A 54,793-nucleotide genomic window follows, 5' to 3' on the forward strand; every position below is an offset into this window, starting at 1 on the left:
ACTTCGCCCGCCGCCTCAAGACGCTACGCGGCCTCACGCCCTACGAAGCTATCTGCAAAGCCTGGGTGGACGAGCCCTCTAGATTCACTCAGAACCCGCACCACCAAATCCTGGGACCAAACATCTAGCACCGGTCGCGCCAGCTCCCTGGAACCCGGCAGGGCTCGCCGCAGCGGGCCCTTTCTCGTGCGCGCCGCCCCCAATCCCGGGGCGAGACAAATTCCCGGCACGAGATGGATTATCGCGTGTCGGCGCACGTCAACATCTCGACATGTCAAACTTGGAAGAATTCTCAGGTTCTTCGCCTCCGCCTACTCTGCACCTCTTCGCGGGCACGACGGGCCGTGCGCGGGCGTCGGTCCGCCACCAAGCGACGGCCGGGCCTCGAAGGTCTGTCATCACGGCTGGTACGGGCTTTGAGATGATGTGAGTCAGCGGACAATATAATCTGGGCTCGGCCGAAGATTTTTTCGCTTGCATCGCGCGTTTTTTCTGCCAGAAACGCGAAGCTTATCTTTGGATTGGGGTTAATACATGCGTATGCTCGCAATCGGCGCAGTTCTCGCCGTTGTCATGCCTCTCGCCGCGCAGGCCCAGGACGCCGGCGACGCCGCGGCCGGCGAGAAGGCGTTCGCCCCCTGCAAGGCGTGCCACAACTTCCAGAAGAACGGCGTGGGTCCCGACCTGAAGGGCGTCGTCGGCCGCAAGGCGGGCACTTACGAGGGCTACAACTACTCCGCCGCCCTGAAAAACTCCGGCATCACCTGGGACGAGGCCAACCTGCACGAGTGGCTAAAGAACCCGAAGGCGAAGGTGCCGGGCAACAAGATGATCTTCCAGGGCATCGCGGACGACAAGAAGATCAACGACCTCATCGCCTATCTGAAGACCCAGTCGTAAGTCGGATAGACCTTGGGCCCAGGAGACACGCGGTCTCTCGCCGCGCGCCCGCCGCGATGAACCCCGCTTGGCTCGGCCGAGCGGGGACATTTGCGTTTACCCGAAGGCGCTCTACAAAAATAATCTTGGTTTTTCTTCGCGATAGCTTCCCATCGTACAGGATGGTGCTAGTCTTGGCGCAGTCGCTCGGCGTAACGCACCGGGCGTCCTCAACCTTCAGCCCCGCCGGCACCCGCCGCGCGGGGCTTTTTCGCGGCTCAGCGCCCGCTGCCGGAGAGCGAGCTTGATCCGCCCTCTCCAGAAGATAAGCTCGACCCGACGCTGCCGGAGAGCTGGCTCGGTGTTCCGAGCACGGTGCCATTCGGGTTGGTGTCTAGGCTGAGATCGGGCGACGCGATGCCGCCGGGCGCCGGATTTGTGGATTCGGCCGGCTCGAAGGCCTGCCGGCCGCCGGCCAGCGGGATGACGACTCGGTCTTGCCGGATCGTGGTCTCACAGAGTCCCTGGCAGATCGGGACCGTGAGGTCGGTCTCCTGGCAGATCGCCTTCATCTCGCCCCGGATGCACGTGCAGCGGCACAGCGCCGAGGCGGGAGCGGGCAGCGCCAGCAGGGCGGCGGCGAGCATGAACAGGCGCATGATGATCGACCTCATTGCCCGCGACTGGGCGATCGGGGCTCGGCGGAACTCATAGCACGGCGCGCCCCGGAGCCCGAACGCGCCGGCGCTCCGGAAACCACTCCGCGGACCGGAAAGGCTCGTCGCTCAGCCGGCCGTGACGCGACGGTAGCTCGCCGCGAAGGCCTCGGCGGCCTCGCGCGTCAGATCGGTCACCACCAGTCCGGCGGTGTAGACGGTCCACCGTCCGTTCTGATCTTCCGTGATGCAGATTTCGGCCATCGGGCGCCTCCACTCCACGCCACAACAAAGCCGAGCGAACCTGACGAGTTCCTGAACCGCATCGGGCGATCAGGCCTCCGGCGCGCCGTCCTCCCGAGCAACGTCCTCCCGGAGGATGCGGACGGGCCGGAAGGCGCGCGCGGACACCGCGGCCTCGACCCAGGCGCGGGCCGCCGCGGCCGCGGGGTGATCGGCGAAGGCGGCCGGGCGCGGCGGCCATTCCGACCCGGACTGGACGACGTAGCCGCGGGTGCCCGCGGCGCAGGGACCGACGTAGCCGAAGACCTTCCCGGTCCTGTCGACGAGGTCGGTGCAGTGGACCGGCCCCTCGGTCCAGCGGAGATCGGGCATCCTCACCCCCGACGGTCTCGCCCCGTGCTCACCCTGTCAGCGGTCCGGGGACGCGCTCCGCGCGGGCCGAGGCGAGTCGACGCCGGCGCGGAGCGCCCGTATACGCGCCCGGCGGCCGGATCGTCATCGGCGCCTTCCGAGCCCGCAGAGGGATCCGGCGTGGCTGACGGGGCGGCAGACGGCTCAGTGGACGACCCGGCAGACCGCTCGGCGGACCGCGTGGCGATCGTCGGCCTGGGCTATGTCGGGCTCCCGCTCGCCCTGGCGTTCGGCCGGGGGCGGCCCACGATCGGCTACGAGCGCGCCGCCGACAAGGTGGCGGCCTACCGGGCCGGGCACGACCCGGCTGGGGAGATCGACGCGGAGGCGTTCCGGGCCGCCGCCCAGCTCGCGATCACCGACGACCCGAACGCGCTGGGCGCGGCGGACGTGATCGTCGTCACGGTCCCGACCCCGGTCGACGCGGCCCAGTGCCCCGATTTCGACCTGCTGGTCCGGGCCTCGGAGCTCGTCGGCCGGCACATGCGGCCGGGCGCGACCGTGGTGTTCGAGTCCACCGTCTATCCCGGCGCCACCGAGGAGATCTGCATCCCGGTCCTGGAGCGGGCCTCGGGCCTGCGCTGGAAGACGGGTTTCTTCGTCGGCTACTCGCCGGAGCGGATCAACCCGGGCGACCGGGAGCACAGCCTCGCCCGGGTGGTGAAGATCGTCGCCGGCGACACGCCCGAGACCCTGGAGCGGCTCAAGGCTCTCTACGGGTCGATCATCGAGGCGGGGCTCCACGCCGCCTCGTCCATCCGGGTGGCCGAGGCCGCCAAGGTCATCGAGAACACCCAGCGCGACCTGAACATCGCGCTCATGAACGAGCTGTCGCTGATCTTCGACAAGCTTGATCTCGACACCCAGGAGGTCCTCGCGGCGGCGGGGACCAAGTGGAACTTCCTGCCGTTCCGCCCCGGGCTGGTCGGCGGCCACTGCATCGGCGTCGACCCATATTACCTGACCCACAAGGCCGCGATGATCGGCTACCACCCGCAGGTGATCCTGGCCGGCCGGCGGATCAACGACAGCATGGCGGCTCACGTCGCCCGCGGCACGGTGAAGCGGATCGTTCGGCGCGGCGGGACCGGGCGGGCGCGGGTCATCGTCCTCGGCCTGACCTTCAAGGAGAACTGCGCGGACCTGCGCAACTCGAAGGTCGCCGACCTCGTGCGGGAACTCGAGGAATTCGGCTGCGCCGTGTCGGTCCACGATCCCCGAGCCTCCGAGGCGGAGGCCCGGGCCGAGTACGGCATCGCCCTCGTCGACTGGGCCGACCTGCCCGCCGGCGCGGACGCCGCGGTGATCGCGGTCCCGCACCGCGACTACGCCCGACTCGGCCCGGAGGCGATCGCCGCCCGGGTGAAGCCGGGCGGCCTGATCGTGGACGTGAAGGCACTTTTCGAGAAGGCGCCGTTCGCGCGGCTGGGCTACGAGGTCTGGCGGTTGTGACGGCGACCGCGTCGACGCCGGGACAGCGGCGAGACGCCGGGCCATAAACGCGGCAAGAGACGCGTCGAGAGGCTCGGCGAGAAACGCCACACGACCCGCGATCATCGGGACGACGAGGGAACAGGCCATGGACGAGAAGGGGGCCGAGACGGGCCACGAGAACCGGCCACCCGCGCCCAGCGACGCGGCAGCGCTCGCGGAGCGGCACGCCCGCTACCCCGACGCGCAGATCCGCACGATCCTGAACGGCACGCGCACGATCGCGCTGGTGGGCGCCTCGGCGAATCCGGCGCGCCCGAGCTGGATCGTCCTGAAATACCTGCTCGACCGGGGCTACGCGGTGACGCCGGTTAATCCCGGCCTCGCCGGCCAGGACCTGCTCGGGCGCCGGGTGGCCGCCTCCCTCGCCGAAGTCCAGGCCGGGCTGGGCGACCAGCCGATCGATATGGTCGAGATCTTCCGCAACTCCGCCGCCGCCGGGCCGCTGGTCGACGAGGCGCTGGCGCTGATGCCGCTGCCGAAGATGATCTGGATGCAGCTCGGCGTGCGCGACGACGCGGCCGCCGCCCGGGCCGAGGCGCGCGGCCTGACGGTGATCATGAACCGCTGCCCCAAGATCGAGTACGGCCGGCTCTCCGGCGAGATCGGTTGGACCGGCGTGAATTCCCGGATCCTCAGCGCCCGGAAACCGGTGCTGGCGGCCAAGGGCGTCCAGAAGCTGACCATCGCGGAGCGTGGCCGGCGCTCCGATGGCTAGCGGTATTCTGATACCTCAACCATCAAACCACTGATCGGAATTGATTTTTCGGGATCGCGCACTTCTCTGTTGACCCGGCATCCGGGGCGGTCTATGCACCCGGCACCGCCGCCGCGTGTGCTCCACGCGGCGGCTCGTTTTTCGGCACCCCGATGTCCGCGGATCCCGACGCGTCGGGGTCCGGTCCGTCGGAACCCCTGGGATTTGGCTATGAAGACCACCTCGCTGAAGCCCGCCGAGGTCGACAAGAAGTGGATCGTGATCGACGCGGAGGGCCTCGTCGTCGGCCGCCTCGCGTCGATCGTGGCGATGCGCCTGCGCGGCAAGCACAAGGCCGCCTACACGCCCCACGTCGATTGCGGCGACAACGTCATCGTCATCAACGCCGAGAAGGTGAAGTTCACCGGGCGTAAGTACAATCAGAAGAGCTATTTCTACCACACCGGCTATCCGGGCGGCATCAAGGAGCGGACTGCCAAGTTCATCCTCGAGGGCCGGTTCCCCGAGCGCGTGGTGGAGAAGGCCGTGGAGCGCATGCTGCCGCGCGGCCCGCTCTTCCGCCAGATCCTCGGCAATCTCCGCGTCTACAAGGGCACCGAGCACCCGCATGAGGCCCAGCAGCCGCAGGCGCTCGACGTCGGCGCCCTCAACCGCAAGAACGTGAGCGCTTGATCATGGCGACCCTGCAGTCCCTCGCCGACCTCAACCGGTCGAACACCGGCGCGGTCGACCCCGCCAACGAGGCCCCCGTCCACGTCCAGAAGCTGGACGCGCAGGGCCGCGCCTACGCCACCGGCAAGCGCAAGGACGCGGTCGCCCGCGTCTGGATCAAGCCCGGCAACGGCACGGTCACGATCAACAAGCGCCCGGTGGAGACCTACTTCGCCCGCCCGGTGCTGCGCATGATCCTGCGCCAGCCGCTGGAGATCGCCGGCCGCGTCGACCAGTACGACATCACCGTCACGGTGGCGGGCGGCGGCCTCTCCGGCCAGGCCGGCGCGGTGCGCCACGGCCTGTCGAAGGCCCTGACCTACTACGAGCCGGAGCTGCGCGCCCCGCTGAAGCGTGAGGGTTTCCTCACCCGCGACGCCCGCGTGGTCGAGCGCAAGAAGTACGGCCGCAAGAAGGCCCGCCGCAGCTTCCAGTTCTCGAAGCGCTGATATCCGGTCACACCGGTGTCACGGAGAGGGCGGTTCCTGCGGGAGCCGCCCTTTCGCGTTTTCAGGCCGCTGCACGGTCGTTGACAGCCTGTCGCACCGCGCGCACCTGATTCCCGGCCGCGGTGCCCGACTCGGGCGGCGAGGCATTTTTCTAGAGAGCGAGACGAGCGATGTCTGGCGCAAGCGCGACGAAGCCCACCGTGTTCATCGACGGCGAGGCCGGCACGACCGGTCTCGGCATCCGCGAGCGCTTGGAGCGCGACGGGCGGGTCGCCCTGCGCAGCATCGCCCCGGAGCACCGCAAGGATCCGGCGGCGAAGCGCGCGCTGCTCGCCGAGGTCGACCTCGTCGTGCTCTGCCTGCCGGACGAGGCCGCCAAGGAGACTGTGGCGCTGGCCGACAGCCTGCCCGGCGGCGGCCCGCGCGTCCTCGATGCCAGCACCGCCCACCGGGTCGCAGAGGGCTGGACCTACGGCTTCCCGGAGCTGACCCGGGAGCAGGGCGCAGCGGTGGCCCGCGCCCGGCGTGTCGCCAATCCGGGCTGCTACCCGACCGGCGGCGTCGCGCTCCTGCGCCCGCTGGTGGAGGGCGGCCTGATCCCGGCCGACCACCCGATCAGCGTGAACGCGGTCAGCGGCTACAGCGGCGGCGGCAAGAGCATGATCGAGGCCTACGAGCAGGGCACGGCGCCGCCGTTCCAGCTCTACGGCCTCGGCTTCGCCCACAAGCACCTGCCGGAATTGCAGCGCTACAGCGGGCTCACCCGGCGGCCGATCTTTGTGCCGTCGGTGGGCAACTTCCGGCAGGGCATGCTGGTGAGCGTGCCGCTCCACCTTGATACGCTGCCGGGCCGGCCCACGGCCTCCGACCTCGAGGCGGCCTTGCGCGACTGGTATGCCGGGCAGAGGCTGGTGGAGGTGGTACCGGGCGCCGGAACCGGCGCGCACCGCGAGAAGATCGAGCCGGAGGATCTCAACGACACCGACCGGCTGGAGCTGCGCGTGTTCGGCTCGGCCGAGCACGGGCAGGCGGTGCTGGTGGCGCGCCTCGACAATCTCGGCAAGGGCGCCTCCGGGGCGGCCGTGCAGAATCTCGGGCTGATGCTCGGACTCGACGGCTAGCCGACGGGCACGCCCCGTCGCCCTGCGACGGGGTCACGGGACACGCGTCCGCCTCGACAGAGTGGGCTCGGCCGGCAAAGAGAGGGGCTCGGGGCGCGGGCCCCGGACCGCTCCCTGCGCAGCGCGAGACGCGATGAACGGCGACCTGATCGATGCGGCGTTCGGCCGGCCCTGGCTCGGCGCGGCACCCGCGGCCGGCGAGACCGACCGCCCGGCGGGTTCCCCGAGCTTCCAGGTCGATCTCGGCTTCCGCTGCCCGGTCCGCCGGGTCGAGCTCGCGGCGGCCTGCGCGGCGCCGCCGCGCCTCGCCCTCTCCGACGACGGGCAGGTCTGGCGCGAGCCCGATCTCGACGCGGCCCGGAGCGGGCCCGCAGCCCTGGTGCTCGCCACTGGGGAGGGCGCCTGGGCGCGCCATATCCGCGTTGCCCCGGACGGCGCCGCCGCAGGCGAGCCGCCGGCGGTGCAGGTGCTGTGCGACCGGGCGGATTTCGACCTCATCGCCCTGCGGCGCGTGCTCGACGTGCCCTTCGACATGGCCGACGAGCGGCCCGGCGCGAACGTTTACGTCTCCTACCGCCTCGTCAGCGCCGAGCGGCCGCGCTCCCGCGCCCTGGTCGGGCTCGCGCTCTACGAGTGCGGCGCCTTCGGCAACTGCCTGATCCAGCTGCTGCTCGCCGTCGGCATCGCCCGCAACCTGAACCTGAAATACATCAAACTCCCGGCCGCCGACCGGAGCGAGGTGATCGGCCTGACAGGCCCGCTGACCTGCGGCGGCCTCACCTTCATCCCCGGCTCGGAGCCGCTGCCGGAGGCGGGCGCCTTCCTGTCGGGGATGTACTTCGACCTCGGGATCCAGCAGCTCGCCGGCACCCTCGGCCCCGACGAGACCCGGGACATCGTGCGGACCTGCATCCGGCCGCTGTTCAACCGGCTGCCGGTCGAGATCCCCGCCAAGCCCGACGACGAGTTGCTGATCCACATCCGCTCGGGGGACATCTTCAGCACCTGGGTGGCGCCGACCTACCCGCAGCCGCCGCTCGCCTTCTACCAGATGGTGATCCGGCGGCTCCTGGCGGAGGGCCGCATCGCCCGGATCAAGATGGTGTTCGAGAACCGGCTGAACCCGGTGATCCCGGTGCTGGAAGCGTGGATCGCCGAGATCGGCGTGCCGCTGACGACCCAGAGCGGCTCCCTCATCGACGACGTCGCGGCGCTGATGAACGGGCGCTACCTGGTCTTCGGGCTCGGTACGTTTGGGCCGGGGGTCTGCCAGCTCTCCGAGCACGTCGAGCAGGTCTTCTACTTCGCCTCCGGCTGGCCGCAGCATTTCAAGAGCATCCCGACCATCGGGCGGGTCGTCGAGGTGCTGGACGTCGCCGGCGGCTACACGAAGGTCGGCGAGTGGGACAACTCGCCCGAGCGCCGCGCGCTGATGCTCGCGTATCCGGCCGAGAAGCTTACGTTCGACGACGCCTGAGCCCGCCCCCCCCGCCGCGGCCGCCTTGCCGAAGCCGGCAAAACCGGTGACAAGCCCTCGAGCCACCGCCGGAGGACAGACTTGGCCAGCGCTGACCCATCCCCGGAAGCCCTGCGCGTCAACGCCTTCGACATACACCGGGCCGAGGTTCTGATGCGGCTGCGGCGCCGGCTCCGGCCGCGCCACACCACCCTGGTCAGCTTCGCCGCCAAGTACCACTACGTCGAGAGCCAGCGCCGGCTGGTGGCCTCGGCCGCCGCCACGGGCGATTTCGACACGATCGAGAGCTGGTCCCCCGACCGGCTGCGCGAGACGCCGTTCTACCGGGAGCACCGCGAGATCCTCGACCGGTCCCGGGGCGCCGGCAACTGGGCCTGGAAGCCCTACGTCATCGCCGAGGCGCTGGAGAAGCGCCGCGACGGCGACTTCATCGTCTTCAGCGATACCGGCATGCAGGCGGTCGGCGACGACCCGCTGCCGCCGGTGGCGCCGCTGCTCACCTGGCTCGACGGCTCAGACCGCCGGGTCGCGGTCGGCGTGCTGCACGGGAAGCCGCAGCGGGCCTGGACCAAGCGCGACTGCTTCGTGCTGATGGAGTGTGACTCGGCGCGCTACTGGGACGCCGACCAGATCCAGGCCTCCTGGATCGCCTTCATGGTGAGCCCCGCCACCCGCCGGCTCGTGGCCGAGTGGCTGCGCTACGCGGGCGATCCGCGGGTCGTCACCGACATCCCGAACCAGATGGGCCTGCCGGATCTCGAGGGCTTCAACGACCACCGCTTCGACCAGAGCATCCTGTCGAACCTGATTTACAAGCTCGACCTGGAGATCCCGCCGCTGCGCCAGCCGTCCAAGCAGATCCGGACACTGATCGACGAGCTGGAGATGGACACGCTGGTGGCGATGCGGCCCTCCGAGAACATCGCGCTGGGCAAGACTTGGACGGCAAGCTCCGCCTCGCCCTGGTCGGGCACCACCGGCACCTACGGCGAGCGCACCACGGGCGACCCGTCCTTCTTCTTCCACACCGGGCTCGACCGGAACCCCTGGTTCGTCCTCGATCTCGGGGCGGTCGAGCGGGTCTCGGAGATCCGGATCTACAACCGCTGGGGGCAGCTCAGCGAGCGGGCGCAGCTGATGCGGGTCTGGCTGGGCGAGACCGAGGGCGACTACCGCCTCGTCTTCGACGCCGTGGACGCCCATTGCCATCCCGGCCTGCCCCTCCACCTGCGGTTCGACAACGCGCGGTTCCGCTACCTCAAGATCGATCTCGACGAGGAGCAGCACCTGCATCTCGACGGGATCGAGGTCTTCGCGGCGCGCTGACGCCGCCCCGGATCGCGACGGCATGAGCACGCCGATGCAGGACAAGCCGCTGTTCCCGTTCGGGCCGATCCTGTTCTTCGGCGATTCGGTCACGGCGGAGCTGGTGGCCGGGACACCACCGCTCTTCTCCGGACCCCAGACGGTCGCGCGCGGAATTGCCGGGCAGTCGACCAGGGACATGGGACGCCGGCTCCGCTCTGAGATTGCCCTCTACGGAGCCCGCGGCCTGCACCTCATCGGCGCCCGCGACGACATCCTCAGCGGCAAGACCGCGCCGTCGCTGGACAGCATCGTGGCCGACTTCACCGCGATGCTGCAGGACGCGCGCGACCTCTACGTGCGGACCTGGGTCGGCTCGATCCCGCCGGTGGATCCGGCCGCGCCGGCCGCGGCCGGCTTGCCCATCCCGCTCATCGGTCAGGTCAACGCGTGGCTGCGCGACCACGTGCAGGCGTACGGGGCGCAGTTCATCGATTACGATGCCGTCCTGGCCACCGAAGCGGGTACGCTCAGGCCCGGTCTCAGCGAAGACGGCGTCCGGCTGAACGCCGTCGGCTACGCGGCGCTCAGGGACCTGATGATGGCGGCACTGACCGCCCCGGGCGTCGAGCAGATCTGGGCCCCGCCGGAGAGCGAGGATGCGGCGCGCCGGCGCAAGTTCCTGCACCATTTCGGCTATCTCGACTCGAACACACGCTATCCGAGCCCGTTCATCCAGTTCGCCGGCAAGCCGGGGGCGAGCCATTACGGCGTCCCGTTCGACGCGGACGGCTTCCTGAACGCCGCCCCGATCGTCAAGCGCAAGCCGGAGGGCGAGACCCGAATCCTGGTCGTCGGCGACTCGACCACGATCGACGGCGGCGACATCGCCAACACCCTGCCGGGCCGCATCGAGCGGATCCTGCGGGCGGGCGGCCTGGAGAGCGCGAAGATCTACAATTTCGGAGTGATGTCGAGCTGCCTCACGCAGATGACGCACCTGATCTGGTCGCGCTTGGTGACCTACAGCCCCGACGCGATCCTTGTGCTGAGCGGCAGCACCGACCTGTTCCAGCCCTGGACCTACGATCCCCGGCCGGGCTACCCCTACAACGCCTTCATCACCCAGCGGCTCTACGACCACTTCTTCGACACGCACGATCCCCGCGCCCGCGAGGACGGCCTATCCTACGAGGCGCTGATCACGCTGATCTACGAGGAGCTGAAGCGGCTACGGGTCGAGGTGGGCTGGCAGAGCCCCGGCTGGGAGGACGCGATCGTCCACCATTACGAACTGGCGGCGCACCGGCTGACCAAGCTGTCGCACGATCACGGGGTGCCGATCGTCAGCGTCCTGCAGCCGACGATCCTGCGCAAGCGCCACCTCACCGAGGTGGAAAGCGGCGTCGCCTCGGGGGCGTTCCTGGCCTATCTCGACCGGCAATACGCCAAGCTGGAGGCGTTCACCGCGCAGCTCGCGGCGCGGCGCCCGTACCGGCGCACCTTCACGGCCCTCGACCTCAGCGGGATCTTCCGCGACCGGGAGGAGGGGACCTTCTACGACATCGTCCACTACGACGATCCCGCCCGCGAGATCGTCGCGACGCGGCTCGCCGCCGAGATCCGCGGGGCCCTGGACCGGGCCCGCGCCCGCACGCCGCTGGCCCGGGTGCGACACCTCCTCGCCGGTCGGCGGCGATAGGGCCGGCTCGAAGGGCGCGGCCCCGCGTGTCGCGACGCCCCACCCGCGATCAGCCCTGCTCGACCGCCCGCTTCACCCGGTGGGTAAAGATCACCGAGAGCCAGGGCACGACCTCGTGCTCGACCTCGATAGAGAGCAGCACCTCGAGGTGGAGCGCGTAAGGCAGGGTGAAGCGGAAGCCGCAGCGGGCCTCTTCCATCGTGGTCGGCATGTCGCCCAGCACCGCCGCGATCACGTCCGGCCGATGGACGTCCACGGGTATGCGCTGGACCTCGCCGTCGGCCTCGACGATCAGCGTCGCCTTGGCGCGGCTCGCCGAGACGACCCAGCCAGCCAGAACCACCTGCCCGTCCTGGATCTCGGCCCAGACCCGGTCCTGGGGGGCCTCCAGGTTCGCGCGGGCGAAGGAATCCGGCAACTCGCCGTCGAGCTCGGCCACCGTGCAGCCGACCTCGTACTTCTCGAAGCCGCGCCCCTCGCCGAAGATGGCGGCGAACTCCTTCTGGTACTGGGCGATCCGGGCGTTCTTGATGTCCTCCGGCAGGCCCGACCACTGGCCCTTCTCCTGGACCGTGTAGACGGAGAGCAGCTCCCGCAGGAACGCGATCCGGCCCTTATCGGCGACGTAGAGGTTCATCAGCCAGTCGGCCGCCGAGGCGTTCGCGTAGTAGGCCTCTGGAACCCGGCGCAGAGCCTCGGCGCGGTAGAAACAGCAAGAGAAGTTGGCGGTGAGCGGCGCGTTCGCCAGGACCGGGAAGCTGATCGTGCCCGTGGGATAGCGGCCCTGCTCGTCATGCGGGACGTAGGAGCCGGTCGCCGGGTAGTGGAGCAGCACCCAGTTGAAGCACATGTCCAGCTTGCGGTCGTTGCGCAGCATCCGCATCTGCATCGCGATCTTGCGGTCGGACAGCCAGTAATCGTCCGCCTCGCAGAAGGCGATGTACCGGCCCGTGCAGGCGGCGAGGCAATCCTGCATGTTGCGCAGCATGCCGAGATTGTGCGGCCGGGGCCGCACCGCGATCCGCTCCGGGTCGCGCGCCCGGTAGCGCTCGACGATCTCCGCGGTGCCGTCGGTGGACTTGTCGTCGCCGATCACGACCTGTAGCCGGAACAGCCCGCGCTGGCCCAGCACAGCGTCGAGGCAGCGGCCGATATCGGCGGCGTGGTTGTAGGCCGTGACGATGACGCTGACCGTGAGCTGCTCCATGAGCCACGCGCGCAGGGCGTCGGGGTCGCCGGTGAGCACCTCGGAGGCGTCGAGGCCCATATCGTGCAGGGCCGTCTGGGCGATGTCGGGGTTGGCGTCGATCAGGCGCGCGAGGCTCGGCACGTCCTCCTCGTCGAGATAGGCCTCGGCCAGCCGCCGGAATATCGACTTCTGCGCGGCCTCGTAGCCCGCCGCGTAGCGGCCGCCGAAATGGCCGCGCAGCTTGCGGAAGAACGCGATCTCGGAGTTGCCGAGCTTCTTGTGGCGGGCGAGCTCGGTGGCGTAGGTCGCCCACATCCCGGCGGCGTGCTTGCGGTAGACCGCCATCACCTCCGGCAGGAAGCCGACGCGCCCGACCTCAGCGTGCATCAGGTGGACGTACCAGTCGCCGGGGGCGATGCCCTCGTCGAACACGAACGCCTCCTCGCCGTGGTAGCGCCAGCGGTAGAGCACGCTGTTGGTCTGGACGAAGTTGTGCGCCACGAGGTCGGACAGCGACGGCTGCGGGCTGCACTGCTTCGGGTACAGCTCGTCGACCCCCGGCATGTCCTCGTAGACGACGCGCACCCGGTGGAAGCAGAGGGTGAATTCCGGGCGCGCCCGCAGGAAATCAACCTGCCGCTGGAGCTTGCGCGCGTCGGTCCAGTAATCGTCGCCCTCGCAGATCGCCACGAACTCGCCGCGGGCACGGGCCGTGAGGTCGGCGAAGTTCCGGTTCGGCCCGAGATTCTCGCTGCGCAGGACCGCCACGAGGTTGGGGTGGCGCGCGGCGTACTCGGCGATGATCTCGGCGGTCCCGTCCGTGGAGCGGTCGTCGCCCACCAGCAGCTCGAAGGGGAAGTCCGTGGCCTGGCCGAGGATGCTCTCCAGCGTCTGCCGGATGAAGGCCGCCTGGTTGTAGGTGATGCACAGGACCGAGACGACCGGCCGGTTCCAGGCCGGCGCCGGCTCGGTCTCGGCTCGCGCCCGGATCCAGGCCGCGAAGGGATTGACGAAGCTGCTGTCGAAGGTCTCGTCCGGCGGCGCGCTGAAGTCGGCACGGGGCCGGCGCCCAAGCCGGGCGCCGTACTTCACGTAGTGCTCGAGGGGCGACAAATCGGTCAGGCCAACATCGGGATAGCGCGTTGCGTACCCAATATGGTCGAACAGTCCGCTGGCGTAGATGGTGGCGAAGTCGTCCTGCCACGACTCGAGCGCGGGTGCGATCTCTCCTGCACCGTCCTGCATCGATCAGATCCCTTGAACGCGCGCCAGCGAGCAGCTTCCCCAGACTACCCTCAGAGGGTGCTGGGGAGGCGCCCTTCCTCGGAGCCGTGATTGTAGTAGTGGTGCGTCGGATCGGCCCCGGCATTCGCGACGTCGTCGTTACACGCGAGGTAGAACTGGCGGTCGAACAGACCGGACGTTTCCAGCCAGCCGAGCATCGTCGCCTCGGGCACGACGGGGGCGCGGTCGGGAGCCGCTGAAGCGGCCTCTCGGTAGAGGTGCGCGAACCGGGCAATTCGAGCTGCAACCTCCTTGGCGGCAGGCCTGCGCACCGAGGAGGCGACGACGCTCGACTGCTCGCCGGGACGTCGTCGCTGCAGATCAGCCTCGGCCAATCGCACCAAGCGGGCGAGTTCGCCCTGCGCCTCTTTGAGCCGTGCCTGAGTCTCGGCGAGCTCGGCCCGCAGCGCTTCCACGTCCTCGCTCAAGGTCGGCTCCGTCTCAGTCGCGGGGCCCAACTGGTCACGGGCAAGTAGCCGTCAGCGGGATCGGCATGAGGCCGGCGCGACGGGGCACCCCAGTCGGGTCGGGCCGGCTGTACGATCGGCTCCAGGGCCGGTCAACCCTACATCCGGGGCGCCACACTCACCAAGCGGGCGGTCAAGCCGCCAGCCCAGCAGCCTCCTCGGACTTTGCGTCGAGGTCGTCTTCCGGGCGCGGGAGTCGCCGGCCGACCACCAGAAGGAGGAGTGCGGGGACGACGAGGAACAAGGCGATGCCGAGGATCCCGATATGCCCGATGAGCCGTCCGTAGAGGCCGCCGGTGACGCCGTCATGCCAGGAGAGTACCGCCATGCCGGCGCCGGCGGCGACGAGGAGCACGGGGATCTTGAACCACAGGGGCCAGGGCGCGCACCGGGTGCGGGCGGCCGCCGGCGCGGCAGCCTGTGGCGCCGCGCGCTCCCGCTTGGCCAGAAGAGCCTCGATCTGATTCTGAAAATCCGCCTGGACCGGGCTGTTCGGGTCAATGCCGCCGTGCTCCGGGACAGGCCCCGGGACAGGCTCGGCCCGCGCCTCGCCGAGCCCCCCCCCGAGCGGTCCCGGGATCTCGGCCTCGGCGGCGACCATCAGGCGCGCCTCGTGCCGGCGCATGAACAGCCACAGCGCGACGGCACCCAGCAGGACGAAGGCCAGAAGCCCGAGTCCGACCGGCCCCATCACGTTCTCGATCGAGCGGCCGCACAGGTAGGCGCCGAATCCCATGATTGAGGCCCAGGCCGCGCCGCCGAGGGCGTTGAAGGCGAAGAAGCGGCGCGCATCGAGCTTGTTCACGCCGGCCAGGACCGCCGCGTAGGCCCGGAGCATCGCGGTGAAGCGGCCGAAGAACACGATCTTACCGCCGTGCCGGCGGAACAGGTACTGGCCGAGCTTGAGACGGCCATGGTCGAGCCCGATCAGGTGCCCCTTGCGCAGGAGCAGCGGCAGCCCCCAGCGGCGGCCGACCCAGTAGCCGGCATTGTCGCCCAGGATGGCGGCGGTCGCGGCGATCGCTACGACGATGGCGATGTTGATGTTGCCGGTGCTGCCGGCATAGGCCGCCGAGGTCAGCAGCACCGTCTCGCCGGGCAGCGGCAGACCGGCGCTCTCCAGGGTGATGATCACGAAGATCGCGATGTATCCGTAATTCGCGATCAGGTCGGCGATCGGCAGATCGTGCAGGAAGGACATGCGGTCTCCTCGCGGATCGGACCGCCGCGCTGTCGCCGACAAACGTGGCTACTCCGGGGCAGGGCGATCCCCACCCGGATCCGCGGTCAGGGCCGCCTCATCGCCCCCGCGCACCTGCCGGGCCTGCCCGCATCTCCGCCAGATGCGCGCGCATCCAGGCGATCGTGCTGACGAGCCCCTCGCGCAGGGCGACGCGCGGCTGCCAGCCGAGCTCCGACCGGATCAGCGCGGTGTCGAGGACATTGGCCGGCACGTCGGCGGCGCGGCTCGGCTTGTACAGGCAAGGCAGGCGGTCCAGGCCGAAGGCCGCCCCCAGCTCGGCGATGATCTGATTGACGCTCAGGCCCAGGCCGCTGCCGACGTTGAGAACCTTGTGCGGCCCGTCATAAGCCACGGCGGCGAGGAAGGCGTCGCTGACGTCGTCGACATGCAGGAAGTCGCGCACGACCTCGCCGGTCCCCCAGACCTCGAGCGGCTGATCGGAGAGGACGCGATGGATGTAGCTCCCGATCAGGCCCTGGTGCTTGGTGCCGAGCTGGAACCGGCCGTACGGATTGGCGATCCGGAGGATCTGGTAATCGATCCCGTGGAGATGCCTGTAGAGGTGGAGCGACTTCTCGATCATCAGCTTGCTGATGCCGTAGGCCGAGATCGGATCGGTCGGCGCCTGCTCGGGGATCGGGATGGCGCGGGGGATCCCGTAGATTGTGCCGCCGGAGGACGCGTAAACGAGCTTCTTGATCCGGGCTGAGCGGCAGATCTCGAGCAGGTGCAGCGTCGCGATCGGCGCGGCCGCGAGTTCGGCGGCTGGGTCTCGGTTCGAACTCTGCGGGACCGACCCAGCGACCAGATGGAAGACTACATCCTGTCCATCGACGGTGTTGGAAAGAGCCAAGCGATCGGCAAATTCGCCGGCCACGATTATCACACGCGGGTCGAGCAGCTCTGCTCGGATGGAATTGCGACTGAAGCAGGTGACCTCGGCTCCCGCTTCCGCGAGGCGATTGCAGAGATTTAAACCGAGAAACCCGCCCCCGCCGAGCACAAGGCAACGGGCGCCCCCGAGCGATGATGCACTCCGTCCTGGGCCGGCCTCCACCGCCGACATCTGGTCCTGCTCATGTCCGATGCGCATTGTCAAAACACCACACGGGTCTCGATCTGAGATGGCTGCGGAGCCGCTTCGGATTGACGCGGCTCGCTTTGCTCGTCCCCGGAAGAGGTGCAAGCTGATGCACTGGGGTCGCGTATCGCGATCATGCCATCGACCAGCGCCCGGGCGGTATCCTGGAGCGCGCACCGCGTTGGCTCCAGGGGCGCCTTCCCGTAGGCACGGGCCGCCGCGTAGGCCGCCGCGTAGGCCGCGTCCCAGCCGGCCGCGAGGATCTTCGGGCCAGCAGCCTCGAGATCGTCCCGGATGGCGGCCCACGCGGCCTGGTGCGCGCCGTCCCAGGCCGCGGCCCGGACGGCGGCCCCGCTCTGCCGCAGGGTGAGGTTCGCCACCGCCGCCCGCTTGCGAGCGCGCGCCAGGTCATCGCACCAGGCAGCGAGATCGGCGATGTCAGCGAGTGCCGGACGATCGGCCAGCGCGTCCGCCTCGACATTCAGCTTGGCGAGACGGAACCACGCCGGCAGATGGGTCCGGACGAGCCAGTCGGCAACCAGGGCGACACGCAGGCGCTCCAGTGCCTCCGGGCCGCGCGTGCCGACCAGGCGCGGAACGAGCGGGAGAATGAGGGCATCGCGCGCTTCCTGGGACAGCCGATCGCTCCAGATCCGGATGAAGGCGGAGAGGCTCGGCGACGCGCAGGTGGGCTGATCCGAATGGGCCTCGCCGGCCACGTATGCCACCGCCTCCAGGGCGCAGAGGCCGGAAGCCGCGTCCGCGTGCGGCCCGGCCGCGAGCGTCCTGACGTGCGCGAGCCGGTCGGGATCGACGCGTGCGGGCGCACCCGTCCGAGGGTGAGACCGGACCGCTCGGCGATCCGGTAGACGGATCGGCCTGTCGTCCACCGCAGGCACCGGGAACCCGGCCGGCACGCCGGTGGCGGCCTCGTTCTCAAGGGCGGCCACGGCCGCGACGACCTTGGCCGGGTCGACGGTATAGCTCACGTGGAAGGCGTGCACGCCCGGCCGGTGGAGGGTGCGACCGCGCAGGAACAGGATCCGCGCGCCGCCCACCTCGATGTAGCTGGCATAACCCCGGAAGTTGAACGCCAGCTCCTCGTGAATCAGGCCTAGGATCCGGCACCCAGGCCGGCAGAACAGGGCGTTGCTCAGGGCCGAACTCGACGAGCCCACCACCAGGGCAGCGGAGTGGAACGCCTCGACCTGTTCGAAGAACGACATGGTCTCCGGGTAGATCACCTCGAAGCCCAGGGAGCTGAGTTGCTCGGCGATCTCCGCCTCGTTGACGAGGGCGCGCTGGCTGAAGGCCTTGCGCGAGATGAACAAGCGCCGGTCTGTCCGGCCCGAGAGGACGCCCTGTTCCCGGGCGCGTTCGAGGATCTGTTCACGCACCGGCGCGAAAATATCGGCCGGCCAGATCGCGTCGTAGACCGGCCGCCCCGGCTTCATCTCGAACGGAAAGAACGCCGGCGGCGGCGCGATCCCGAGACGGCCGAACGCGACTGGCCGGGGCGGGAGCTTGATCACGGGCCGGTCGCGCGTGTCGAGCAGGCGCAGAATCTGCTCGTGCGAGGCGGGCATGTGGTCGTCGATGCAGAGCGGGATCCCGTCCGGGCAGCGCGCGTCGTTGTAGCAGAGCATCCGCGGCACGAACTCGCAGAACCAGTGCCCATAATTCCGGCTCTGGAGGCCGAACATCATCAGCCCGGCCTCGACCCGGTGTGGGTCCTCGGGCACTTCCACGAGGGCGCGCGTCTCACCGAACGCGGCCATCATGATCTGGTCGGGATTGATTCCATCCTGCAGCAGGATGTCGGGCCGGCGCGGGTGCGCGGCGAGGTCGTAGACGAGCTTGTCACCGGCGATGACGACGTTGCTGCGCGGGAAGGCCTGGGCTCCGTCCAGAAAGGCGAGGTACTGGGCCGGCATGTCGAGCTCGCCCGGCTCGGATAGCAGGGCAGGGGGCGGCTCGAAGAAGCGCAGGTCGGGCGGCGCGATCCGCCGCCTCGGCCACAATTCTGTGTAAGCGCCGTCCCCGCCTGCGGCGAGCGACTCGGCCGTGACGATGTCGTAGGCGCGCAGCGGTCCCGAGCGGTAGACGTGGCGCGTCGTCTCGTGCAGCGCGATCGCGTCCGCGTAGCGCCCATCCGGGAGCAACTCGTCGATCTGTAATCGGCGGAGATTCCTGACCTTGGTGCTCAGGGCGAAGCCATCCTCGGTCGTGACGCCTTCGTCACCGCCGTTCAGCTCGTAGGCCAGCCGATAGCACTGCACGCAGGATTCCGGCTCCTGCCCGCACTCGGCGACCCAGCCGAGCCGCAGCAAGGTGGCGAGGCCTTCGCGGATGGCGGCTGGGCTGCCCCCCGCGCGCAGGTCGAGGATGACGGCGGTGGCCTCCGCGTAGCGTCCGTGTTCGCAGAGATCGCGCAGTCGCGCGCTGACGGCGGCCACCGCCCAGCGTTCGCGATCCTCGGGGACGATCGAAGCGATCAGATCGTAGGTAGCGGCGACGGCGCCGAGCTGGCCATCGCCCTCAAACCGGAACGCGAGCGTCTCGAGGTGCCGCCGCATCCGGGTGACGCGCGCGTCGACGTGACCTTCGAGGGGGCGATCCTCGGCGGCGACGCACGCGCAGAGCTGATCGAGAACGTCCGACGCGTTGTCGCGATTGATCGTCCGGATCAGGTCGATGAACGTCTCCGCCGGCCTCATGTCGGTCTCACGCTCCGCGCGTCCTCGCCCGCGCGCCCGGGTGCGACGCGCCGATCTCGGCGGTGTACTGGAACGATGGCACCGTGACGAGGCATCGGCCCTGGAGAGCCCGCAGGGACTCGTGTAGGGCAGGACTCTGGACAGGCAGGACACCCCGAGGCAGGGAACCCCGCGCATGGACGTTCGCCCGAGCGGCAGGCAGTCGCCAGCGCCGAGCCAGAACCGGTCGCGGCACACGGCGCGATGACCCTTCGCCTCGTCCTGTACGGTGCGGGTGCCCTCGCCCGCGAGATCGTCGACGCCCTTGAGCGCCTGAACGCCCACGGCGCGCCGATGGAGCTAAGGGCGAGCATCGTCGATCCCGGCATCCACGCGCCGGAGACGTTCCGCGGCCGGCCGGTGGTCCGCGATGTCCGCACCTTCGCGGGTGACGAAAGTCTGCGCTTCGTTGTCGCTCTCGGCGAGCCGGAGCCCCGGGCCCGGGCCGCCGCGCGTCTGCGGGACGCGATCGGAGCGCGTTTCGCCTCGATCATCGATCCCGGCGTGCTGATCGGCGCGAGCAGCCGGATCGGCGCAGGTGCGGTGATCCTCGGGCATTCCTCCGTCACGGCGGATGCCCGGCTTGGCGAGCACGTGCTGATCAATCCGGGCTGCACGGTGGCCCACGACGACGTGCTGGAGGATTTCGCCACACTGAGCCCTGGGGTCAACCTGGCCGGCCATGTCAGAGTGGAGGAGGGGGCCTTCCTCGGCACGGGGGCCTGCGTGATCCCGAAGATCCGGATCGGCGCGCGCGCCGTGGTCGGAGCCGGCGCCGTGGTGATCCGCAACGTGGCGCCGGGCCAGACGGTGTTCGGGAATCCAGCTCGGCCCTTGCCAACGCGGCTCAAGCCGCAGAGCCTGCCGCGCGCCTGAGGGGTCCGGTCGGCAAGGGCGGACGACGGCGCCTTCCGCGGCGATGCCTGGGCATGTATAGCGGCCGCGTCACCGGGCATTCGGACGAGGATGGTGGCGGCCGACAGTCAGGACGTGTCTCGACGATGATCCCCGTGCTCATTCCAAGCCTGCCGGAGACGGACGCCATCGTCCCGTACCTGCGCCGGATCGATCAAGCGCACATCTACAGCAACTACGGTCCGCTCTCCCGCGAATTCACGGCCAAGCTCTGCGGCTTCGTCTCGGAGCGCGCCGGCGGGGCGCCGGTGGCCGCGACGATCACCGGTAACGGCACGAGCGCGATCGAACTCGCCCTGCGCTACCGGATTGGCGGCCGGCGCGGCGGGCTTTGCCTGATGCCCGGCTACACCTTCATCGCCACCGCGCACGCGGCGGTGAATGTCGGCCTCGAGCCGTTCTTCGCCGACGTCGATCCAGAGACCCTGTCGCTGACGCCCGCCATCGCCGAGCGGGCGCTGTCGCTGGCCGAAGGCGATGTCGCCGCCGTGGTGGTGGTCAGTCCGTACGGGGCACCGATCGACGTCCCGGCCTGGGAGGCGTTCGAGGCGGCGCACGGGATTCCGGTCGTGTTCGACGCCGCCGCCGCAACGCTGAACCTTACCCGGGCCGGCGCGCAGCCGCTCTGCGTTAGCCTGCACGCCACCAAGGCGCTCGGGATCGGGGAGGGGGGCGCGATCCTCACGACCGATGCCGACTTGGTGGCGCAGACCACCGCGATGACCGGTTTCGGATTCTCGGCGAGCAGCCGGGTCTCGGAGGTGCGCGGCGGCAATTTCCGGATCTCCGAATACGCCGCAGCGGTCGGCCTGGCGGCCTTCGACGGCCTCGATGCGCGCATCCGGCAGTTGCGGGAGGCCTCGCTCGCCTATGTCGAGGGCTTCGACCGGATCGGCGTACGCATGCAGCCTGGCTTCGGCACGGAATGGCTGACCATGACAGTCAACGCGCTGTTCGAGCCCGCAGCCGCCAATGCGGTGACGGCGGCGTTCGATGCGGCCGGCATCCAGTGGCGGCGCTGGTACGGGACCGGCTGCCAAGCGCACCCCGCCTTCGCGACCTGCCGGCATGACGGCCTTGCGCGGACCGCCTCCGTCTCCGCCGGCGCGATCGGGGTGCCGTTCTTCCCGGCGATCACCCGGGATCAGATCGGCGAGGTCTGCGCCTGCGTGGAGCGGGCCCTGGCGACGCGCTGAGGCGCTCGGGACGGCGCGGCGGATCGCGTGAAGGAACGGTCGGTATCGATGCGGGACGACTTTCGGCGAATCCTTACGCAGGCCAACCGGACAACCGGCGCCGCCACCCTCGACGCGATCGAAGGCGCCCTCGCAGCGCTGACGGAGGAGCGCACCGAGACCGCCGCGCAGCACCTCGCGACCCTCGCGTTCCGGTATCAGGGCGAGGACAGCTTCGATCTGGCGGCTCGTGCCTACAGGCTGGCGGCCCAGGCCTCGCGCGCGCAGACCGCGCAGTACCATCTCGCCGCCATCCGGACGGACATCGTCGACCGGTGCCGGCGGCAGGAATTCGACAGCGTCGAGGACCTCCTGGAGGCGCTGCGCCAAGCCAAGGCGGCGGTCCAGGATCGCGGGCAGGACGACCCGTCGCTGGTCCAGATCGCATGGGACTACGAGCTCGCCGGTGAAGCCGAGAGCGCGGTGCGCAGCTACCTGCTGGCGCGGATCGCGCGGGACACTCTGGGTGGGCAGGCCCTCACGGTCGACGGTGACACGCTCGAGCGGAAGATCCGGAACCTGCGCAGCCTGCAGATGACCGCGCTCGCCGAGGCAGGCCGTCATGAGGAGGCGCAGGCGCTGCACGAGCGGACGCGCGCGACGCTCGGGCTCGGGCAGGTGCGGATCTACGACATCGTCTCCGCGCGTCGGGCGGCCACCGAAGGGGAGGGCACCTATCGCGAGCTCATCGGCCCGCGCCGGATCGCGGAGCCGGAGATCCGCTTCCTCGAAGGCCCGGTGGCGCTGACCTCCGTGTGCGGGACCCTGGATGCCCCGCCGCAATACGTCGCCCGGTTCAAGGACTGCCTCACCTTCCCGCGCAGCAACATCGTGCTGCAGGGCGGCCGCCTGATCTATGACCTCGCGGCGCACCCCGACAGCGGCATTGCCGACATCAAGGACGGCAAGAACACCGACCAGATCATGACTGCGGTCTATGGGGGCGGCCGCGCCCTGGTGGAGGAGCCGGCCGAGGTGCGGAGCCTGGAATCCGGCCTGATGATGTTCGGGCTCCAGAGCAAGAACTACGGCCACTGGCTGCTCGAGTTCGTGCCGCGGATGCTGTGGTTCAACGATCCCGTCTGCCCCGCGGGCTTCCCGATCTGCATCGACGATCACATGCCGGCGACACATCGGCAGATCGTGGAGCTGCTCGATACGCGCGGGCGAGAGATCCTCCCGCTCCCGGCGCAGGCGGTCCGCTTCCGCGAACTCGGGGTCGCCCCGGTCCCGACTTTCTTCCCGTTCGACGCGCGGCCGGACGTGCCGGTCTACGACTCGGTCTGGCCGAAGGACATCCTCGGCGCCATGCGGCGCGCCGTGCTCGACAGGCTAACAGCGCGCGGGGTGGACCTGCGCTCCACGGGGCGGCGGATCGTCCTGTCGCGGAAGAATTTCACGCAGCGTCAGCTCGTTAACGAGGCCGAGATCATCAACGCCCTGGCGCGCTACGGCTTCGAGGTCGTGTATCCGGAGAAGCTGTCCTTCATCGAGCAGATCGCGCTCTATCACTCGGCCGACGTGATCGTGGGCTCCGCGAGTTCCGCGATGACGAACACCATCTTCTGCAACGACAAGGCCCGCGTCGTCGCGCTGATCCACGAGAACCGGTCGTTCAATTTCCGCGGCTACACCAGCATGATCGAGTCGAGCGGCGCCCAGGTCCTCTACATCCGGGGCTCGACGGTGCCGGGTGAGAAGACGCATCCGTTCCACGCCAATTACACGGTTCCGGCCGCACAGGTGCTGCGCGGCCTCGAGCGCGTCGGCGTCGGCCCGTAGCGGTCGGAGACGGAGCGACATGCGGCCGACGGCGACCTTTCTCGACCTTGTCCGGTCGATCGACAGCGGCAACGCCTCGACCCGGCTGGAGACTCTGGCCTCCCTGCTCACCGCTGAACCTCCGTCGGGACCACGTGCGGCCGCGACCCTGCGGCACCTCGAAGCCCTGGGCTTCCGGCTCGAGGGCGGCGCCCAATTCGGGGATGCGGCGCGCGCCTACGCCCTCGCCGCCGCGATCGACCCGCACGATCCTCAGCGCTGGCACCAGAACGCCGCCGTGGCACGCCTGCGCGGCTTCATTGAGCAGGAGCTCTGGCACGACGCGTCGGCGTATATTGCGGAACTCCGAAGCCGGGACGGGGCGGGGGCTATCCCGCAGGAGACCGCGCGGACGCTGCTGCAACTCGGCTGGACCCACGAGTGCCGCGGCCGAGCGGAGCCCGCCGTACAATGCTACCGCCTCGCCTCCGACCTCAACGGCGGCGATACCGGCCTTGCGACCGTGGACGGGGACAGCCTCAGCCGGAAAATCCGGAACCTGCGCATCCTGCAGATGAATGCCCTGGCGAAGGCCGGCCGGCACGAGGAGGCCGTGGTGCTGCACGATTGCACCCGCTCGATCGTCGGTATCGGGCCCATCGGCATCCACCGCATCGTCTCGGCCCGGCAGGAAGCCGCGGAGGGGTACGGGCGCTATCACGAGATGCGGCCCACCCGCAGGATCGCTGAGCCCGCCGTGACATTCCTCGACGGCCCGATACCGCTGACCTCCCAGCCGGGAACCCTCGACGCGCCGCCGCAATACGTGGCGTTCTTCCAGGACTGCCTGACCTTCCCCCGCAGCAACGTCGTGCTCCGCGGGGAGCACCTGATCTACGACCTCGCGGCCCATCCCCTGAGCGGGGTCGCCGACATCAAGGACGGGGTCAATCCGGATCAGATCATGACGGCCGTCTGGGGAACGGGACGCGCCCTGGTCGAGGTGCCATCGGAAATTCGCGAGATCGAGGCTGGGCTGATGATGTTCGGTTTCCAGAGCCGTCAGTACGGCCACTGGCTGCTGGAATTCGTCCCCCGCATGCTGTGCTTCAACGATCCGGCCTGCCCCTCGGGATTGCCGCTCTGCGTCGACGAGGGGATGCCGGAGACGCACCGGCAGATCGTCGCGCTGATGGACACGCGCGACCGCCCGATCGTGACGCTGCCCCCAGTCGCGACGCGATTCCGCGAACTCGGCCTCGCACCCGTGCCGGCCTTCTTCCCGTTCGACACCCGGCCGGGGCTACCGATCTACGACGCGATCTGGCCGCAGGACATCCTCGCCGCCGTGCGCGACAAGATCCTCGAACGGCTCGCCGCGGATGGAGTCGATCTCCAACAGTCCGGACGGCGCATCATCCTGTCCCGGCGGGGATTCACGCAGCGCCAGCTCGTCAACGAGGCCGAGATCGTCGAGACTTTACGGCCCCACGGGTTCGAGGTTGTCCAGCCCGAACAGCTCACCTTCGCCGAGCAGGTGCAGATGTACCACGCCGCAGACATCATCGTCGGATCGGCGAGTTCCGCCCTGATCAACTGCATCTTCTGCCGGCCGGGAGCCCGAGTCGTGGCGCTCGCCCATGAGAGCCCAGGATTCTACTTTCGCGGCTTCACCAGCTTCGTCGAGTCCAGCGGGGCGCGTCTCCTGTTCGTCCGCGGAACCACTCTGCAGGCGGAGGGCGTCCACCCGATGCACGCGAACTACATGGTCCCGCCAGCAACGATGCGGCGGGCTCTGGAGAGGGTCACAGTCGCTCCTTGATGCGCATCCGCTGATGGCGCCTCAGCCGGACACCGGACTTACCGTTCGCGCATACACCTTGTGAGTCGGCATACCGCAGAAATCGTCCTCCATGCCGAGCGTCCGCATCGGTTTGAACGGGGCGGCGATCAGCCCCTGCATCAGCAGGCGCAGGAATTCCTGTAGCCCTCGCAATGGGATGTCGGCTTGGTTAGGGCTCAGTCGGTAGAGATGGAGCGTATCAATGATGTAATGCCCGGCGCCAGCGTGCAGCTCGACAAGGACTCAGTGCTCGGCTGGGGTCGGGAGCTCCGCCTTAGATAGCGGCGTGATCTGGCAGCCCGACGCATCCCGCCCTGCATCCGCGCCGCAAGTTCGTCTGCCTTGCTTTGGAGCGGTCACTGAGACACCGTAAGCCCGTCAAGAAGGGCTGCGACATTTCCATAAGCGTGCGACGGATGTATGCAGCAGCCGACCAAGGAACGGGCCTGAATGAACATAAAGCGAGAACAGACCATGTTCGTTGTGGGCTACTGGGGCACGGTCGGATCCGCGATCGTATGTCAGCTGCCGGAGCTGTGCCTCACACCGATTTCAACTACCCATCGACCAGGGCTGAATTTGCTCGATCAGGCGGCGGCTCGCCGTTTCTGTGCGCGGTACCAAATGTACACTGCCAATTTCTAAGTCGCCATAATGTACAGCAACAACTCGGGGAAATTCTTACTAGTTGCGTCCACCGACGGCAACCTACTTCTCCAAATCAATCCCATCACCGCCACCAGCACAAGTGACGCAGACCGGCCGCTGCCGTTCGGATCTGATATATAAAGCGACTTCTCTATCAAGAATGTGCGCGCAAACTGCAAGGTGCTAAGCAATGCAACCGACAGCAATCGATCAGGCGACAAATATGTTCCAAATACCTTCGATCCGCGTCGGCGAGAATTTAAAATTTATGGAAGCAGCAATAGAGATTACTTTAGGAAGGCAGATTTTTGTAAAGCCGCCGGTCGCCGAATCACGTTACTTTTTGGTAGTCGCAGTTTGTGATTATGTACGCCTTGGCGAAAATAATCCATCGAAGCAAATCTTGACGGCACTGAACGAGGCTCAGAAGACAGATGTAAGGCAGGGAGTCGCTCGCCTTGTTCTGGACTTAAGCAACGAAGGCCCGCGCTTTGATATTAATTTGTTCAATTCTCTTCGAGTGCAGCTTGATTATTTAGAAATCCCGCATAATAATGTATTCTTTGTGTGTCAAAACCGCCGACTTGAGTCGGATTACCGTCAAGCTTTCGGTAATGAAGGTCTTCGATTTTGGACTCTGGACTATTTTCCTATCACGATTGCTAATCTGTTTGATATAAATCGAGCAAACCTAACATTAGGGGACTATAGCCCTCTCTCTGGCCCAAAAGATAAATTTTTCAACTGCTTCAATTCAGCCCCTCGGTGGCACCGAGTGGTCCTGTACCGGTGGCTGCAAGAACAGGGGCACCTCCCAAAAGGCCTAGTCTCGTTCCATGGAACAAATGCACTCAACCCCAAGGGGAATGAAATCGATATAAAAAGCCCACCTAGTTATTTGAAAGAACATTTTCCGAGTTTATTACATAATTTAGACCAGCTCTTGCCCGCCACGCCCCTTCGCCTCGACAGTTTATCTTCCTTCGGCAACGACCTATCGACGAGTATTCCAGCCAATATTTACGCAAGGACAAATCTTTCTATTGTACCTGAATCCGATTTCTTTGATGCGGGAACAGTCAGGATAACCGAAAAATCAATTAAAGCGGCCTCAATGGGTGTTCCATTTGTACTGGTTGGGCCAAAGAAATCCATCTCTCTTCTTCGAGATCTAGGTTTTAAAACTTTCGATCGCCTCATTGACCACAGCTATGACGATATGGAAGACATTGAAAGAATGAATACACTGATGCGCACAATTGAAGACTGTTTTTCTCGAATGAATCGCGACCTCGCAGAATGGCAAGAGGCCGCAAAAGAGGATGCCCTCTTTAATTACAATCACGCGAGAAACGGTCTGATTGAACATTTCTATCAGATGATAGTTGCGCCAATTACTGATGAGATGCTGAATTTTGTTCGTCGAGTATAGCGTTATCCTGACCGAACGAAATGTTTGTTTACGGACGAGGGGGGCATGCCCCAAATGACCTAACCGGCTGGCTTTGGACCTGGCTGATTGAAAGGATCAGCCAGGACCGAAGGAGTCGGACATGCAGCGAGGTCAGAAGACGAGCGCGGCGTGAGGCCGATGTGGGGCGCTCGCGGTGCATCTTGCCGGGAGCCGAGTTTGCGGATTCTCTCGTGCGGTGGGCCGCAGCGAACTGGAACGGCTGAGCCGCGAGGAGCTGATGGAGCTGGTGCTGCTGCTTCAGCGGCCAGAGAAGACCTCGCGGACCTCGTCCAAGCCGTCCGCGACCGATCGCAAGGAGCAGCGGGAGTACTCAAAGCCCGGCGACGCCAAGCCCGGTCAAGAGGGCCATTGCCGCGTCGTCAGCGATGATCCCGACGCAGTCGTCGACTGGGCTTGCTCCGCAAAAGTGGAGCAAGTCCAAAGGCAATCTGTTAGTTCGTAAAACGTTTGCGAGGCATGGCATCCACCCTCCTTCCAGGATCAGGATGCCAAATAAAATTGCGCTCGACGCAGACCAGTTTGCTGGATCAGGGTGACCTGTTGCCGCATCGCCAGCAGAGCCTTTCATCGAGCGGCACTCATGGCTATGGCAGACGGGTAATCGAGAGTATGTATTGTAACATCTTTGAATCCGGCCCTAATAACATGTGTCCACATATCGGCGCCATATTCTGTGGCAACAGCATAATCAGGTGAAGCGGTCGACGGATTTCCATGATAGGAAAAAGGTAGCCCGCTTCTATCTCGGCTCAAACGTCCAACAATAGTCGGCACAGTAAAAGCAAGAGTGCCGCCCGGCTTGAGAACGCGTCGACATTCGCTGAGCGCATGGAGCGGATTCTTGACGTGCTCAAGTGTATCGGAGTGAACAACGAAATCAAAATAAGAGTCTGCGTAGGGCAGAGCGTGCATGTCTACATCTGGGTAATTTCCTGAAACATGTCCTGGCAATAGCGAGAGAATGGGAGAAAGTGTGCCAGCCCCGTTCAACTCGAGAAACCTTACGTACAATGATCTTGGACCTTTGACCCACTCGCGGAGCGATCCGACCGCCCTGTTAGATTGCAGTATTGCGCGCGCTAATACTATTGATCGTAGATTTGCTCCGCATGCTGTGCAGCACGTTCCTTGCTGGCGATCTACGTAAAGCCTCTCCTCTTCACTAATTTGCCACTCCTGGCATAACTCATCCCATAGTACTTTTGTGTCGCGGAATTCGTTTCCGAAGCATACACTGCACATCATTGTCGAAGGCCCCTATTTGAACGGGCAAAACGCCAATTGTAAGCTGGCTTGAAGGTTCAGCATTGAGCTGTGCTGCCGGAAATACAAGGCCCGGTGATTTAGAAAAAGGAGGGCCTAATGGCTCAAGCAGAATTATCCCGACCATTTGGCATCCGATATCGGACGCACGAACTTACCTCCTACTCCCTGGAACATGTGTGGTGGCAAACTTGTAGTGCATGGTCTGGGACACGAAAGGCAGCAGCCGTTCCAATGCATGTAAGATTGTTCCATCCTCTTTCGCGGGTTCGGCCGGATAGTCAGTCCAATCGAGTTTGAGTTCGAGGAGCGGTCGCAGGGCGTCGGCACGCGCCCAAAACATCGTTCCGACTGGGAATTCGAAATGCGTCGGAAGCGTCACATTCAAACCCATGCGCGTGGTTAATGCCTCGGCAAGATTCCTATTCTCGGTCCAATCGATTAAGTGCGGATCGAGGGGGAAGACGAGGCCGGTCTGTGCGCTGTCTTCGAACATGCGGAACACGTAATCCATCATCGGATGATCCGCACCAATGAGATGCTGCCACAGGAACTCTCGCCAACGCTCGCCAAACTCCGCTCCAAGCCGCAGACTGCGTTTTCCATGGATATGTCCGATGATGTCATAACGGCGGATTAGATCAGGCAGCAGATGTGTGAGAAATGGGCCAAGATCACGTCCTCGATTAGGAACGATCTCGACGCCGGCTTCGATCTGACGCTCTTCTAGGATAGCGCGCAGTACATCCGCCCGTTCTTGATCCGTCGTCGTTAGGAAGAGATCGCAATCGGACGCGTTCGCCTTCAACTTATCAAGTAGATTATTCAGCAGCTCTGGATAATGGAAATGCGCATGTAGGGCGGCCTTGAGCGTCGTACGCAAGGGGGCGTCGCCTGTTGGCTGGAGCACTTGGTGAAGCCATCGACCTTCGGGCCGACCAGTTCTGAGGAAATGGGCCAGCGGATCTTCGTCGCCGCATTCGTCGAAGCCGGCGCGTTCCGCGGCATAGATCAACGGGTGGAAGCCTACCAGTGGTCGTCGTAGCCAATCGCCCGTTCCAGGGCGAGACCAGGGCGCAAACGTCTTGGACGTGACGAGGTGCTGTCGAACTGCCGCATCCAGCGGAAGAGTCCGGTCGGCATGGTTGAGCATCAAGTCGCGACTGATCATGCCGGAATCGAGGATGTCCCGCAGCGGGGCGAGGACGCGATCCATACGGCATGCGGCTCGCCGGCCCAGGACGTCCAGAGCCTCAACGTATTCGTGCATGTTGAACGTCTTTTGAGCAAAGCGCTCGCTCGCTTTTCCCAGCTGTGCGAGGCGGTCATGATCGTCCACAAGGTTGATGATGCGTTCAGCTGCACCGCAGACGCTCATATGAGGAACCACGAGCTCTGATGTCTCAACATCTGAACTAAGCAGATCCGCGATACCGCTTGCGCTGTCGAAGCTGATGAGCGGTAGTCCGCTCAGCATTGCGTCAATTGCGACGTTAGGAAGCGGGTCCAGCCGTGAACTTAAGAAAAATAACTGTGCCCGTGAAAGATAAGGCTGTAGATCATCGACCTCATCGACAAACATGGACTCATCAAGCCCAGATCGATATAGTTGCTCTCGCAGGTAAACGCTGTAGTGGAGGTCCTCGTCTGGTCTGTAGCCGCCTCCTATCCAAAGAAAGCGAATGTTTTTATTCGGCACACGACGATGAACTTCTGCTGCGGTGGCGATAAACAGATCGACCCCCTTCCTGATCTGCACCATGCCCATGCCGATGATGAGGAATGTTTCCTCCGCGACCAAACATGCCGCCGTATCGCTGTACGCGGCGGTGTCTTTAGACACCGATGGCAACTCGCTGGGACCCTGCGGAATGATATGATAGGGACGCTTCTGGAGCGGCAGGTAATCCTTCAATGATGAGTCTAGGGTGATCTGGCTAGAAAAAACGACTTCAGACGCGATGCTGTATGTTTTCCACAATACGCCGTTGGGCTTCGTGTAGGCGGAGAATTCATGAACTAGGGCAACCACTGGAACGCCGCGGCGCTCTAAAGCTGGAATGTATTCTCGGCTTTCTACGCTATTGGCAATAGCGTATTTGAGATCAACCGCTCGACATAGCTTATCAACAACAGCGCTTGCTTCTATCTCATCAATCAAGGGGTTGTCAGAATCGAAACAGCGCAACAAATGTATGTGGGGATCTGAGAAGTGCTCCTCAAGAGGTCCGCTTCGTCTTAAAAGAACGATAACATTGTACTGCGCAGCGAGTGCTCGCACGATGTTCCACGCAAGAATGGGCGCGCCAGTTCGCGATGCATCATGCACTATTACGGCGATGGAGTCGCAGGCCGGATCAAGGCAAAGATTGTCAAGGTCAAGGGCATGTGCGAATGGCAAAGGGCGTCTGCCCTCTGCGCGACCGTAGCGCGCGTAATGTAGTAATCGTCCTATAGGAAGCTGGCCGATATCGGGATATCGCGCCGCATAGTAATTTGGATTGAATTTTTCAGATGGCATAAGACCTGCGGTCTCGCCGATCTTCAGATAATGCTCGGCGGGGGACATGTCCATTGTAGCTGCGGCATCACGTCCCTCGTAGGTAGCCGCTTCGAAAAGTCCGCTGTTTTCAATAATTTGTACTGCGGCAGTGTAATTGTCCTCATCAACAGGGTCGAATATCTGCAGCGGCCGGCTAGCTCGATTCTCAGCGCGACCGTATTGCACAAAGTGCAGGAGCAGGGGGGAGCCTGAAGCTGCAACGTCCGGATTGCACTCGGCATAATAGGCAGGATCGAAATGCCTGGACGGCGCGAGGCCGGCAGCCTCGCCGACCCGTATGTAGTGCTCGGCGGGTGTCATGCCCATCGCCGTGGCCTCATCGAGACCTGCGTAGCTTGCAATGTCGAACAGTCCGCTTTCCTGGATTGCCTGGACCGCCTTGGAGATTGCTTCCGGGTCATCGGAACTCATCTCCTGGAGCGGTCGGCTGGCCCGGTTTTCTGTACGACCATGACGGACGTAGTGAAGGAGAAGCGGCGAACCCGAGGCCGCAACGTCAGGATTAGAGTCAGCATAGTAAGCAGGATCGAACAACTGCGAGGGAGACAAGCCTACTGCTTCGCCAATCCGCAGGTAGTGCTCGGCAGGCGTCATGCCCATCGCCGTGGCCTCATCGAGCCCTTCATAGCTATTCAGATCGAAGAGCCCACTCCTCTCAATTTCGATCACTTCCTCTTGTAGATGTCCGTGATCGGATACTTCTCCGTTGAGTAATTTGATTGTGTGCAACGCGAAAGCTCTGTAAGCTTCTGCGCTCGATTTCAGACGCTTCGCCGTTTGCTCAGCTTGGCTGCGCAGACGATCCGCTATCGCGAGCGATTGCCGCTGCGCCTCCAGCGCCAAATTTAATTTATGGCGTTCAACCTCTAGACTTGACGACCGGTCGCGGGCGGCATCAGTCTCGCTCGAGAGATGCTGATGCTCGGTCTGGAGTTGCGCCGTGAGTTGGAGCAGGCGTTCGCGTTCCGACTCCAGATTCGATGCATGCTGACGGAGTTCCTCGCTATTTCCCGAAATACGCGCTAATTCTTTCTCAAGATTTTCCGCATGCTGACGGGAGTTGGTGTACGCCTCCGCCAGCGACGGGTAGGCTCGCGACTTATCAAGAATAGAACCGATCTCGCTTGTCTCGACGTAGATCGAGCTGGCAGGCACCTCAATACTGTCATTGCTTGCGATGGCGACAACGTACGGGGAGCGTGGCAGGCCGCGCGACATCTCGAAATGCTCTTGGCCGCGCTTCTCGAAGGTTAGCCATTGCGAGCCCGGCTGTGCTATAAGTGCTGATCCAAGGACGGCTCTTTGTTCCAAAATGTGAATATTTGAAAAATATTTTCCAACCAAACTAGAGAACTCTTGCGCTGACAGCTCTAGAGCGTGGTACGGATTTGCGGCCGTTTCAGGCTGCGAGTACACGTCACGATTGGGAGACGAGATGATGAGCTTGCCGCCTGGACGAAGAACGCGCCGGATCTCTTCGAGAAACCTGTCTTGCTCGTAAAAGTGCTCGATCGTTTCAAATGAGACGACCACGTCGACGCATTTGTCACGCAAAGGAATGCTGCGAGCGTCACCCGTTAGATATGTAAGGTTCGGACGAACATAGCTTTGTCGTGCGTGCCGTACCGCATCCAGCGATAACTCGACCCCGATCGCCGACCGCGCGGTCTGTGCAAGGAACGCTGTACCGTAGCCTTCGCCTGCAGCTAAATCTAGCACATCTAGGTTGCGACAAAGATGGCGGGCGATGAAATAGCGGTGAAAATGTTCAACCTCGATCTGCCCGGAGGTCCCCGAAGTTAGTCGCTCACCGGTCCACTCCAGATTATGTCTAGAAAACTGTCTCTGAAAAATCTCGCCCATTGAGCTCGTTCCTAAAAAATCGATGCTGATGATCTTGCATTCATATGCCGACGGCATCTACTGAAGCATTTCTCTTCGCAAATTTATTGCGAATTTTCTGATATGATTCGTGACTCTTTAAAGAGGTCTGTCACGCTAAGCCTTTTGATTTGACACTTAGCAGGTGTAACCATTGTAGTATTATTTGGAATCATCTCGCGCCAAGCCCCCTTAGGTCCAGACGCGCGGAGCGGAATGAGCGACTCTGGAGCGCCGGGCAATCCAATTTACGCTCTTTGAGCTCGATCTGACAGCAGCGATGTACGATTTGTCGTGAGGAATCAGGTGATAGCTTTCGCGGATGACTATTTGTCATCTTGTGAACCTCCTCGACTACGTTAAACTCGTATCATCCCACAGGATCCGCTTCATCGCCGGATGCTGCCTTGACCGTTTACAAACCACTGGTAGGTCTGGCGCAGTCCGTCCTCGAGGGCGATCTCCGGCCGCCAGCCCATCGCCCGCAGCCGCGACACGTCCATCAGCTTGCGCGGCGTGCCGTCAGGCTTGGTCGCGTCGAACGCGAGTTCGCCCCCGTAGCCGATCACCCGCGCGAGCGCCTCGGCGAGCTGACGGATGGTGCAGTCCTCACCCGTCCCGACGTTGATGTGCGACAGGTCGGGGCGCGTGTTCGCGGCGTAGACCGCGTCGTCCATCTCCATCACGTAGACGCTGGCCCGCGCCATGTCGTCGACGTGCAGGAACTCGCGCATCGCCCGGCCGGTGCCCCAGACCGTGACCTTCGCCAGACCCTCCCGCTTCGCCTCGTGGAAGCGGCGCATCAGCGCCGGCAGCACGTGGGCGTTCTCGGGATGGAAGTTGTCGTTCGGGCCGTAGAGGTTGGTCGGCATCACGCTGCGATAGCGGCGCCCGTACTGCCGGTTGTAGCTCTCGCACATCTTGATCCCCGCGATCTTGGCGATCGCGTAGGGCTCGTTGGTCGGCTCGAGCAGCCCGGTCAGCAGGGCGTCCTCGCGCATCGGCTGGGGCGCGAGCTTCGGGTAGATGCAGGACGAGCCCAGGAACAGCAGCCGGTCGACGCCGTGCGTGTGCGCGGCGTCGATCAGGTTCGACTGGATCAGCAGGTTCTCGTGGATGAACTCGGCCGGGTAGGTGTTGTTGGCGTGGATGCCGCCGACGCGGGCAGCGGCGAGGTAGACCTGGTCGATGCGGTTCTCGGCGAAGAAGCGCCGGACCGCCGCCTGATCCAGCAGGTCGAGGGTCCGGCGGTCGGCCGTGAGGATCCGCTCGTGACCGAGCTCACGCAGGCGACGCACGATCGCCGAGCCCACCATGCCGCGATGGCCCGCCACGAAAATGGCCTGTTGTCGTTCTGCCTTCATTCAGCCTCGTCCCCTAACTGGGCCGGTGCATACATCCGCAGCAAGCGGAAGGAAATGTCATCTGCTCACATCGCGCTCTTCGCTCGACTTTGGCCATTTGCGGCGTGTGGAATGGGCAGAGGTGACGAAGCGGGCGTGATGGATTGGCTGGTGGCGTCCCCTGTCAACGCCGGGTATCGTGGTTCTTCCGCATTTCGTGTGGCGCGGAATTCCAGGTCAGGTCGCGGTGAGGGCGCGCTGGCGCAGTAGCGCGAAGCCCGCGCGGCCGAACATCGTGCGCTTGAGCATCTTCAGCCTGCCAATCTGCCCCTCCACCGGACTCGTCGACCACGGCGTCGTGATCGCGCCGCGTAACGCGTCCCTGTCGCGCTCGAGCCCGGCGGCGAACTTCGCCAGCGGCGTCGCCGCCGCCGCCGCCGCGAACCAAGCCTCCAGGCTCTCGCCCGAGCGCCGTCGCACGAGGTCCGCAAAGCGCGTCGCGACTGCCACGCTCTTCGCCAGATCGGGTGCCTCCACCCGCAGGTGATCGAGGAAGCGGCGATCGTCCGCAACGAGTGCGCTCGGGTCCGCCTGCAGAAGCCACGCCGTCCGGTTGATCGACGGGGGCCGCCATCGCGGCGCGCTCATCGAGCCCGGCGTGGCGTCCATAACGTCCGCGCTCGCGCGACGCCGTCTCATCGCCCAATCCCGCACCACCCGCGGACGGATGTCGGCCCCCGCGCGGATCAGCCCGCGGGCGAGCTCGGCGGCGTTGCGGCAGCCGGCCTGCCAGCGCGCCTCGAGATGATCGCGGTTGGGGGTCGAGGATCGTCGGCACGGTGCGGCGTCGCCGCCAGGAGGGCGGCGCGTCCTGGCGCAGCCAGGCCCGCACCGTCTTGCGATCGAGATCCAGAGCCCGAGCCATGCCGGCGACCGAGGCGCCGGCCTCGGACAGCCGTTTGAGCTCGGAGTACCGAGCCCACGCCGCGCGTGCGTCGCCCGCTTCCGAACCTCGATTGCCGTCGGCGCCCGCGCGGCTTCCGTCGCGGCCTGTGCTGCGTCGACATCGTGGTCGACGCGCGCACGACCGACGGCGCGGATCACGCCATGATGATAGGCGACGATCGCACGCAGGGCGACGCTGAGGTTACGCAGCAGGTGAAAACGATCGAGGACGTGCTGGGCTTGCGGTGCATCCGCGCGGGCGCCCTCGGCGAAGACGTCGGCGCGATCGCGAGCGATGACCTCGATGCCCGGATGAGCGCGCAGCCACGTGGCGACGCTCCCGGCGTCCCGGTCGGGCAGGAGATCGAGGACGGTGTGACGTTCGAGGTCGACGACCATGATGCCGTAGCTGCGCCCGCGCCGCCAGGCCCACTCGTCGATGCCGACGACGCGCGGCTCCGGCTGTGTCGGCAGAGGCGCCGCACGCACGAGGCGCACGAGGGTATCGCCACTCACCGGCATCGCGAGACGATGCGCCATACGGGCGGCGGGTGCACCACCGAGGGCGAGACCGAGATGGCACTGGAGCACGCGCAGCCGCTCGGATCGGCGGGCGTGAGCGACAGCGACGTCACCGACGCTCTCGCTGAAGGTCCGCCGCGGACAGGCTGGGTTCGCACAGCGGAAGCGTCGCAGCCGGAGGCGCAGGCGGACGGACCGGCCCTGCCAGGGCAAATCGGCGAGGGTGCGCTCGCAGTGACCGTGCTTGCGGCCCGCGGACGATCGACAGGTGGGACAGCAAGTTGGAACCGGACGGGGTACGACGCGCACGATGAGCGGGTCGGTCGCTGGCTCGACGCCGACGACGGTCAGGCCATCGGGCACGAGGGGCAGGATACGGCGGGGCATGGCGTCCTCCGGAAAGCCGATCTCTGGAGATGGGGCACGTCACGCCGGCCGGCACACTTCGCCACACGAAGTGCGGAAGAACCATCATTCATCCGGCGTCGACATAGTGCACCGATGCGACCCATGTCCTCGGAGCGGTCCGCAGCCTCAACCGCCTCGGCTGCGCCATCGAGACCTTGCGGGCCGCGCTAAACGCCCTGGCGATCGTCGCACCAGACTGGCTGCGCGCCTATACGGATCCGAGTGGATCGAGCGCTACGGCCGTCCCATCGACGACTTCCACATCCCGCAGGGCGAGGCGGCGCGCCGCGCCGGCGCGGAGGCGATCAGTGACGACGGACACCGGCTGCTTGCAGCCGTCGACACCAAGGCTGCACCGGGCTGGCTGCGCAACGTCCCCGCCATGGTGGTCCTTCGCCGCGTCTGGCTGCAGAATTTCCACGTCGCCGAACCACCCGCTGAAGGATCGGAGTGAGACGGGCGGATCCGCTGGCGGACGGAGGCCGAGGGCATCCCGCTCGCCCTGGCGATGGTCGCCTCGCCCTACGATCCGGACGTGCACTACGCCAAGAAGCGCGCGACCACATGGATCGGTGACACCGTCCATCTGACCGAGACCTGCGACGACGCCCTGCCACCGCTGATCGTCCACGTCGCGACGACACCGGCCCCGGTTGTGGACCGGGCGGTGCTCGACCCGCTGCACGCGGCGCTGGCGACGCAGGATCTGCTGCCGGCACGCCATCTCTTCGATGCTGCCTATATCGACGCCGACGGCCTCGTTGACGCCGCGCGAGAACACGACGTCGCCCTGACCGGACCGGTGCCGAAGGACAACCAGTGGCAGGCGCGCACCGAGGGCGCCTTCACCATCGAAGACTTCCATCTCGACTGGGATCGACAAATCGCGACCTGTCCGGCGGGACATGACAGCCGGAGCTGGCATCCAAATTACAACCTCGGTCGCACGGTCATACAAATTCGCTTCGCGGCACAGCACTGCCAAGCCTGCAGCCTCGCTGCATCCGCTCGCAGCGCCGTCTGCTGACCCCGCGCTCACGTGAGGAACACGATGCGCTCGTCGCGGCGCGGGCGCGAGAGACCTCGTCGGCCTTCGCAGTTGACTGGCGACGGCGCGCTGGCATCGAAGGCACGCTCTCACGCGGAGTACGGACGATGGGCCTGCGTCGCAGTCGTTATCTCGGCCTGGCCAAGACGCATCTGCAGCACCTGCGGACGTCGACGGCGATTAACCTCAGCCGCCTCGCCGCCTGGATCGACGACACCCCCGCTGCCCGAACCCGACGCTCCGCTTTCGCTCGCCTGATGGCTCGGCCAACGGCCGCGTAGGAATTTGCCAGCAGTATCCAAACGGGTCAACTCCAACCCAAACTTGACGCGGATAAAGCCGGGGTCGTAGCAGCCGGGCATCTTCGGGACGGGACGGGTTCATGACGGCCAAGCGAGCGCTGATCACGGGTGTGACGGGCCAGGACGGCGCGTATCTGGCGCAGCTGCTCCTGCAGAAGGGCTACGCCGTCATCGGCATCGTGCGGCGCTCCAGCCACGCCGGCGTTTTCGACCACCGGTTGAAGTGGCTCGGCATCACCGACGATGTCGAGCTGGTCGACGGCAACCTGCTCGACCAGTCCGCCCTGCTGCGCATCGTCCAGGCCACGAAGCCCGACGAGATCTACAACCTCGCCGCCCAGTCGTTCGTGACCTCGTCCTGGCAGCAGCCGCTGCTCACCGGGCAGGTCACCGGCCTCGGCGCCGTGCACATGCTGGAATGCCTGCGCTCGGCGGCGCCCCAGGCGCGCTACTACCAGGCCTCGACCTCGGAGATGTTCGGCCTGATCCAGGAGGCCAAGCAGAGCGAGTCGACGCCGTTCTACCCGCGCTCGCCCTACGGCGTGGCCAAGCTGTACGCGCACTGGATGACCATCAACTACCGCGAGAGCTTCGGGCTGCACGCGTCGAACGGCATCCTGTTCAACCACGAGAGCCCGCTGCGCGGCGTCGAGTTCGTCACCCGCAAGGTCACCGACGCGGTGGCGCGGATCAAGCTCGGGAAGCAGAAGGAGCTGCGGCTCGGCAACATCGACGCCAAGCGCGACTGGGGCCACGCCCGGGACTACGTGAAGGCGATGTGGCTGATGCTTCAGCAGGACCGCCCGGACGATTACGTGATCGCGACCGGCCGGACCACGACGGTGCGGGACATGTGCGAGATCGCGTTCAAGCATGTCGGCCTGAAGGTGGACGACCACCTGATCGTCGACCCGGCGCTGTTCCGGCCGGCGGAGGTCGAGGTGCTGCTGGGCAACCCGGCCAAGGCCAAGGCGACCTTCGGCTGGGAGGCCGAGACCAGCCTCGAGGCGCTGATCACCGAGATGGTCGACGCCGACATCAAGCGCCTCAGCGACGAGGCTTGAATTAATAAATTTAGTGTTCCGCAACTACATGTGAAGAATCATGTCAATAATTTGCACCACGTAAATCGAAAGTTGATTTCATCCCGTCGGAATGACGAGATGCTTTCTGCCCTTCATTACTGCGGACCTCATCTGAGCTCAGATACAATTTAGACCTGATCTCCGAATTTTCTTTCTCATTTCACCCAACGACAATCTAAATCTGTTTCTATGTCATCAAGATCTTTCTCTGCGTTTCAAAAATGAGTAAGTTCGTCCGCCGCGGCGCATAATACTTTGAGCCCTCGACACACTACTGGCGACGCGCAAATATCTGTGAAGCCATCACAAGCCCGGCTGCCGACCCCATCATTCTCAACCAGGTAATATAGCTATGTTGAGGGTCGTCACTCCGCTACGCTCACATGAACGCGGCAGGCTTTCTTGATCCTGACGACCTGCTACAAGCGGCGTTCGATAGCTCAAACAGCCTGGGCCGATCACGCCAGCAAGCGCACTAACGCAATTCACACGGAACATCGGACCTCTGAGGCGGAGAGCGATAGAGGCGACCGGAGGAACCGACCGCCATAGCCTGATATTACTCTGTTTATAAAACCAAGATCTCATGAGCGATGCTCTCCGCCGCAAGTAAAATCTAGCAATCGGGCTGTGATGAATTAAAACAGCGTGGACCAGACAGATAATAACAACGAGGCGAACATGAAAGATTAGCTCGCAATCATTCATTTCATTAAGCGTCACAACAATCGGCTTGGCAACAAGTACTGGTCCTGAAGCTGATAATTATCTAAATCATGGCGGAGATTTGAACTTGTATTGCTCAGTAACAGATTATTCGAGCATCTATAATGATGCATACCGCCGGCGCCGCGGAGATCACACGAGCTTCAATCGAGCGGTACTCCCACCAATCGTGGCTGAGTTTTGTCGAAGTGTTGATGCAAAATGCCTCCTTGACGTAAGTGGTGGGCAAGGGGGGCTTGGAAAAGAGCTCAAAGCGTTCGACATCGAGACGACGACGACAGATTATGGCGCTCTGCCAGGCTCGCCTGTCCTAAAATTTAGCTTGGCAGAATACGATATAACGCAAATCAAATCTATTTTGCAGAAAGTTTCAGAAGGGGGCGATACGTTTGTAACTACCTGTTTCGACGTGCTGGAGCATATCGATAAAGAGCACGTCTCCGCCGCAGTATATAATCTATACAGTTTAACTCATAAATTTCTCGTCGTATCAATCTCCACACGGCCAAGTGCCTTCGACAATCTTCTTCACGCCACTATTATGCCGATACAAGCTTGGATTGGAGCATTTAGCGCTTGTGGCTTTCGTTTGGTCAAGAACGATATGTTTAAGAGCGCAACATCAGTGCCGATTTTTTCAGAAACAGACGACCTGTTGCTTATAAGCAGATGGCAAGCAGCCGACATGTTCGATGATGTCAATTCGGGCGAGCCAATATATTTAGTCTTTGAAAAGGTAGATCGAGGCATATCGCACAGCACGGTCGAAGCGGCAATCGAAGAAATTGTCGATGTGTCATATCGCAAGGAAAAAAGGAAACAATTTAAATTTTCAGATGACAAAGTTATAAACTTCAATTTGCATTACCAACAGGAATGGTCACTATTTCGCCCGCTCCTTGATGTAATTCCAAGGTCGCAAGCGCGCTTTCTAATAAGGCCAGGGGCGATCCAATCTGATATGTTAAGAGCGATACATGGCTATCTAAATCGGAATGGCGTCGAGGCTATCATTTTCAATAACACCTCGGATCTCCCGTGGGAGAAAATCAAGGGGCAGATATTAGTAACCGGCGCCGAATCCACTGCCACTCCCCATCTAATGTCGCAGGAGGTCGTTGCTTTGGCGCGCCTACATGGGTGCCAAACTTATTTGTTTCAGCACGGTATCTGGCCCCGACCATTTGAGCAGGCTATACTTACCTTTGCCTCCGAAAATGTCGTGCTCTATAGCAGCGAAGAAAGACGTAGATTGAATGAGCGAACTCATTCGATTTTGAAAGCTAAAGTGCCCTGGGGCATGCTACCCGCGGACCAGGTAATGGAAATTGGTTCGGCCAAATTTGCCGATCATCTGATTTGCAGCCCGCGGAATCTAAGTCTAAAATTCGGCTACGAGGCCGATAAATACACCAGAACTGTTCTAATTGGTACCAAAAATTTACGTGGTCGCTGGGGCATAAACAACATCGATGATGGTTTCTTAGATCAAATTTGCAGCGTTGTCGAAAAAAATAAAGACGTGCTGTTCATTATTCGCCCTCATCCACTGGATAGAGCCAATACGTTTCAGCCTATAAATCAGTCAAACGTCAGGCTGTACGATGAAGTCGTCGGCCTTCTCGCCGATCTTTCGTTATCACGAGTTTTGCCCTTCGTTGATTTAGTCGCAACTTCACCTTCAAGTCTAATTGTTGACGCATCTATAACGTCTAGGCCGACTTTAGTTTACGAAACTGGCCAGCCAGTCGAATTTGATGGAATTACAACAAGACCGTTTGAATGGCTTCAACAGGCACTGAATAATGAATCTGACCTTGCGTCACTAAAGTCTTTTTCGACTAAGTTCAAAGATAAATATGCAGAAAAAGTGGATGAAAAATTTTACGAGAAATTTTCGAATCACCTCAAGTCATCGGATACTTGCAGGCTTAGTGAGCAGACTGCTGTTATGTCGACGCTGCTCAGCCAAATCGTCGAAAGTATGCGTGCGACACAATTGGCAAATCAGGCGGCAGCTTCTCTCAAGGCACAAATTGATGCCGATATGCTAAAAATCTCGGATCTACGCGAGGAAAATGATAGAGTTATATCGGAGCATGAATTACTCACTAAACAAGTCTGCGAGCTCAATGCAAAAAACCGTGAAATAATCAATAGCGTATACTGGCGGTCAACTGCTCCGCTTCGATTGCTAGCCCGTGCCTTGCGGTCGATCCGCAAAGTTGGTAATTGAACTCCTTGCAGACAATGGAGGCACATGTGGCTTTGCCTATTTATATTGGATGGGACGCAAGGGAGACAGAGGCTTACGAAGTATGTGAGCATTCGTTGCGATCGCGCTCAAGCATAGATCTTTCGATTAGGCCCATAAAGCTCGACCATTTGCGTGATGCTGGTTTGTACACCAGGGTTACGGAACGTCGCGATGGTCGGTTATGGGACACAATATCGGAAGCCCCAATGAGCACCGAGTTCGCGATATCTCGTTTTTTTGTTCCGCTTTTAGCTTCTGCTGATGGAGAGAACAATGATTGGGCTCTTTTCTGCGATTGTGATTTTCTTTGGTTGGGAGATGTGAAAGAGCTCATCGCAGAAGCCGACGCAAGCAAGGCTTTATGCTGTGTTCAACATCAGTATGCGCCGAAAGAAGAACTTAAGATGGACGGGCAGGCTCAGCTGCTATATTTGAGAAAGAATTGGTCAAGCCTGATGCTTTTCAATCTTAAGAATGAGAAAAACTTTAATCTCAATATAGACATGCTCAATGCACTGCCTGGCCGAGATCTTCATCGCTTTTGTTGGCTTGCTGACGAAGATCTTCATCCCCTCTCAAAGGATTGGAATTGGCTTGAAGGATCCTATCCCGTAGTATCTCCGCCTCCACGGGCAGTGCATTTCACACGAGGTGGGCCGTGGATGCGTGGGTGGGAAGGCGTCGATTACGGCAATCTGTGGCGGGATGAGAGACGTGCGTTGGAGCAAATTAATGGGTGTGATGAATGAGCTGATATTCAGTTACATGGCAAGCCGTGAGAAAACCAAATTTCGCATTGTTATAGCGGTCCTCTGAAGTGGGCCTCTGGCGGTGGATGGATCGGGCAGGGCGAATTGAACGGATGGCCGGGTCTTCCAAGGATGAAGTCCATGGCACAAGACCGTTCCCACAACGTCGCGCTCAAGCGTTAGGTCGTGCAGGAGTACCCGTCCAGCGAGACATTGCACGGCCTGGCCAAGCGCCACGATCGCTCGCGCAACCTCGTGCGGTCTGGGTGCAGAAGTACGAGACCGGCGCGTTCGACGACGACTGGACTTGCTCCGGATTGATGGATCTTCGTCATTTCGTCTGGCTTCCGCGCGCGTTCTCCATTCGTGGAAGAAGAACGGAGCTTGACGATGGCGCGTGAGGGTCCCCCGGATCTTGGTCCGGCCGAAAGGTGAGCCTCCGGGTCTCATTCGGCGGCCTGCAGGGCCGCCGCCAAGGCGAATTCCTGGGGCGTCAGCCACCCCAGGGCGGTGTGAGGACGGCTCTCGTTGTAGTGCCGCCGCCACGTCTCGATCTTGCTCCTCGCGTCGGCCAACGACAAGAACCAGTTCGCGTTCAGGCACTCGTCGCGCAGACGGCCGTTGAACGACTCGACCAGCGCGTTGTCGGTCGGCTTGCCAGGCCGTGAGAAGTCCAACGTGACGCCGTTCTCGTAGGCCCAGCGGTTGAGGGCTTTCGAGACGAACTCAGGCCCGTTATCGACCTGAATCGCGCACGGTGCTCCGCGCAGCAGCGCCAAGCGGCCGACGACAGCCACGACCTGTTCGCCTTTGATGCCCTGGTCGACCTCGATCGCCTGAGCCTCGCGTGTGAATGCATCGACGACCGTCAGGGCCCTCAGCCGGCGGCCGTCGAACAGCGCGTCGGAGACGAAGTCCATCGACCAGCGTTCGTTCGGCCGGAGCGCAGCAGGCTGACGCTCACGGTGTGCCGCGCTGACGTGCCGGCGCGGTCGCTTGAGCCGCAGGCTGAGACCCTCGTCCCGGTAGAGACGGTGGATCCTCTTGTGATTTATCCGCCAGCCCTCCCGGCGCAGCAGGATGTAGATCCGGAAGTACCCGTAGCGCACCCGGCTCTTGGCCAGATCACAGATGCGCATCCGCAGCGGTGCCTGATCGGGCTTGGTCGAGCGGTAGCGGACGCTCGACCGGCCGACGCCGAGCGCGGCGCAGCCGCGCCGCTCGCTCACCCCGTGCGACTCCTGAACCTGGTGCACGAGCGCGCGTCGCCGATCAGGCGTCAGAGCTTTTTTGCGAGCACGTCCTGCAGGATGTGCTTGTCGAGGCTCAGATCGGCCACGAGCTGCTTGAGCTTGCGGTTCTCGTCCTCGAGCTGCTTCAGCCGCCGCAACTCGCCTGTGCCCAAGCCGCCGTAGAGCTTCTTCCAGCGGTAGAATGTCTGCTCGGACATGCCCATCCGGCGCAGCACCTCCGCAACCGGTGTCCCGGTCTCGGCCTGCTTCAGCGCGAAGGCGATCTGCTCTTCGGTGAACCTGCTCTTCTTCACGGCTCTGCTCCTCCCGTCAGGGTCTCACAAAACCGGAAAACTCGCACTCACGCCGGACCAAAGCGATGGGGGGACGTCAGGGGGACGTCACTAACCAGTCAGGCTCGGATCGGCTCACCCGCGATCTGATGCGAGCACAGGATTATCCGGCCTCGGCCAGATCACGCCATTATCGGGCACGGCGCGTAGCACGGTACAGCCCATGCCTATCATCGCCCGTTCGCCGACTTTGAGCCCCTGTAGCACCTTGGCCAGCGGGCCGACCAAGCTGTCCGCGCCGATCGCGCAGCGCCCACCGATAAACGCCGCCGGCGAGATTGTTGTGTTGTCGCCGATCTCGGCATCGTGTCCGATGATCGCGCCAGTGTTCACCACACAGAACCGCCCCAACCGCGCATCGACGTTGACGATTACCCCGTGCGCCACGAACGCACCCGCACCCATAGCGACGCCCTGGCTAACGATTGCATGCGGCGAAACCAGGGGCGGGCAGGGCAGGGCGTGGCGGTCGAGCCACGCGATAATCTCGGTCCGCGCTTGGATTGCCGCCCGGCTCACCCCGCCCACGGCCAGGGCCACACCTGCATACGCGGCGCGGTCAGCCAGCAGTTCGTCGAGATAGCCCCGGTAGGTGCCGACCTGCGCACTCGGCTGGCTCGAATAAGTTGCATCCACAGTGTAGCCGCACATTTGCGCGACCTCGGCGATCTCCTTGGAGAATCCGCCGCCGCCGATCAGCGCGAGACGCTGCCCCGGCCCGGTCACAGCATGGCCCCGCCATCGACCCGGAGGATCTCGCCGGTGACGTGCTGGGCTTGCGGCGACATCAGGAACGCGATGGCGTCGACCACGGATTCGACGGTCGCGGCGCCCACGGGGCTACGCTTCTCAAGCGCCTCCATAAACTCCGCGCCGTACAGGCGGGCATGGGCCTGGGTCATCTCGGTGTCGAGCCAGCCGGGGGCGACGCCGACGGCGCGCCGGGGTGCGAGTTCCCGGGCGAGCCCCTTGATCAAGGCGTCGAGGCCCGCCTTGGAGGCGGCGTAGGGCACGATCGCTGGCTCAGGCCGCTGCGCCGCGACGGACGAGACCGCGCAGAACACCGCGTCCCGGGTCGAGACGCGGGCGCTGCCGAAGGCGGCGGCGAACAGGGTCGGCGCGACGAGGTTGGTGCGATAGAGGCGCTCGACCTCCTCCACGCCGAGGCTGCGCATCGGCTTGATGACCTGGACGCCCGCGCAGTACACGAGCCCGGTCAGGAGCCCCCGCTCGGCCACCGCCGCCTGCAGCACGCCGCCGATCGTCGGAAGGTCGGTGACGTCGGCCGCGACGGCGGCGCAGCCGAGGGCCTCCAACTCGGCGAGCCGGTCCGCCCGCCGGGCGAGGGCGGTAATCCGCGCGCCGCCCGCGCGGAAGCGCTCGGCGACGGCGCGGCCTATGCCGCTGCTGGCCCCGACGACGAGGACGTGCTCCCCTGGCAACGGCTCAGACATCGGCTCAGGCCTGCAGCTTCGCGCCGGCCAGCGCGATCAGGTCGTCGGTGGTCGCCGCCCCGGCGATCCGCTGCGGATCCACCTCGAGGCCCAGCGTGTCGTAGAGCGCCATGATGTTGAGGATGCCGAGCGAGTCGAAGGTCTCGATCTCCCCGAGGCTCTGCCCGCGAGCGAGCGGCCCTGGCTGGTCGAGGATCGTGCCGAGTTCGTCCAAGAATGCGCCCTCGGTCATTTGATGGTCTCCTCGTAGGTCATGACCGGGGGCGCGAAGATCCGGTCGGTGGTGATCGTGCAGGCTCCCCAGCTCAGCCCGACCCCGAATCCGGCGAGCAGCGAGCGCACCCGCCGGCCCGCATAGGCTTCCGCGAGGAAGCCCGAGATCGTGCCGGGGATCGAGGCCGAGTTCTGGTTGCCGTAGACCGACTGGGTGCCGGTCGGAAGCTTGCTGTCGTCGAGCCCGAGGCGTCGCTGGAGGTTCTTGAGGATGTACTTGTTCGGCTGGTGCAGGACCAGGAAGTCGACGTCCTCGGCGCGCGTGTCCGAGAAGGCCAGGATGCCCTCGATCAGCGGCGGCACGCGCTTGAGGGTGAAGTTGAAGACCTGCGCCCCGTCCATGTGCATGGTGCCGGGCTTGTCGGCATCCTCGGCGTCGGCCCGGAGGCCGCTGTGCGGGATGAACAGGGCCTTCTCGCCCGAGCCGTCGCTGTGTAGCTGGAAGAAGCTCTCGCTCTCGCGCCGCTCGATCAGCACCGCTGCGCCGGCGTCGCCCATGATCGGCGTGATCGATCGGTCCCCGGTCGCGACCATGCGGCTCGCGACGTCGCCGACGCAGAGGAGGACGCGCTCGACGCCGGATTCGACCAGGCTGTAGGCGACCGACAACCCGTAGACGAAGCCGCTGCAGCCGAGGCGGATGTCGAAGCAGAGCGTGTCGGTCCGCATGCCGAGGCGATGCTGCATCCCGATCGCGGTCGACGGGGAGCTGTAATCCGGCGTCTGGGTGACGAGGATCAGGCCGTCGACGGCGTCGGGCTGCAGGTCGAGACCGCGCAGGAGGTGGCGCGCCGAGTGCAGGCAGAGATCCGCCGTCGTGGTGGCGGGATCGGCGACAATGTGCCGGGTCGCGAAGCCCATGGCCCGCTTGAGGCGCTCCGCCTCCTCGGGGGCGAGCCCGAGTCCGGCCGCCTCGTCGTCGAAGGCCTGGACGCGCGCGCCGACCGTGGTGACGAGCCCCGCCAGGGTCGCGCGCGAGAACCGCAGGTCAGCCATGCTCGACCGTCTCGGCGACGTAGTCGATCCAGCCCTGGAAGCGGCGGAGCGGCGACTTCGTGCTGTCGAGGATGCTCTCGTTGGCGAGCGGCACGTAGCGGCCGACCGTCCGCTCGATCTCGGATTCCGTCTCGAGGAGGAGCTCTACCACCGCGAAGGAATCGAGCCGCTCGTAGACGTCGTCCTCGGGCCCGGGATTCTCCAGGTCCGGGCGCCCCCAGGTCTCGACGAGCCGCGCGAAGGTCGCGCGGGCAGCCGCCTCGACGGCGCCGCGGTCACTCCGCGACGATGTGGATGTAGGGGGTGTCATCCGGTCCTCGTGTCAGTCGGTACGTCTTGCCCTCGGGGCCAGCGCTCAAGGGTTCGAAGCCGTTGTCGTCGAGGAAGCTCTCGACCATCCGGTTCTTCGCGCTCGGGCGATACCGGGCCTTCAGGTCCCGATCGCCCTCCTGCTGGCAGACGTGGCGCAGAATTTGGGCCTCGATGCGGCGTCCGAGCGCCCGGCAGCTCATCAGGAACGTCTCGAGCTCGCCGCCCCGGATGATGGCGACCCCGACGATGCCCATGTCGCCGAACCGGTCGACCACCCGGGCCGCGTAGACGCCGCCCTCCCGCATGGCGGTGGCGACCTCATCCTCGGTGTAGCGCCGGGTCGTCAGGTTGAACTGGTTGGTCTTGTTGATCAGCTGCGTGACCCGCCGCAGGGAGCCCGGGTTGTTGCGGGCGACGTGCACCCGGATCTCGAGGGAGGCGAGGTACTCGTCCATCGAGGCGGCGGAGCGCTGCAGCTCTTGGCGCTGAGCCTCGCCGCGGTACTGCTCGGTCTTGGCCAGGTCCTCGGCGGTGACGTTCCGGGCGCGCAGCGACGCGATCCCGTCGAGGAGGGTGAGCGCCTGCTCGGGGCGCGTCCGGTCGAACAGGTGGCACTCAACTCCGGGGAGGCGGGCGCGGACCTCCTCGATCTCGAAGGGGTTGTCGTCGAGGAAGATGAAGCTGTCGAGGCCGAGGTTCAGGGCCGCGGCGAGGTCGCGGATGTTCTCGCTCTTCTCCGTCCAGTTGCTGCGGTAGGCCACGAAATCGTCGAGGCGGAGCGGCATCGCGCGCTGGGCGAAGACCGCGCGGAAATCCTCCTCGTTGTTCTTCGTCACCGCGCAGAGCAGGATCCCGAGGCCCTTCAGGCGCAGGAGCTGGCGCTGGAGCTGGGTGTGGACGATGCCCGGATAGTCGCTGTCGACCTCCAGGTTCTCGACGCCGTCCTCGCCGACGACGCCGCCCCAGAGGGTGTTGTCGGCGTCGACCACCACCACCTTGCGCCGTGCCCGCAGCCGCGCCGCGACGGCGTCGGCGTAGCGCTCGCTGAGCGCGTCCACGGCGGCCGGGGCGTAGGGCATCTGGTACATGTACCGGTTGCGCTCGCGGAAGGCGTTGGCGAATCCGAGCAGCGCCAGGGCGCCGGCGGCGTCGACGACGCTGACCCGCTCCTGCGCCCGGGCGAGGTCGAACAGCACCGCGTTCACCCGCGCCAGCGCCTGAAGCTGGTCGTGGAGGTCGCTCTCGACGGACGAGACCGGCACGAACGGCACGGTGTTGAGGATGATCGTGCCCGGCGCCCGGGCGAGCCGCGCCGAGACCAGCTCGGCGAGGCCGCGCGCGCGGTCCACGGCCGCCTCGTCCGGGGCGACGTCGAAGAACCAGCGGTGGTCGAGATGCACGATCAGGACGTCGGCGGCGGCGGGCCCCGCCAGCACCTGCTCGATCTGCCCGATGGGGAGATGCTCGCACGAGACCGTGGCGAGATCCGCGAGGCGGCCCGCCACCTTCCCGAACGGGTTGGTGACGACGTTACCGACGAAACCGATCGACAGGGCGCGAGCCGTGGTCATCCTCGATACCGGTCCCTGCGACACCCTGCGGATGCCTGCCCTCCGGCGATCGACCGGCCCCTTTCCGTGCGTGCGAGCGCCGCCCTCTTGCGAGATCGCGTGCCATAAAGCAAGGGGCCGGGCATCCGGCGGCCGGCCAGCCCGGCCGGAGCGGGGACTGGCCGAGGAGGAGCTGCGCGATGAACGGATCCGGTTCGGACGACGCCGCCGCGACGACGCGGACCTGGACCGAAGCCCATCAGGCCGCCTTCGCGCGGGCGACCGGCGACGTGAACCCGATGCACATGGACGCGCGGATGGCCCGGCGGACGCTGGCCGGCGAGCGCGCCGTCCACGGCGTCCACGCCGCCCTCTGGGCCCTCGATGCCTGCGCCGACGCCCATCCCCTCGACCGGCTCGCGACGCTCCAGATGCGCTTCGAGCGGTTCGTGCTGGTCGGGGACCGCACCGTCCTGACGGTCCACGAGGCGGACGCGCGGCAGCTGCGCCTGTCCTTGGCGGTGGACGGCGTGCGCACCTTGACGATCCAGGCGACCTTCGCGGCGGACCGGGCCCCGGACCAACCGGTCGAGGCGGCGCCGACCGCGATCCCCGCCGAGCCGGTCGCCCGCGATCCGGCGGCACTGCCGGGCCTCGCCGGCGCCTTCGCGCTGCCGGACCCGGCGGCGATCGCCGCGCTGGCGCCGCGCCTCGCCCGCGCCCTCGGCCCCGGCCGGGTCGCGGCCCTGGGCGGCCTCTCGACGCTCGTCGGCATGTTCGTGCCCGGCCTCCACTCGATCCTCTCGAAGATCGACGTGACCGTCACAGAGAGCGGCACCGGCTCGCGCCTCGGCTACGCGGTGAAGCGGTTCCAGCCGATGCTGCAATCGGTGACGCTGGACGCCGTCGGCCCCGGCCTCGTCGCCCGGGTCGAGGGCTTCGTCCGCCCGCGGCCGGTGGAGCAGGAGAGCCTGCGGGACCTCGCGGCGCTGGTGGAGCCGGGCGCCTTCGCGGCGGTGTCGGCGCTGATCGTCGGCGGGTCCCGGGGCCTCGGCGCCGCGACCGCCAAGCTGATCGCCGCCGGGGGCGGGGCGGTCTGCATCACCTACGCATCCGGCGCCGACGAGGCGGAGGCGATCGCCCGGGAGATCCGCGACGCCGGCGGGCGCTGCCAGGTTCTGCGCTACGACGCCGCCGAGCCAGCTGCCGCGCAGCTCGCGGCGCTGGCGATGCGCCCGTCGCAGCTCTACCATTTCGCGACGCCCCGCATCTTCCGCCAGAAGCGCGCCCCCTTCGAGCCGGCCTGCCTGGACGAGATGATGCGCGTCTACAACAGTGCGTTCTACGAGCTGAGCCAGTTCTGCCTGGAGCGCAGCGACGCCGTGGCGGCCTTCTACCCGTCGACCAGCGCCATCGACGAGGCGCCCCGCGACACCCTGGAGTACGTCATGGCCAAGATCGCGGGCGAGACGCTCGCCGCGATCCTGGCGCGGACGCTCCCGAATCTGCGGACCGTGATCGAGCGGTTGCCCCGGGTGAAGACGGACCAGACCGCCACGATCTTCCCCGTGCCGGCCGCCGCTCCGAGCGCGCTGATGCTGCCGATCATCCGCCGGATGTCGGCGGCCGCCTGACCCGGAGGCGTGGCGGGCGCGGGACCGTATCGGACGGCCCTGTCCGAGCCTGGTGCCGGTGTCACTCCGCGGCGGCGTCGTGCCGGACCTCTTCCTCCGCCTCCGGGTCGGCCTCGGCGTCACCGTCCTCGGTCCCGTCGGGGGCTGCGGCGGCGGTGAAGAAGTCGCCGTTCCGGATCGCCTCTCCGCCGGTCACCAGCATGCTGAGATAAGTGTTGAGGGTGTTGGGCGCGACGTCGGGCAGCCGCTCCGCGATCTCGGCGTGCGACAGGCCCTGCGGGCCGGCCGAGCCGAGCAGCGCCTTCAGCCGCCCCTTGGCCGAGTTGGCCCGGGGGCCGCGGGCGCCCCGCCGTCCGCCGGAGGCGGGCGCGGCGCGGTCGGCCGCGGCGGCCCGCGGTCCCTCGGGCGCGTAGAGACCGGAGGCCTCCAACGGGATGCCCTCGACGATGGAGGTCAGCGCCGCCTCCGCCGCCCGGAGCTTGGTCAGCTCGGCCGCGATCCGGTCGTAGTCGCTCTGCAGCGCGGCCCTGCGCGCCCGAACGTCCACCAGGGCCTTCGTCAGGGTGTTGTCCTCAGCCATCGGACGGCCTCATCCCATGATTTCGCTGGCTGACGGCATACCTCACAGGTGCCTCCCGGCGTCAACAGCCGCGGAGAGGCGCGCCGACCGCGCCCGGCCACGGGCGCCCGATCCCCGCGCGAGTTGTGAGGACAGCGCCCGATGGCTTAGAGACATTCCTGAAGCGCTGATGCCGGCTGGGAGGCATCGGCGCGACCGCCGAATGTCGACGGATCCCGATCTCGGCACGCCGATACCGTAATCGTCATGTCAGAAGGCGAGCTTCCTTCCGCGGGTTCGATTTGCGGCCGTCCGCTCCGGGGCGTCGGCCGCGCCGCACCCAGGGGCGTTCATAGATCCCGCAGAGCGAATTATGTCTTTGAATATCTTCGACAAAGGGGAGAATAATGTCATCGACATTGATTCGCGGGATCAGCACAGCCAAGCGGGAAAGATCTACGTCAACGGCGACAATAACTACATCCGCATAGGCAGGGGCTGCGTGTCCGACAAGGACATGCACATCGTCATCGAGTCGAACTGTCGGTTCGACGTCGGCGAGGACGTGCGGCTGTCGATGGCCAACATCTATATCGGCCCCGGCTCGGTGCTGCGCATCGGCGACCGGACCGGCTTCACGGGGCTCGTCCATCTCAACCCCGTCGAGGGAGAGGTGATCGAGATCGGCACGGACTGCTCGATCGCGTCGGGCGTCTGGATGACGACGAGCGACTTCCACTCCATCGTCACCCGGGACACCGGCACGCGGCTGAACCCGGCCAAGCCCGTGCGGGTCGGCAACCACGTCTGGATCGCCAATCAGGCCACCCTGCTCAAGGGCACGGTCATCGGCGACAACGCGATCGTCGGCGCGCACGCTGTGGTCACCGGGACGGTGCCGGCCTACTGCGTGGCCGCCGGCAACCCCGCGCGGATCGTGCGGGAGAACGTGACGTGGCGCTCCGACCTGATCTGACCGCACCGGCGGCGCGCGCGGGACGCGGGGCAGGGGGCGCCGTTGTTTACCCCGCGCGCGCGTTCCGTTAGGGCGATGGGCCGTCGGCGCGGCCCCTTGCCCGGCGCGCCGACACGCCTTCGATCCAGCCCGCGCGAACACATGCTCACCCGAGCCTCAGGTCTCGAACAAAGCACCTCTTCCGGCACGGCCTCCGACCGCGATCGGCGGCTGTCGCGCGACAGAGCGGGCGCCGCGCGTTGAAGCGGATCCGCGGCCTGTACCATCGCTGGGCGCGATCCGGCCCGGTCCGCGCGAGCGGCAACCCGCTGATCCGGCTGGCCGCCCGCCGCGGCCTGCCGGCGGCGGACGATCTCGTCACCGCGGACGCGCAGATCGCCGCCCTGGCAGCCCACTTCGACGCGGCGTTCTACGCGAGCTGGTACGGGATCGCGGCCGACCCGGTGCGCGACTACCTCGTCCACGGCTGGCGCGCGGGGCGCGACCCGCGCCCCGACTTCGACTCCGCCGCCTACCTCGCCCGCCATCCCCACCTCGCCCGCGCCGGCATCAACCCGCTCCTGCACGCCCTCGCGCGCCGCCGCGCCGGACGTGAAGGGGAGGGGGAGGCGGCCGCCCTGCCCAAGCCCGACACGGCCGAGGCCCACCGCCTCGCCCGCCGCCTCGTCGACGGCGCCTACTATCTCGCCGGCAACCCCGACCTCGCCGCCGCCGGCGTCGACCCGGTCGACCACTACATGGCCTCCGGCTGGCGCGAGGGCCGCGAGCCGGCGCCGCAGTTCGACACCCTGGCCTACTGCTTCAGCCGCGGGATCACCTTCGCCACCCGGAACCCGCTGGTGCACTACGTCCTTCACGGCGGACCCGCCCGCCCCGACCCGGAGGCCGCGCTCGCCCTGCGGATCGAGACGCTCGCCCCCTACTTCGACGCCGCCCATTACCGGCGGCGCCTGCCCGGACCGCAGGCCGAGGCGCTGGCCGGGGCCTCGGACGCGGCGCTGCTGCGCCACTACGTGGCGGAGGGCTGGCGGGCGCGGATCGGCCCGCGGCCGGACTTCGACCCGGCCGGCTACGTGCAGGCGCGGTCCGGCAGCCGGGCGGTCAGCGACGACCCGTTCTTCCGCTACGTCGCCGAGACCCGGCTGACGGGGGCCGAGCCGTTCGCTGAGCCGCACCGGCTGAACCTGCCGGCGGTGGACGCGGACTGGTACCGGGCGACCTACCCGGACGTGGGCGGGCGCGAGCCGTTCCTGCACTTCGCCGAGGCGGGCTGGCGGGAGCTGCGCGACCCGGGCCCGGGGCGCTCGACGCTGGCGGCGCTGCTGCGGGTCTGCGGGCTGCGGCCGGCGCGGGCGCCGGTCGAGGACACGGCCTGGCTCGGGGCGATCGGGCAGGAGACTCTCGACCGGGACGCGTTCCTGGATTTGCAGGCGCGTCTGGTGGCGGGGCATTTCGACCACGGCTTCTACCGGGCGCGCTACGGCCTGTCGGAGGCGGAGGACGCGGTGCGCGACTACTGCGACACCGGCTGGCGGAAGGGCCGCAACCCCAGGCCCGACTTCAACGGCTGGGCCTACCGCGCGCACCACCCCTCCGCGGAGGCGACGGGCCTCGCGCCCTTCGTCCACCACCTCGCCCGGGCCCTGCTGCGGGGCGACGACCTCGCGGGCGACGCCTTCGATCCGCGCTACGGCGCGCCGCCGGCCGAGGAGGACGCCGACCTGTTCGAGCAGGCCCGCCTGATCGAGCCGCTCTTCGACGCGCCCTGGTACCTCAAGCGCTACCCGGACACGCGCGGCTTCGAGAATGGCCCGGCGATCCACTTCCTGTCCCACGGCCAGGAAGAGGACCGCGACCCGAGCAAGACCTTCTCGACCCGCTTCTACCGCCGGGCCTACGGGCACCTGCTGGGTCCCGGGGAGTCGCCGTTCCTGCACTACGTGCGCGCGGGCCGGGCCGCCGGGCTGATGGGCTGCCCCGAGGATCTCGGCACCTACCCGCCCATGGAGGCCCCGGCCGCCGACGAATGGGACCGCCTGCCCCCGGCCCTGCCCATCGCGCAGGCCCGCGTCGTCGTCATCGTCCCCGTCTACAAGGGCCGCGGCGAGACCCTGCGCGCCCTCCACGCCTGCCTGTCGGCGCCCCAGGCCACCCCCTTCACCCTGCTCGCCGTCAACGACCGCTCCCCCGACCCGCAGCTCACCGCGGAGCTGGCCGCCCTCGCCGGCCGCGGCCTGTTCCACCTCGTCGAGAACGAGCACAACCTCGGCTTCGTCCGCTCGGTCAACCGCGCCCTCGGCCTGCGCCAGGGCCGCGCCGTCGTCCTGCTCAACTCCGACGCTGAAGTCTTCGGCGACTGGCTCGACCGCCTCGTCGCCCACGCCGAACCGCAGGCAGACCCTCAGGCCGGGTCCGGCACGGAAGCAGAGGCCGGGGCAGGGGCCGGCGCAGGGATGGGCGCGGGGCTGCCCGTGGGCAGCGTCACGCCCCTGTCCAACAACGCCACGATCTGCTCCTACCCGCGCTTCAACGCCAACAACACCATGCCGCTGGAGATCGCCCGGCCCGACCTCGACCGCGTGGCCGCGCAGGTCAACCGCGGCCGCGCCGTGCCCGTGCCCACCGGCGTCGGCTTCTGCATGTACATGACCGCCGCCGCCCTCGACGCCGTCGGCGACCTCGACGCCGAGGCCTTCGGCAAGGGCTACGGCGAGGAGAACGACTGGTGCCTGCGCGCCACCAAGGCCGGCTTCGTCAACCTGCTCGCCGAGGACGTGTTCGTCCACCATGCCGGCCAGATCTCGTTCGGGCTCGACGCGGGCGGCGAGTACGACCAGGGCCAGGCGGCGCTGCTCGCCAAGCACCCCGACTACCCGGCCCGGGTCGGGCAGTTCGTCCAGGCCGATCCCGGCCGGCGCGGGCGGGCGCGGCTCGACCGGGCGCGGCTGGCCCGGCACTTCGCCGGCCGGGCGCTGCTGTACGTGACCCACAGCTGGGGCGGGGGCATCCAGCGGCACATCGACGACATGGTCGCGCAGGCCCGGGCCGAGGGCCTGAGCGTGGTGCTGCTGCAGGTCGACCGGACCCGCAACCTCGAGGTCCACGTCTCGTATCGCGGCCCCGAGTTCCTGTACCTGCCCAACCTCGACAGCCTGTACCTGCCGCGCGACGCGGCCGAGCTCGCGGAGTTCGTCGGGCAGCTGGCGCCGGTCCTGATCCACGTGCACTCGCTGGCGGGCTTGCGCTGGGGCGCGGCGCGGGCGCTGATGGCGGTGGTGGCGGGGTCGGGGCGTCCCTACGCGT

39 protein-coding genes and 4 pseudogenes are annotated in these 54,793 nt (G+C 65.7%); 23 read left to right on the top strand and 20 right to left on the bottom strand.

The features are described from left to right. Positions 1-128, top strand: a pseudogene (locus tag ACLBYB_RS28660) (IS481 family transposase); the annotation flags it as partial. Between the two features lie 406 nt (positions 129-534). Next, a complete protein-coding gene (locus tag ACLBYB_RS28665; RefSeq protein WP_209650099.1) occupies positions 535-900 on the top strand; it encodes a c-type cytochrome in 366 nt (121 codons plus the stop codon). A 257-nt stretch (positions 901-1,157) separates the two neighbouring features. On the opposite strand, the gene ACLBYB_RS28670 is transcribed toward ACLBYB_RS28665, so the two are convergent. The 3 genes from ACLBYB_RS28670 to ACLBYB_RS28680 form a co-directional block, all read right to left on the bottom strand. Continuing rightward, positions 1,158-1,538, bottom strand: coding sequence for a hypothetical protein (locus ACLBYB_RS28670; RefSeq protein ID WP_447700814.1), 381 nt, complete (start codon positions 1,536-1,538; stop codon positions 1,158-1,160). A 126-nt stretch (positions 1,539-1,664) separates the two neighbouring features. Continuing rightward, positions 1,665-1,799: a hypothetical protein gene (locus tag ACLBYB_RS28675; protein WP_020096204.1), complete on the bottom strand. Its 135-nt coding sequence runs from the start codon at positions 1,797-1,799 to the stop codon at positions 1,665-1,667. Positions 1,800-1,868: 69 nt separating this feature from the next. Beyond that, a complete protein-coding gene (locus ACLBYB_RS28680) occupies positions 1,869-2,150 on the bottom strand; it encodes a hypothetical protein (RefSeq protein ID WP_447700815.1) in 282 nt (93 codons plus the stop codon). A 186-nt stretch (positions 2,151-2,336) separates the two neighbouring features. Between ACLBYB_RS28680 and ACLBYB_RS28685 the strand changes: the two genes are divergently transcribed. The 8 genes from ACLBYB_RS28685 (at position 2,337) to ACLBYB_RS28720 (ending at position 11,163) form a co-directional block, all read left to right on the top strand. Beyond that, positions 2,337-3,641, top strand: coding sequence for a nucleotide sugar dehydrogenase (locus ACLBYB_RS28685; protein WP_447700816.1), 1,305 nt, complete (start codon positions 2,337-2,339; stop codon positions 3,639-3,641). Positions 3,642-3,768: 127 nt separating this feature from the next. Beyond that, positions 3,769-4,398, top strand: coding sequence for a CoA-binding protein (locus ACLBYB_RS28690; RefSeq protein WP_447700817.1), 630 nt, complete (start codon positions 3,769-3,771; stop codon positions 4,396-4,398). Positions 4,399-4,608: 210 nt separating this feature from the next. Further along, the gene (gene rplM / locus ACLBYB_RS28695; protein WP_012318175.1) at positions 4,609-5,070 is read left to right on the top strand and encodes a 50S ribosomal protein L13; all 462 of its coding nucleotides are present in this window, start codon (positions 4,609-4,611) and stop codon (positions 5,068-5,070) included. A gap of 2 nt (positions 5,071-5,072) precedes the next feature. Continuing rightward, on the top strand, positions 5,073-5,558 hold the full coding sequence (gene rpsI, locus ACLBYB_RS28700) for a 30S ribosomal protein S9 (protein ID WP_012318176.1): 486 nt from the start codon (positions 5,073-5,075) through the stop codon (positions 5,556-5,558). A gap of 170 nt (positions 5,559-5,728) precedes the next feature. Continuing rightward, positions 5,729-6,679 (top strand): N-acetyl-gamma-glutamyl-phosphate reductase, encoded by a 951-nt coding sequence (gene argC / locus ACLBYB_RS28705; RefSeq protein WP_447700818.1) that lies wholly within the window; start codon positions 5,729-5,731, stop codon positions 6,677-6,679. Positions 6,680-6,812: 133 nt separating this feature from the next. Further along, positions 6,813-8,156, top strand: a complete 1,344-nt coding sequence (locus ACLBYB_RS28710) for a coagulation factor 5 8 type domain-containing protein (RefSeq protein WP_447700819.1) — start codon at positions 6,813-6,815, stop codon at positions 8,154-8,156. Positions 8,157-8,237: 81 nt separating this feature from the next. Then, entirely contained in the window at positions 8,238-9,482 is a 1,245-nt protein-coding gene (locus ACLBYB_RS28715) for a hypothetical protein (protein ID WP_447700820.1), read from the top strand. Positions 9,483-9,504: 22 nt separating this feature from the next. Next, a complete protein-coding gene (locus ACLBYB_RS28720) occupies positions 9,505-11,163 on the top strand; it encodes a GDSL-type esterase/lipase family protein (protein ID WP_447700821.1) in 1,659 nt (552 codons plus the stop codon). Positions 11,164-11,212: 49 nt separating this feature from the next. On the opposite strand, the gene ACLBYB_RS28725 is transcribed toward ACLBYB_RS28720, so the two are convergent. The 5 genes and pseudogenes from ACLBYB_RS28725 to ACLBYB_RS28745 all read right to left on the bottom strand — a co-directional run bounded on the left by ACLBYB_RS28725 (position 11,213) and on the right by ACLBYB_RS28745 (position 19,144). Beyond that, the gene (locus ACLBYB_RS28725) at positions 11,213-13,597 is read right to left on the bottom strand and encodes a glycosyltransferase family 2 protein (RefSeq protein ID WP_447700822.1); all 2,385 of its coding nucleotides are present in this window, start codon (positions 13,595-13,597) and stop codon (positions 11,213-11,215) included. A gap of 50 nt (positions 13,598-13,647) precedes the next feature. Then, positions 13,648-14,064 carry a hypothetical protein gene (locus ACLBYB_RS28730; protein WP_029360322.1) on the bottom strand — a complete coding sequence of 139 codons (417 nt, stop codon included), beginning with the start codon at positions 14,062-14,064 and terminating at the stop codon, positions 13,648-13,650. A 604-nt stretch (positions 14,065-14,668) separates the two neighbouring features. Further along, positions 14,669-15,304, bottom strand: a pseudogene (locus ACLBYB_RS28735) (DedA family protein); the annotation flags it as partial. A gap of 97 nt (positions 15,305-15,401) precedes the next feature. Beyond that, on the bottom strand, positions 15,402-16,412 hold the full coding sequence (locus tag ACLBYB_RS28740) for an NAD-dependent epimerase/dehydratase family protein (protein WP_447700823.1): 1,011 nt from the start codon (positions 16,410-16,412) through the stop codon (positions 15,402-15,404). A 29-nt stretch (positions 16,413-16,441) separates the two neighbouring features. Further along, positions 16,442-19,144: a glycosyltransferase family 61 protein gene (locus ACLBYB_RS28745; RefSeq protein ID WP_447700824.1), complete on the bottom strand. Its 2,703-nt coding sequence runs from the start codon at positions 19,142-19,144 to the stop codon at positions 16,442-16,444. A 243-nt stretch (positions 19,145-19,387) separates the two neighbouring features. Here ACLBYB_RS28745 and ACLBYB_RS28750 point away from each other — a divergent pair, with 243 nt between their 5' ends. The 6 genes and pseudogenes from ACLBYB_RS28750 to ACLBYB_RS28775 all read left to right on the top strand — a co-directional run. Then, a complete protein-coding gene (locus ACLBYB_RS28750; protein ID WP_447700825.1) occupies positions 19,388-20,059 on the top strand; it encodes a NeuD/PglB/VioB family sugar acetyltransferase in 672 nt (223 codons plus the stop codon). Positions 20,060-20,184: 125 nt separating this feature from the next. After that, positions 20,185-21,294, top strand: coding sequence for a DegT/DnrJ/EryC1/StrS family aminotransferase (locus ACLBYB_RS28755; RefSeq protein ID WP_447700826.1), 1,110 nt, complete (start codon positions 20,185-20,187; stop codon positions 21,292-21,294). 48 nt (positions 21,295-21,342) lie between these two features. Then, positions 21,343-23,115: a glycosyltransferase family 61 protein gene (locus tag ACLBYB_RS28760; protein WP_447700827.1), complete on the top strand. Its 1,773-nt coding sequence runs from the start codon at positions 21,343-21,345 to the stop codon at positions 23,113-23,115. Positions 23,116-23,134: 19 nt separating this feature from the next. Then, positions 23,135-24,916, top strand: a complete 1,782-nt coding sequence (locus tag ACLBYB_RS28765) for a glycosyltransferase family 61 protein (protein WP_447700828.1) — start codon at positions 23,135-23,137, stop codon at positions 24,914-24,916. Positions 24,917-25,775: 859 nt separating this feature from the next. Then, positions 25,776-27,017, top strand: coding sequence for a hypothetical protein (locus ACLBYB_RS28770; RefSeq protein ID WP_447700829.1), 1,242 nt, complete (start codon positions 25,776-25,778; stop codon positions 27,015-27,017). A 217-nt stretch (positions 27,018-27,234) separates the two neighbouring features. After that, positions 27,235-27,447 (top strand): annotated as a pseudogene (locus ACLBYB_RS28775) (IS66 family transposase); the annotation flags it as partial. Between the two features lie 176 nt (positions 27,448-27,623). Here ACLBYB_RS28775 and ACLBYB_RS28780 read toward each other — a convergent pair. The 4 genes from ACLBYB_RS28780 to ACLBYB_RS28795 form a co-directional block, all read right to left on the bottom strand. Then, complete coding sequence (locus tag ACLBYB_RS28780; protein ID WP_447700830.1) at positions 27,624-28,304, bottom strand: class I SAM-dependent methyltransferase; 681 nt, start codon at positions 28,302-28,304, stop codon at positions 27,624-27,626. Between the two features lie 172 nt (positions 28,305-28,476). Next, complete coding sequence (locus tag ACLBYB_RS28785) at positions 28,477-32,748, bottom strand: rhamnan synthesis F family protein (protein ID WP_447700831.1); 4,272 nt, start codon at positions 32,746-32,748, stop codon at positions 28,477-28,479. Positions 32,749-33,155: 407 nt separating this feature from the next. After that, the gene (gene fcl / locus ACLBYB_RS28790; RefSeq protein ID WP_447700832.1) at positions 33,156-34,130 is read right to left on the bottom strand and encodes a GDP-L-fucose synthase; all 975 of its coding nucleotides are present in this window, start codon (positions 34,128-34,130) and stop codon (positions 33,156-33,158) included. Between the two features lie 216 nt (positions 34,131-34,346). Continuing rightward, on the bottom strand, positions 34,347-35,963 hold the full coding sequence (locus ACLBYB_RS28795; RefSeq protein ID WP_447700833.1) for an ISL3 family transposase: 1,617 nt from the start codon (positions 35,961-35,963) through the stop codon (positions 34,347-34,349). 110 nt (positions 35,964-36,073) lie between these two features. Here ACLBYB_RS28795 and ACLBYB_RS28800 point away from each other — a divergent pair. From ACLBYB_RS28800 to ACLBYB_RS28815, 4 genes and pseudogenes are all read left to right on the top strand, one after another. Beyond that, positions 36,074-37,313: pseudogene (locus ACLBYB_RS28800) on the top strand (transposase); the annotation flags it as partial. Positions 37,314-37,414: 101 nt separating this feature from the next. Next, positions 37,415-38,398: a GDP-mannose 4,6-dehydratase gene (gmd, locus tag ACLBYB_RS28805; RefSeq protein WP_447700834.1), complete on the top strand. Its 984-nt coding sequence runs from the start codon at positions 37,415-37,417 to the stop codon at positions 38,396-38,398. A gap of 916 nt (positions 38,399-39,314) precedes the next feature. Beyond that, a complete protein-coding gene (locus ACLBYB_RS28810; RefSeq protein ID WP_447700835.1) occupies positions 39,315-41,381 on the top strand; it encodes a hypothetical protein in 2,067 nt (688 codons plus the stop codon). A gap of 227 nt (positions 41,382-41,608) precedes the next feature. After that, positions 41,609-42,151 carry a glycosyltransferase gene (locus ACLBYB_RS28815; RefSeq protein WP_447700836.1) on the top strand — a complete coding sequence of 181 codons (543 nt, stop codon included), beginning with the start codon at positions 41,609-41,611 and terminating at the stop codon, positions 42,149-42,151. A gap of 446 nt (positions 42,152-42,597) precedes the next feature. Here ACLBYB_RS28815 and ACLBYB_RS28820 read toward each other — a convergent pair. The 7 genes from ACLBYB_RS28820 to ACLBYB_RS28850 all read right to left on the bottom strand — a co-directional run bounded on the left by ACLBYB_RS28820 (position 42,598) and on the right by ACLBYB_RS28850 (position 48,342). Beyond that, positions 42,598-43,697 (bottom strand): IS3 family transposase gene (locus tag ACLBYB_RS28820; RefSeq protein WP_447700837.1). Its coding sequence is split into 2 segments (ribosomal slippage): positions 42,598-43,445 and positions 43,445-43,697, totalling 1,101 coding nucleotides; the frame shifts between segments, so codons are not numbered across the junction. A gap of 114 nt (positions 43,698-43,811) precedes the next feature. After that, the gene (locus ACLBYB_RS28825) at positions 43,812-44,462 is read right to left on the bottom strand and encodes an acetyltransferase (protein WP_447700838.1); all 651 of its coding nucleotides are present in this window, start codon (positions 44,460-44,462) and stop codon (positions 43,812-43,814) included. Further along, entirely contained in the window at positions 44,459-45,190 is a 732-nt protein-coding gene (locus ACLBYB_RS28830) for an SDR family NAD(P)-dependent oxidoreductase (protein WP_447700839.1), read from the bottom strand. The genes ACLBYB_RS28825 and ACLBYB_RS28830 overlap by 4 nt, the downstream gene beginning before the upstream one ends. Positions 45,191-45,194: 4 nt before the next feature. Then, positions 45,195-45,422 (bottom strand): hypothetical protein, encoded by a 228-nt coding sequence (locus ACLBYB_RS28835; protein ID WP_010685059.1) that lies wholly within the window; start codon positions 45,420-45,422, stop codon positions 45,195-45,197. Continuing rightward, positions 45,419-46,459, bottom strand: a complete 1,041-nt coding sequence (locus ACLBYB_RS28840; protein ID WP_447700840.1) for a ketoacyl-ACP synthase III — start codon at positions 46,457-46,459, stop codon at positions 45,419-45,421. The genes ACLBYB_RS28835 and ACLBYB_RS28840 overlap by 4 nt, the downstream gene beginning before the upstream one ends. Continuing rightward, positions 46,452-46,769 carry a hypothetical protein gene (locus ACLBYB_RS28845; protein WP_012318195.1) on the bottom strand — a complete coding sequence of 106 codons (318 nt, stop codon included), beginning with the start codon at positions 46,767-46,769 and terminating at the stop codon, positions 46,452-46,454. The genes ACLBYB_RS28840 and ACLBYB_RS28845 overlap by 8 nt, the downstream gene beginning before the upstream one ends. Beyond that, the gene (locus ACLBYB_RS28850) at positions 46,735-48,342 is read right to left on the bottom strand and encodes an HAD-IIIC family phosphatase (protein ID WP_447700841.1); all 1,608 of its coding nucleotides are present in this window, start codon (positions 48,340-48,342) and stop codon (positions 46,735-46,737) included. The genes ACLBYB_RS28845 and ACLBYB_RS28850 overlap by 35 nt, the downstream gene beginning before the upstream one ends. Before the next feature lie 179 nt (positions 48,343-48,521). On the opposite strand from ACLBYB_RS28850, the gene ACLBYB_RS28855 reads away from it, so the two are divergent. Next, the gene (locus ACLBYB_RS28855) at positions 48,522-49,955 is read left to right on the top strand and encodes an SDR family NAD(P)-dependent oxidoreductase (protein ID WP_447700842.1); all 1,434 of its coding nucleotides are present in this window, start codon (positions 48,522-48,524) and stop codon (positions 49,953-49,955) included. 61 nt (positions 49,956-50,016) lie between these two features. Here ACLBYB_RS28855 and ACLBYB_RS28860 read toward each other — a convergent pair whose 3' ends face one another. Then, the gene (locus tag ACLBYB_RS28860) at positions 50,017-50,535 is read right to left on the bottom strand and encodes a hypothetical protein (RefSeq protein ID WP_447700843.1); all 519 of its coding nucleotides are present in this window, start codon (positions 50,533-50,535) and stop codon (positions 50,017-50,019) included. Positions 50,536-51,016: 481 nt separating this feature from the next. Between ACLBYB_RS28860 and ACLBYB_RS28865 the strand changes: the two genes are divergently transcribed. Next, positions 51,017-51,490 carry an acyltransferase gene (locus ACLBYB_RS28865; protein ID WP_447700844.1) on the top strand — a complete coding sequence of 158 codons (474 nt, stop codon included), beginning with the start codon at positions 51,017-51,019 and terminating at the stop codon, positions 51,488-51,490. A gap of 239 nt (positions 51,491-51,729) precedes the next feature. Further along, positions 51,730-54,793, top strand: a 3,064-nt coding sequence (locus ACLBYB_RS28870; protein ID WP_447700845.1) for a glycosyltransferase, incomplete at its 3' end; no start/stop codon positions are given.

Source organism: Methylobacterium sp. D54C (assembly GCF_053345595.1).

Coding starts and splice junctions, on each gene's coding strand:
- ACLBYB_RS28665 (WP_209650099.1), top strand. CDS start 535: ATGCGTATGCTCGCAATCGGCGCAGTTCTCGCCGTTGTCATGCCTCTC.
- ACLBYB_RS28670 (WP_447700814.1), bottom strand. CDS start 1,538: ATGCGCCTGTTCATGCTCGCCGCCGCCCTGCTGGCGCTGCCCGCTCCC.
- ACLBYB_RS28675 (WP_020096204.1), bottom strand. CDS start 1,799: ATGGCCGAAATCTGCATCACGGAAGATCAGAACGGACGGTGGACCGTC.
- ACLBYB_RS28680 (WP_447700815.1), bottom strand. CDS start 2,150: ATGCCCGATCTCCGCTGGACCGAGGGGCCGGTCCACTGCACCGACCTC.
- ACLBYB_RS28690 (WP_447700817.1), top strand. CDS start 3,769: ATGGACGAGAAGGGGGCCGAGACGGGCCACGAGAACCGGCCACCCGCG.
- rplM (WP_012318175.1), top strand. CDS start 4,609: ATGAAGACCACCTCGCTGAAGCCCGCCGAGGTCGACAAGAAGTGGATC.
- rpsI (WP_012318176.1), top strand. CDS start 5,073: ATGGCGACCCTGCAGTCCCTCGCCGACCTCAACCGGTCGAACACCGGC.
- argC (WP_447700818.1), top strand. CDS start 5,729: ATGTCTGGCGCAAGCGCGACGAAGCCCACCGTGTTCATCGACGGCGAG.
- ACLBYB_RS28710 (WP_447700819.1), top strand. CDS start 6,813: ATGAACGGCGACCTGATCGATGCGGCGTTCGGCCGGCCCTGGCTCGGC.
- ACLBYB_RS28720 (WP_447700821.1), top strand. CDS start 9,505: ATGAGCACGCCGATGCAGGACAAGCCGCTGTTCCCGTTCGGGCCGATC.
- ACLBYB_RS28725 (WP_447700822.1), bottom strand. CDS start 13,597: ATGCAGGACGGTGCAGGAGAGATCGCACCCGCGCTCGAGTCGTGGCAG.
- ACLBYB_RS28740 (WP_447700823.1), bottom strand. CDS start 16,412: ATGTCGGCGGTGGAGGCCGGCCCAGGACGGAGTGCATCATCGCTCGGG.
- ACLBYB_RS28745 (WP_447700824.1), bottom strand. CDS start 19,144: ATGAGGCCGGCGGAGACGTTCATCGACCTGATCCGGACGATCAATCGC.
- ACLBYB_RS28750 (WP_447700825.1), top strand. CDS start 19,388: ATGACCCTTCGCCTCGTCCTGTACGGTGCGGGTGCCCTCGCCCGCGAG.
- ACLBYB_RS28755 (WP_447700826.1), top strand. CDS start 20,185: ATGATCCCCGTGCTCATTCCAAGCCTGCCGGAGACGGACGCCATCGTC.
- ACLBYB_RS28760 (WP_447700827.1), top strand. CDS start 21,343: ATGCGGGACGACTTTCGGCGAATCCTTACGCAGGCCAACCGGACAACC.
- ACLBYB_RS28765 (WP_447700828.1), top strand. CDS start 23,135: ATGCGGCCGACGGCGACCTTTCTCGACCTTGTCCGGTCGATCGACAGC.
- ACLBYB_RS28770 (WP_447700829.1), top strand. CDS start 25,776: ATGCAACCGACAGCAATCGATCAGGCGACAAATATGTTCCAAATACCT.
- ACLBYB_RS28780 (WP_447700830.1), bottom strand. CDS start 28,304: ATGATGTGCAGTGTATGCTTCGGAAACGAATTCCGCGACACAAAAGTA.
- ACLBYB_RS28785 (WP_447700831.1), bottom strand. CDS start 32,748: ATGGGCGAGATTTTTCAGAGACAGTTTTCTAGACATAATCTGGAGTGG.
- fcl (WP_447700832.1), bottom strand. CDS start 34,130: ATGAAGGCAGAACGACAACAGGCCATTTTCGTGGCGGGCCATCGCGGC.
- ACLBYB_RS28795 (WP_447700833.1), bottom strand. CDS start 35,963: ATGCCCCGCCGTATCCTGCCCCTCGTGCCCGATGGCCTGACCGTCGTC.
- gmd (WP_447700834.1), top strand. CDS start 37,415: ATGACGGCCAAGCGAGCGCTGATCACGGGTGTGACGGGCCAGGACGGC.
- ACLBYB_RS28815 (WP_447700836.1), top strand. CDS start 41,609: ATGAGCACCGAGTTCGCGATATCTCGTTTTTTTGTTCCGCTTTTAGCT.
- ACLBYB_RS28830 (WP_447700839.1), bottom strand. CDS start 45,190: ATGTCTGAGCCGTTGCCAGGGGAGCACGTCCTCGTCGTCGGGGCCAGC.
- ACLBYB_RS28835 (WP_010685059.1), bottom strand. CDS start 45,422: ATGACCGAGGGCGCATTCTTGGACGAACTCGGCACGATCCTCGACCAG.
- ACLBYB_RS28840 (WP_447700840.1), bottom strand. CDS start 46,459: ATGGCTGACCTGCGGTTCTCGCGCGCGACCCTGGCGGGGCTCGTCACC.
- ACLBYB_RS28845 (WP_012318195.1), bottom strand. CDS start 46,769: ATGACACCCCCTACATCCACATCGTCGCGGAGTGACCGCGGCGCCGTC.
- ACLBYB_RS28850 (WP_447700841.1), bottom strand. CDS start 48,342: ATGACCACGGCTCGCGCCCTGTCGATCGGTTTCGTCGGTAACGTCGTC.
- ACLBYB_RS28855 (WP_447700842.1), top strand. CDS start 48,522: ATGAACGGATCCGGTTCGGACGACGCCGCCGCGACGACGCGGACCTGG.
- ACLBYB_RS28860 (WP_447700843.1), bottom strand. CDS start 50,535: ATGGCTGAGGACAACACCCTGACGAAGGCCCTGGTGGACGTTCGGGCG.